A 57671-nucleotide genomic window follows, 5' to 3' on the forward strand; every position below is an offset into this window, starting at 1 on the left:
GCCACGATCCGCTGAACCGCCGAGCAATCGGCGGCCTCCATCACGTCCAGGTAGTCCACTTCGCGGCCGTACTCCTCGAACACCCGAACGGCGAACACCGTGGCCTTGAAGGAATCCCCGCCATTGGCCGTGAAACCGACGTCGAACCGGGCTCGTGCGCCAAGCACTTCCAGCCACAGCGCGCGCACCCCGTCGACCGGACTCCCCATGGCATCCCCCTCTGTCCCGGTCATCGTCGGACGAGTCCGATCCAACCAGGAACGTGACGCCGAGGGCCAGCTCCGCCGGCTCGTCCGGTCGGGCTGCTGTGCCGACCCGCGTTCCGGCACGACAGGTCGGAGGAACCGTTCGACGAGGTGGAGGTGGACGAGTCCCGCTTGACCGGTCGCCGGTGAACGGACCACCCCGGTGCGGGTGGTCCGTGCGGAGGATCAGCCGGGGCCGGTGGCGTAGGCCGGTTCGCGGCCGACGTGCCCGGGGTCGGCGATCGCCTCCGGGTCGCGTGCCGGACGCCCGGGGCGTGTGGCGCTGTCGAGGAGGCGGTAGGCGGCGATGGTGTCCTCGGCCAGGACGGTGGCGAGTGAGCCGCCGCGCGGCAGGGGCACGAGCGACCACCAGTCGCCGACGACCGGTTCGGGCGGGCCGGGGTCGCCGACGAGCAGTTCGGTGGCGATGACGCGGTGACCGGCCAGGTGCGCGGGACAGGCGTCGAGGTCGGGATCACCGAGGTCGAGGCCTTGGCACAGCAGGGGGGCGCCGTCCCGGCGCACGTGGGTGCCGCCGCGGAACCGGCCGGGTCGTTCGCCGCTGCGACCGAGGACGACGACCTCGCGGCAGCGCAGCCGGGCGTCGGCGGCGAGGTCCGCGCGCAGCTCGGCGTGGTGGTCGGCTCCGGCGGCGACGATGGTCGGCTCGGTCAGGTACTCCAACCGGCCGCCGTCGGCGACCTGGAAGGTCACCGACGTGCGGCTGGGGCCGGGGTGCCGGCCGGGCAGCGCGAGGGTCGCGCCGATCGCGCGCAGGCTCAGCGCCGCGCCCGGCCCGACCTCGACGGTGACCTCCAGGACATCGCCGCCCAGCGGGGCGGCGGCGGACCCGACCAGGTGTACCAGGGCGGTGTCGGGATCGTCGTGTCGGGCGGCGGGGCACGGCATCAGCGTGAGCGGCGAGACCGACCGCAGGTCGCGGATGACGCTGCGGCCGGTGCGGTCCCGTTCCACCACCAGTCGGGCGGTGGCTTTCACGCCGTGCCCGAGAGCTGCGCGACGTCCTCGCGCGCCGGGTGGTCGTCGCGCAGCAGGGCGCGGACCCAGGCGGCCACGTCCGGGGCGTCGGGGGTGCGCACCAGGGACTGGGTGATCACCGGGAGTTCGTGGCGGCGCATGCGGTGGGCGTCGGAGACCATGACCTCCATGTCGGCGCCGACGTGCTCGGCGAGGTCGGTCTTGTTGATGACCAGCAGGTCGGCGGTGGTGACACCGGGGCCGCCCTTGCGGGGCACCTTGTCGCCGCCGGCGACGTCCACGACGAAGACCTGCCGGTCGACCAGGCCCCGGCTGAACACGGCGGTGAGGTTGTCGCCGCCGCTCTCGACGATCACCAGGTCCAGCGCGGGGAAGCGTTCTTCGAGGCGTTCGACGGCGTCGAGGTTGGCGGTGATGTCGTCGCGGATCGCGGTGTGGGGGCACGCGCCGGTCTGCACGGCCTCGATGCGCGCGGGGTCGAGCACGCCGGCGCGGCGCAGGAAGTCGGCGTCCTCGGTGGTGTAGATGTCGTTGGTCACCACCGCGAGTTCGAGTTCGCCACCCAGGGCGCGGCACAGCGCGGCGGTCAGGGCGGTCTTGCCGCTGCCGACCGGGCCGCCGATGCCGATGCGGAAAGCCCGCCCCGCCGCCATCGGCGGGGTGTGGGGGTCGGGTTCGGTGGCGGTGGGGTCGAAGTCGACCGGGTGGGTGTGGCCGTGGCCGTGTCCGGTCCTGTGGTCAGCTGGCAAAGAGACGCACCTCCAGGCGGTGGGTTCGGTCGTGGGTCTCGGCGAAGAGGTCGAGGGCGGGTGCGCTGGGCGCGGGCAGGTCTCGCGGCGGCACGTCGCACATTCCGGCGGCGGTCGCGGCGATGCGCCCCATCGGCGCGGACAGGTCGGCGACGACGGCGTTGGCCCGGAAGGGGTCCAGGCCGAGCAGGCGGACGCAGGCGGACGCCGGTCCGCTGACCGACAGGTAGGCGGCGGCGAGCGCCGAGTCGCGGGGGGACGCGCCGGCGATCCCGGCCAGCGCGCCCAGCACGATCGGGTGGTGCGGGCGGGGTGTGGCCGCCAGCAGGTCGTCGAGCGCCGGCGAGGGCCAGGCGAGGCGTCCGGCGCGCGCCGTGCCGCGTCCCTGGGCACGGGATGCCGCGCGTTGCGCGGGTGACGGGGTGCGGGCGTCGAGTTCGGCGTCCAGCTCCCGCCACCGGTCACGGTCGGGTCGTTCCCGGGCGGCGTGGGTGGCCGCGGCGGCGAAGGCGGCGGCCAGTGCGCCGGCGGTGCGGAGCCTGCCGCGCAGGAACGAGGCAAGGCTCGGCACGTCGGTGACCAGGCCGCGGGCGACCGCTTCCTCCACCCCGCCGGAGTGGGCGTGCCCGCCGCCGGGGAAGCGGGAGTCCACCAGGCACAGCACGGCTGCCGTTCCCGCGGCGTCCGCGAGTTCGTCGGGACGCATCAGAACAGGAAGTAGCGCTGTGTCATGGGCAACTCGGCCACCGGGTCGGGTTCGACCAGGTCGCCGTTGATGTAGACGGCGAAGTTGTCCGGCCGCACGACGACCTCGGGGCATTCGTCGTTGAGCACCATGCTGTCCTTGAACCGGCGGCGGGTGTTGCGCACCGCCTCCATCGGGGTGGCCGTCTTCAGCTGGGCTTGCAGGTCGGCGTCCATCGCCTCCGGGGAGACGAAGTGCACGCTGCTCTCGGCGGCGACCTTCGGCGCGGCCCCGTACATCGGGCGCGACCACACCGGTTGCGGTGTGGGGATCGACGCGCTCGGATCGCCCATCTGCGCCCAGGCGATGACGCCGCCCTTGAACACCAGCTGCGGGCGCACCCCGAAGTACTTCGGGTCCCACAGCACCAGGTCGGCCAGCTTGCCCACCTCGACCGAGCCGACCACGTGGTCGATGCCGTGCGCGATCGCGGGGTTGATCGTGTACTTGGCGACGTACCGGCGTGCCCGCATGTTGTCGTTGTCCGCGTCCTGGTCCTGGCGGGACCTGCCGCGCTTGGCCTTCATCACGTGCGCGGTCTGCCAGGTGCGCAGTGCGACCTCGCCGATCCTGCCCATGGCCAGCGCGTCGGAGCTGATCATCGAGATGGCGCCCATGTCCTGCAACACGTCCTCGGCGGCGATCGTGCTGGGCCGGATGCGGCTGCTCGCGAACGCCAGGTCCTCCGGGATCGACCGGTTGAGGTGGTGGGCCACCATCAACATGTCCAGGTGCTCGTCGAAGGTGTTCACGGTGTGCGGCCGGGTCGGGTTGGTCGAGGAGGGCAGCACGTTGGGGTGGGCCACGACGCGCAGGATGTCCGGCGCGTGCCCGCCACCGGCGCCCTCGGCGTGGTAGGCGTTGACCGAGCGGTCCCCGACGGCCTTCAGGGTGGACTCCAGGAACCCCGCTTCGTTGAGGGTGTCGGTGTGGATGGCGATCTGCACACCGCTCTTCTCCGCCACGCTCAGCACCAGGTCCAGTGCGGCGGGCGTCGCGCCCCAGTCCTCGTGGATCTTGAACCCGCCGGCGCCGGCGCGCAGCTGCTCCCACAGCGCGGCGGGGTGCGCGGTGCTGCCCTTCCCCGTCTGCAGGACGTTCACCGGCAGGCCGTCCATGGCGCGGAACATCCGGGCCAGGTTCCACGGACCGGGGGTGACGGTGGTGGCCTTGCTGCCGTCGGCCGGGCCGGTGCCGCCGCCGATCAGGGTGGTCAGGCCACCGGCCAGGGCGACGTCCACGATCTGCGGGCAGACGAAGTGGACGTGGCAGTCGACGCCGCCGGCGGTGAGTATCCTGCCGTTTCCGGCGACGACCTCGGTCCCGGGACCGATGATCAGCTCCGGGTCGACGTCGTCCATGACGTCGGGGTTGCCGGCCTTGCCGATGCCGACGACCCTCCCGTCCCGCACGCCGACGTCGGCCTTGACCACGCCCCAGTGGTCGAGCACCACGACACCCGTGATCACCAGGTCCGGCGCGCCCTCCGCGCGGGTGGCCCGCGACTGGCCCATCGACTCGCGGATGACCTTGCCGCCGCCGAAGACCACCTCGTCGCCGGAGCCCCGCGGCCCCATCGACCGGTCCTCGGTGACCTCGATCAGGAGGTTCGTGTCGGCGAGCCGGATCTTGTCCCCGACCGTGGGGCCCAGCAGTTCGGCGTAGCGGCGGCGCTTGATCTCCGTCTCGTGGTTCACGAGGTCCTTCCGCTCGGTTCGTCGGACCCCGTCGACGGGTCCGGTTTGGCCGACTCCGGATCACCCGGCTCCGACCCCCGCTCGTCCAGCGTGCCCGCGTACTCCCACCGCAGCCCGGGAACCACGCGGTTCCCCCCGATCGGCACGAGCGGGACCTCACGTGGCACGCCCGGCTCGAACCGCACCGCCGTGCCCGCCGGTATGTCCAACCGCAGACCCCACGCGGCCTCGCGGTCGAAGTCGAGTTCGGGGTTGACCGCGGCGAAGTGGTAGTGCGAACCCACCTGCACCGGGCGGTCGGCCTTGTTGCGCACCACCAGGTGCGTGCGCGGCCGACCGGGGTTGAGCGGCACCGGGTCGTCGGCCGGGATGATCTCGCCTGGACGCACGCGCGCCTCCGCTGCTAGGGGATCGGGTCGTGCACGGTCACCAGCTTCGTGCCGTCCGGGAACGTCGCCTCGACCTGCACCATCTCCACCATGTCCGGCACGCCGTCGAGGACCTGGTCCCGGCGCACCACGCGCCGTCCCGACGCGGCCAGCTCGACCACCGCCTGCCCCGCCCGCGCGCCTTCCAGCACGTGCGAGGTGATCAGCGCGACGACTTCCGGCTGGTTCAACCGCAGACCGCTCTCCAGACGCCGCCGCGCCACGTCGGCGGCGACGTGGACGAGCAGCTTGTCCCGCTCCTGAGGTGACAGATGCACAGGACCGAAGCTAGCCACGCGCCATCCCGGAGCACACCGGTGACACCCGATGGAGCCCCGATTCACCCGCCCGCACCCGACCTGGGTGGTGCGCGTAGGAGCGCGACCCTCCACGTCACCTGAACGAGGTTCCGACACGGAGTGGAAGTGTTGCCGCACAACACCGAATTGTGCGGAGTCGGGTTCGGCGCCACGCCGTCTCCGGTGTGGCCGTCGCCGTGGGACAGGTTCGATCCGGCGGTCACCGCGTCGTGGTCCTCGCGGGCCGCGGATGAGCGGTGCGGGGCCGGCAGGTCGTCGGCCAGGACCACGTCGATCCGGACGTCGAGGTCCCGCCCCGGACGTGGGTGAGGATCGCGGCGAACTCGCGGACCCGCCGGCGAGGGCGGGATGCGGTCGGTTCCGGCTCTGCCCCGTGCGAGGTGGCGGACCAGCAGGTTGACGCTGCCGTGGTAGCCCGGGGCGCGGATCGGTCACGCTGCGGCGGTGGGCGGAGGGTGCCGCACCTGCTCGGCGGAGGCGACGCGGGCGTCGCGCGTGACGGTGTCGCGCGCGGTGCCCGGACACCGCGCGCGTTCCGGCAGCCCGACGCCTCGGCGGGGCAGGCCGTGGACGCGGCGTGCCGCTGCGGGGTCCGTTCCACCGGTCGCCGGTCCGGATCGCGTCCGGGGCGCCCCGGCGGACGGCTTCGGCGCAGGTGGCCGACCGTCCCGACGCACCACCCCATCCCGGGGGCTCCCGCAGCCAGGCGGTCGGGTCGTGGCCTCGCGGTCGGGCGGCACGTCGACCCGGTGATGGTGATCGCGTCGATCAGCACGGTCGCGTAGCGGCGACCGCGCCGCAGGGCGACATCGTCGACCCCGAGCACCTCCACCGCCCCGACCGGCCTGGCGGGCCCGCTCGGACAGCAGTGGCTCCCGCCAGGTCCACCGGGCGTCGGTGACGCCGGCGGGATGGCGAGCCGTCCGTCAGGCGTCCCTCTCCAACGGGGCCTGCGCGTGCTCGTACAGGGCGTCCGCCACCTTCTTGCACAACTCCGCGAAGATGCTGCGCTCACCCGGGGTGAGGACGGAGTTGCTCACCGCCGCGACTTCGCGGCGGCTGTCGGCCGCGCGGGTGAGGAACTCGTGGCCGGCCGGTGTCAGGGTGGTGGTCAGCTCCCGGCGGTCCGCGCCGCCCGCGACCTGGGCCACCAGCTCCCGGTCCTTCAGGAAGCGCAGGGCCTTGGACAGGCTCTGCCGGGACACGCCGAGTGCCTCGCTGAGCTGGGAGGGGGTCATCCGACCCCGGAGGCGCAGGTTCTCCAGCACGTCGTACTGCTGCCAGGTGACGTGCTCCGGGTTGGTCCTCGTGCGCCTCGCGACCAGGACGCACTGGAGGTGGGTCAGCGCGTCCTCCAGCTCGTCGGGCACCTCCGGTGCGGAAGTCTGGCCGGGCTCACTCACGGTGGTCATGGGCGCCTCGCAATGCTCCGCTGCCGACACCTTCCGGGTCGCGACAAAACGGTTGCCTCCGGGAAATATGTTAACACGCCCGGAGTGCTGTGATCAGGCCGTCGAGGCGAGCGTGCGGGAGAACCAGTTCCGCACGCGCTCGACGTGAGCCCGGTCGAGCAGGGGCAGGTCGCGGTGGCTGATGCGGCCGCTGCGGGTCAGCAGGCGGACGGTGAACTCGTCCAGGGGGAGGCCGACGTGCTCCTCCACGCGTTCGAACCACTCCCGGCTGATCTCCGCCACCCGCTGCATCCGCTCGACGGCCGGTTTCCGCTCCGCCTCGTAGGCCGCCAGGGCGTCGGGCAGGTCGCGGTGCTCGGTCAGCGAGATCGCCAGCGCGACCGCGTCCTCCATCGCGAGCTTGGTGCCGGAGCCGATGGAGAAGTGCGCGGTGTGCGCGGCGTCGCCCAGGAGCACCACGTTGCCGTCGCTCCAGCGGTCGTTGCGCACCGAGGTGAACCGCCCCCAGCGCGAACCGGTGCAGATCAGGCGGTGGTCCCCGAGGAGGTCGGGGTCGCCGTCGAACAGCCCGGCGACAGCGCGGGCGGTCTCCGCCGGCGAGCGGTCGGGCACCTCCAGGCCGGAGTCGCGCAGCACCCGGTCGGTGGTCTCCACGATGAAGGTGCTGCGCCCCGGCGCGTAGGGGTAGGCGTGCACCTGCACGGGCCCGTGCGGCGTCTCGACGACGGCGAAGGTGAGCGCGTCGAACACCCGGTCCGTGCCCATCCACAGGTAGCGCGAACCGCGGGGTTCCAGGTGCGCGCCGAACGCCTCCGCGCGGGCGGAGCGGACCGCCGAGCCGACGCCCTCCGCGGCGACGACGAGGTCGAACTCCGCGCGCAGTTCGGGCAGCGGTGGGGCGGACGTGGCGAAGCGGAGCACGACCCGACGGTCTTCGCAGCACTCGCGCAGCAGCCGCAGCAGCGCCTGGCGGCCCACGGCGGAGAACCGGTACCCGTCGTGGGACTTCGTGCGACCGCGGTAGCGCACGTCCACGGATTCCCAGCGGACGAACCGGTCGATGACCGCCTCGAACAGCTCGGGGTTCGCCGCCTGGACACCGCCCAGCGCGCCGTCGGAGAACACCACGCCGAAGCCGAAGGCGTCCTCGGCACCGCCGCGTTCCCACAGCACGACCTCGTGGCGGGGGTCGACCTGCTTGACCAGTGCGGCGAAGTACAGGCCGCCGGGCCCTCCACCGATCACCGCGATGCGCATCGTGACTCCTCCCAACCGTGCCGGCCGTCCACACCGGGGCGCGTCGGAGACGCAATCGTTTCCACCAGGAAACCACCGGTACGGACACGACCGCAAGTCGACCACGTCCAGGACTCAACCGCGCCACGACTTCCTTGCCTCCCAGCGGATGTGGTCAGCCGAGGTGCGAGCCTTGCGAAGGCGCGCTAACTTTGATTGCCGGAGAGAAACAGCACTGGATGACCTGGGGAGCGACACGAACATGGCGACGCTCCGCCCCGACGAGGTGGGCGAACTGCTGGCCGGGCTCGTCGACCCCCTGCGCTCCCCCGCGTTCGCGGTGCTGTGCCGCGACGCCGGCACGGCCGACGTGCTGGTCGGGACGACGACCACCGTCCCTTCGACCGCCGAGATCCCGATCGGTCGCGCCGGGTCGGTGGCGTTGCTGCCATTCCGCCAACTGGCCGAGCGCGGGCTGCCGTGCCGGGACGACGGCACGCCGCTGCGCGTGCTGGTGGCCGCCGAGCGCCACCTGGTGCCGCGGGCGGCGCTGGAGCGGTCGCTTCCACGGGGGGCCGCGGTCACCGGGGCCGACTTCGACGAGGAGGACGCGACCTACGCCGAGCGGGTGCGCCGCGTGGTGGCCGGACGACCGGAGGACGTGACCCACTGCCTGCTGCGGCGGGGTTTCACCGCGCGTCTGGAGCGGCCCGGTCCGGCCGCGGCACTGGCGCTGCTGGGCGGTCTGCTGCGCGGCGAGCGGGGCGCGTACTGGACGTTCGCGGTGCACGAGGGCGGGTCCGACGGCCTGGCGCTGGTCGGCGCACCCCCGCAGGGGCAGGTGCGGCTGGAAGGCGACGAGGTGGTGCTGCGCCCCACCTGCGGGACCCACCGCTACCCCGCGACCGGACCGACCGCCGAAGGCTTGACGGCGTTCCTCCGCGACGACAAGGAAATCGACGAACTCGCGGCCACCGTCGACGCGGAACTGGCCGCGCTGTGCGCACTGGAGCCGGGCGAGGTCGTGGTGGAGGGCCCGGTCCTGCTGCCGATGAGTCGCTTGGCGCACACCGGCTGCGTGGTGCGCGCCGGCGGTGTGCCCGACGCGCGGCGGGTGCTGGCGGGCACGATGTTCGCCGCCACCGCGATCGGCAACCCGATCGCGGGCGCGCTGCGGGTGGTCGCGGAGCACGAGCCGGGCGGCCGGGGCTACTACGGCGGCGCGGTGGCGCTGCTGGAGCCGGACGGGTCGTTGGACGCCGCCACCCTGATCCGGACCGCCGAGGTCGACGGGTCGGGTGTCGTGCGCGTGTCCGTGGGCGCCACGCTCGGGGACCACTCCTCCCCCACCGCGGAGGCCGCCGAGACCCGGGTCAAGGTCGACGCCCTGCTGTCGGCGCTGCGCGGTGGTGCGACGTCGGTCCACGACGAACCCGCCCGTGACGAACCGCCGCCCGCGTTGTGCGCGGAGCCGGTCCGGGAGGCACTGGCGGTGCGGCGCGACGCGATGGCCCCGCACTGGACCCGCCCCCCGGTGCCGGCGGCGGTCGACCGCGGTCGACTGCTCGTGGCGGACCTGGGCGACGACAGCGCGGCGACGCTCGCGCACCTGGCCCGCCGGTGCGGGTGGCGGCCGACGGTGCGCGCCGTCACCGCCCTCCGCGACACCGACTTGCGCGCGGCCGACCTCCACGACACCGCTCACCGCCCCGACGACCCGGACCTCACGAGTCCCCGGAGCGGCACGAGCCCTGCGCACGGCGCGGGCGGCAGGGCCCCCGATGGCCTCGGGGTCACCCGGCCCGCGGGCACCGTCCTGCTCGGCCCCGGACCGGGACACCCCGACGACCCCGGGTCCGAGGGCGTGCGGCGCTTCGTGCGCGAGGCGCTGCGCGCCGGGTGCGAGGTGCGCGGCGTGGAGCTGGGATTCCAGGTGCTGGCCCGGGTGCTGGGTCTCCCGGTGGTGCCGCGGCGGACTGCGGGCGGTCCGCGGGTGGTGGAGGTCTTCGGCGTCCGGAGCACTCTCGTGCTGCGCAACCGGTTCGCCGTGACCGGACCCGTGCCCGCCGGTGTGGAGACCTGGCTCGACGAGGCCACGGGCGAGGTGCTGGCACTGCGCGCCCCGCAGGTGGCGGGTGTGCAGTTCCGGCCCGAGGCGATCCTGGCCAAGGGCGGGGCGGACGTGCTCGACGCGCTGCTGCGCCCGCCCCCGGCCTGAACCGCCCGATCGCCGGCCAAACCTCCCGGCGGCCGATTCACCGAATTCTCGCAATGTGTTCGCGCTGAGTGTCCTCGACCGTCGCCGCGTCTGCGCCGGGTGGGCGTCACAGGACCGGCCAATGCTGTCGCATTGATAATTACTCTCCGCAATTGATTTCCATCTGGATACCTTCTCCTGTGTTACCCGTTCATGATCACACCTTGCGGCACCCCTCGGCGACGCTGGGCGCGTCCACCCTGCAGGCGATCACGGGCCACGACCACCTCCGACGGAAGATCCGGGCAGCTACCCACTGACCTCGGGATATATGCACGTCAAGGACAATCTGACCGCTTTTGACATCAACTTCCACCACGCGGTCGATGACAGTTCCCCCTATCGGCAGATCAGTTGATCACCTCATCGCGTGATCACCCGATCGCGTTGACACCTCAAGCTAGAAGTAGCAAACTGGTTTCCTGTCGACAATCAGCTGAGTACGTGCGGGCCGGTCATGTCGACCGGTCGCCACCAGTTCGAGACAGTCGGAATTTCACCTTGCCTCTGCCAGGAGGACCGTGACGTGCCGGAACGAGCAGTGCAAGACGCGCAAACCACGAACGGCGCACCCACCGCGGACCCGGCGGTGCTGACCTCCCTGTTCGACGGGGTGGTCCGCCGGTTCCCCGACCTGCCCGCCCTGGTCGAGGGCGACCGCATCACCAGCTACGCGGAGCTGGACCGCGCCTCCGACCGGGTGGCGGCGCGGCTGCGCGAGCGGTGGGGCATCGCACCGGGCGAACCGGTGGGAGTCCACATGGCCCGCCGCACCGAGCTGTACGCGGTGGTGCTGGGTGTCCTCAAGGCAGGCGCCTGCGTGACGCCGTTGAACCCGGAGCACCCCGCCCGCTTCGTCGACCGCGTGGTGGCCGAGTCCCGCATGCGGGTGGTGGTGCACGACCGTGACCTGGACTTCGGCCGGGTGCACACCGCCCCGGTCGCGGACCTGGTGGCCCACGACGGACACGAGCCCGGGAAGTCCGAAGTGGACCTGGACGGGGACAGCCCCGCTTTCCTGATGTTCACCTCCGGTTCCACCGGACGTCCCAAGGGCGTGCGGATCGCGCATCGCGGCCTGGCCCGCCTGGGCACCGGTCAGGGCCCGCTGGCCGTCACCGAGCGGGACACCCTGGTGCAACTGGCCGCCTACTCGTTCGCCGCGTCGACCATCGAGATCTGGCTGAGCTTCCTGCACGGCGCCAAACTGGTCGTGCTGCCCTCGGGCCTGCCGTCGCTGCCGGTGCTGCGCGACGCGGTCCTGCGACACGGCGTGACCGTGATGAGCATGCCCGGCGGCCTGTTCAACGTGCTGGTGGACGACGAGCCCGACGTGCTGGCGGGGTTGCGGGCGGTGCTGCTCAGCGGCGACTTCCCCTCCCCCGCCCACCTGGTCAAGGCCGCCGGGCTCACCGACGGAACCATCTACAACGGCTACGGCTGCACCGAGAACTCGACGATCTCCCTGCTCCACCCGATCCGCACCGCCGAGGACGTGACCCGGTACGACCGCGTGCCGGTGGGCAAGCCACTGCCCGGCGTGGTGGCGCGCGTGCTGGACGACGAGCTGAGGCCGTGCCCACCCGGGCGGGTGGGGCAGTTGTGCCTGGGCGGAACCGGGGTCGCCCTGGGCTACCTGGACCAGCCGGAGCTGACCGCCGAGAAGTTCGTCCCCGAACCGGACGGCTCGCTGCTGTACCGGACCGGCGACCTGGCCCGGTTGACCGCGGACGGCGAGGTGGTGCTGGTCGGCCGGGCCGACAGCATGGTGAAGGTCCGCGGCTACCGGGTCGAGCTGAGCGAGGTGGAGCTGGCGCTGCGCGCCCACCCCTCGGTGCACCAGGCCGTGGTCAAGGCGTTCGGCTCCGACACCGAGGAGAAGCGGCTCGTCGGCTTCTACTCCACCGTGGACGCGGTACCGCTGGCCGTGGAGGACCTCGTCGCCCACCTGTTGGACGAGGTGCCCCGGTATGCCCTGCCGTCCACCTTCCAACACTTGGACCGCTTGCCGCTCAACGTGAACGGCAAGATCGACCGCAGTGCGCTGGCCGATCCGTCGGCGCACCCCACCACACCGGAAGGCGATGACACCATGAGCGAATCCGCTGCCCTGTTGGAGCCGGTGATCCTCCAGGCGTGGAAGGACATCTCGGGCAACGACGAGTTCACCACCACCGACTCCTTCCTCGGCCACGGCGGCAACTCCCTGCACTTCGTCCAGCTCGCCAACCGGTTGCAGAAGATCTTCGCGATCGAGGTCGAGACCGAGGACGTGTTCCGCCACGGCAACGTGCAGCGCCTGGCCGCGTTCATCGACGAAGTCCGCGAGCAGCAGCCGGTCGCCCGCTAGCCCTCATCCGGGCGGGCGAGGCCGAGACGGAGGAGACGAGGAACTGTGAACCCACCCCTGGAATCCGCGGTGCTGGAGCTGGCGCGGACGGTCACCGGCGTGGCCGACCTCTCCGCCGCCGACTCGCTGTCCCGGCGCTGCGGCGGTCCCGAGGCGGTGTCCCGGGTCGGCGCGGCGGTGCGCGCGGTGTTCGCCGCCGGGCTCGGCGACGAGGCGCTGCGCGGGATCGACACCGCGGGCGAGCTGGCCGACGTGGTCGAGCGGTCGCGCGGGACCGGCACCCGTCCGGTGCTGCGCGCCGGCCTGGCACCGCGTCGGGGCGAACCGCTCCCGGCCTCGTCCGGGCAGAGCGGCATCTGGCTGGCCGACCAGTACGCGCCGTCGTCCACCGCGTACAACGGCCCGTTCCACGTCGTGCTGCCCGAGGCGCTGGAGCCGGAGGCGGTGCGTGAGGCCGTGCGGCGCGTGGTGGGTCGCCACGAGGTGCTGCGCACCAACCTCCGGTTGGTCGACGGCGTGCTGACCCAGGTGGTGTCGCCCGAGCCGCGGTTCCGGTTCGAGGTGCGCGAGTACTCCTCGGACGACGAGCCGGCGGCCATCGCCACCGAGGTCGCCCGCACGAGGATCGACCTGGGGGCCGACCCCGTGGTGACGGTCGTCTGCGCCACCCGCGCCACCGGGCCGGGTGGAGAGCCGGAGACCGCCCTGGTGTGCGACATCCACCACGCCGCCTCCGACGCCGCCTCCGCCGGGCTGTTCCTCACCGAACTGCTGGCGCGCCACGACGAGGTCGTCACCGGCCTGCCCACCGACGACGGCTGCGACCGTCCCCAGTACGCGGACTTCGCGCACTGGCAGGAACTCCGGCTGGCCGGCCCGGAGCTGTCGCGGGTGCTGGACCACTGGGCGGACCGGCTCGGCGGCGACCTGCCCGCACTGGACCTGCCGGTGGACCGGCCCCGCCCGGCGACCCGGCGTTTCGCGGGCGACGTCCTGCCGTTCACCGTGCCCGCGCCGCTGGTGCGCGAACTGCACGCGCTCGGCGCCGCCGAGGGCGTCACGCTGTTCATGATCGCCCACGCGGCGTACGCGCTGCTGCTGTCCCGCTACGCGCGCCAGGACGAGGTGGCCGTCGGCACCCCGGTGTCGTTGCGCGACCCGGCCGAGGCGCACGACATCATCGGCTACCTGGTCAACATGGTGGTGCTCCGGCACCGCTTGGACGAGGACGCGACGGTGCGCGACCTGCTGCGGGCGGTGCGCGACGAGGCCGCCGACGCGATGCGGCACAAGTGGGCGCCGTTCGAGAAGGTCGTCGAGCGGGTGCGACCCAAGCGCGCCGGCGGCTACTCGCCACTGATCCAGACCATGCTGGTGCTCACCCCGCCGGGCTCGTCGCACGTCGAGCGCCGCGGCCGGCGCCTGCGCATCCGGCGCGACGTCGGCCACGGTGCCAAGTACGACCTGTCGCTGGTGGTGCAGCCCGGCGACGCGGGCGAGCTGGACGCGGTGTTCGAGTACGACACCGACCTGTTCGACGCCACCACCGTGCGCGGCCTGGGCGAGCGGTTGGTGCGGGTCCTGGAGGCGTTCGCGCGCGAGCCCGGCTCCCGGCTGGGCGACGTGCGACTGCTGTCGGACGAGGAGGAGCGCGAGGTGCTCGCGCTCGGCGACCGGGTCGCCGAGCGCACCCCGCCGCGGCCCACCTCGGAACTGTTCGAGGAGCAGGTGGCCGCGGCCCCGGACGCCGTCGCCGTGGAGCACGAGGGCCGCTCGCTGACCTACCGGGAACTGAACGAGCGCGCCAACCGCCTCGCCCGCGCCCTGCGCGACCGCCCGGTCGGCGCCGGCGACCGCGTCGCCCTGTACCTGCCGCGGTCGGTGGACGCGGTGGTGGCGCTGCTGGGCGTGGTGAAGTCCGGCGCGGCCTACGTGCCGATCGACCCTTCCTACCCGCGCGAGCGCGTGCGGGACATGCTGGCCGACGCCGACGTGCGGCTGGTCCTGACCACCTCCGCCGCGGCGGGCGACCTGCCCGGCGGGGTGGAGCGGCTGGAGCTGGACCGCGTCGACCTGTCCGGGTGGCCCGCCGACGACCTCGGCCGGGTCAAGAGCCCCCAGGACGAGGTCTACGTCGTCTACACGTCCGGCTCGACCGGCCGCCCCAAGGGCGTGGTCATCCGGGACGAGACGGTGGACAACCTCGTGCGGGTGCAGGACCGGGTGTCCCCGGTGGGCGCGACCGGCCGGACGTTGCAGTACATGTCGCTGTCGTTCGACGTCTCGGTGATGGAGATCCTGGGCACGCTGTGCGTCGGCGGCACGCTGGTGCTCGTCCCCGAGGAGGTCCGCAAGGACCTGCACGCCCTGGCGGAGTTCCTGCGCCGGCACGAGGTCCACCGGGTGTACCTGCCCTACGTGGCGCTCCAGGGGCTGGCGGCCATCGCGGTGGACGCCGGCCTGCGGCTGGACGCACTGCGCGAGGTCGCCTCGGTCGGCGAGCAACTGGTCGTCTCACCTCAGATCCGCCGCTTCTTCGCCGAGCACACCGGCGCCCGCCTGCTGAACATGTACGGCCCGTCGGAGACCCACCTGGCGACCTGGCGGGAGGTCCCCGGCGACCCGGCGACCTGGCCGGAGGCACCCGCGATCGGCGAGGGCATCCCCGGCCTGCGCCTGGCCGTGTTGGACCGGCGCGGCGCGGTCGTGCCGCCGGGCGTGCCGGGTGAGCTGCACCTGGGCGGCCCGGTGCTGTCGCCGGGCTACCACCGGCGGCAGGAGGAGACGGCCCGGCGCTTCCTGCCCGATCCGTTCCGGCCCGGCGAGGTGCTGTACCGCACGGGCGACCTGGTGCGGTCCACCCGCGACGGGCTGGAGTACCTGGGCCGGGTGGACGACCAGATCAAGGTCCGCGGTTACCGGATCGAGCCCGCCGAGGTCGAGGCGGCCATCGACGCGCTGGACCTGGTGACGGCGTCGGCGGTCACGGCGGTGGACGTCGCGCCCGGCGACCGCAGGCTGGTGGCGTTCGTCGTGGGCGGCCCCGAGGACCCCCACGAGGTCGGTCGCGCCCTGGTCGGCGTGCTGCCCGACCACATGGTGCCCTCGCACGTCGTGCGGCTGGAGCGGTTGCCGGTGACCCCGAGCGGCAAGGCCGACCGCAAGGCGCTGCGGGAGCTGTTCAGGCTGGACGACGTCGTGGCCGACGCGCCCTCGGAACCGCCCACCGGCCCGCTGGAGGAGGCCGTGGCCCGGCAGTGGGCCGAGCTGCTCGGCGGGGTCGCCCCCGGCCGCCACGACGACTTCTTCGCCCTCGGCGGCCACTCGATCATGGCCACCGAGCTGGTCTACCGGCTGCGACGCGAGCACCACGTCGACCTGCCGCTGCGGGCCATGCTGGACAACCCGACGGTCGCGGGCATGGCCGCCCGCATCGCCGAGGTCCTCGACACCGGCGCGGCCGCCGCACCGCGCAGGCTCGACCTGCCGGCCGAGGTCCGCCTGCCCGAGGGCTTCGCGGTGCGCGGCGCCCCGGTGGCCGACGACGAGGTGACCGACGTGCTGCTCACCGGCGCGACCGGCTTCCTCGGCGCGTTCCTGCTGCACGACCTGCTGCGCACGACCACGTGGCGGGTGCACTGCCTGGTGCGGGCCGACGACGCCGACGCGGCGTGGCGCCGGCTGCTGGACACCGCACGGCGCTACGGCATCGCGGACGCGCTGGACCCGCGGCGCGTGGTGGCGATGCCCGGCGACCTGGCCCGCGAGCGCTTCGGCCTCGCCGAGGACGAGCACGACGAGCTGGCCTCGACCGTGGACGCGGTCTACCACGCGGCGGCGCACATCAACTTCGTGCTGCCCTACGGCTCGGTGAAGGCCGCGAACGTGGACGGCACCTCGCGCGTCGTCGCGTTCGCGGCGCACCGCCGGGTCAAGCGGCTGCACCACATGTCCACCATCGCGGTGTTCTCGCCCGCCGAACCGGACGGCGTGATCACCGAGCTGTCGGTGCCCCGCGCGCCCGAGGCGCTGGGCATCGGCTACACGCAGAGCAAGTGGGTGGCCGAGCGGATCGCCACGGCCGCCCGCGACGAGGGGCTGCCGGTCACGGTGTACCGCATCGGTCGCGTCTCCGGCGACAGCAGGACCGGCGCGTGCCAGGCGGACGACTTCCTCTGGCGGCAGGTCAAGACCTTCATCCAGCTGGGCGCCGCCCCTCCCGGCGACACCATGACCACCGACCTGCTGCCGGTGGACTTCGTCGCCCGCGCCGTCGTGGCGCTGTCCCGCGACCCGGGCGCGCACGACCGCACGCTGCACCTGTTCCACCCGCGCGGAGCCGACTTCGACACCGTCTACCGGGGTATCCGGGCAAGCGGCCACGACGTGGGCGTCATGCCCGCGGACCAGTGGTGGGACCTGTTGGAGCGCTCCGCCGCCGAACCCGGCGGCAACGCCCTGGCCGCCACCCTGCCACTGTTCCGCGAGGGCGCCCTGGAACTGGGCGACAACACCTACCGCAACGACGACACCGCGGCGCTGCTCGACCGGCTCGGCCTGCCGCTCCCCGACATCGAACCGGCGGCGGTCACGCGGATGGTCCGCTTCTTCGAGGGCACCGGGGAACTGGCCGGCGCGCGTCGACCGGTCGCGCCCGGGACGGATTCGTCCCGAGCGGTCGGACCGCGGTCCGGCGTGCCCCAACCCGCGGCCTGACCGCGCCCGGTCGCACCGCCCACCGACGACCCGAACCGATCCGTCCCGCGCGAGCGGGACGTGGAGGAACCACCATGACGACCCACACGTCCAGCACGGACCGCCTGCTCAGCGAGGTGCTCGCCGCGGCGGCGCTGCCGGCCCGGCAGCAACCCCAGTGGTGCGACCGGGGCCGTTTGGCCGAGGTCCGCACCCGCCTGTCCATCTCCGAACCCATCGTCGACCACGAGTCGGTGCGCCGGTTGTCGGGTCTGCTGGTCCGCGCCGCGCACGGCGAGTTGGGCGTCCTCCAGGCGGGTGACTGCGCGGAGGACCCGGCCGAGTGCGGGGTGGACGACATCCGCCCCAAGGTGGAGCTGCTCGACATGCTCGGCGACGTCATGGGCGTCGGCGCGGGCACACCGGTGCTCAAGGTCGGCCGCATCGCCGGGCAGTACGCCAAGCCGCGCTCCGCCGACCACGAGGTGCGCGACGGCGTCCGGCTGCCCGTCTACCGCGGCTCGATCGTCAACAGCCCCGTCCCCACGCCCTCGGCCCGGCGGGCCGACCCCGAGCGGGTCCTGCTCGGGCACGTGGCCGCGCGGCGCACCGTCGCGGCCGTGGACGAGCTCGGCCGGGGTCGGGGCGCGGCGCCCGAGCACCGGGTGTGGACCAGCCACGAGGCGTTGCTGCTGGACTACGAGGTGCCGCAGATCCGCACCACGCCGGACGGCGGGCTGTACCTCGCGAGCACGCACTGGCCGTGGATCGGTGAGCGCACCCGGCAGCTCGACGGTGCGCACGTGCGGCTGCTGTCCCTGGTGGACAACCCGGTGGCCTGCAAGATCGGCCCGAGCACGAGCGTGGACGAGGTGCTCGGCCTGTGCGCCGCGCTCGACCCGGACCGCACGCCGGGCCGGCTGACCCTCATCCCCCGCTTCGGCGCGGCGCACATCGACGACCTGGGCCCGCTGGTGCGCGCGGTCGTGCGCGCGGGCCACCCCGTGCTGTGGCTGTGCGACCCGATGCACGGCAACACCGTCGTCGGGGACCACGGCCTGAAGACGCGCCGGCTCGGTGACGTGATGGCGGAGATCGACCGCTTCGTCCGGGTGGTGACCGCCAACGGCGGACTGCCCGCCGGCCTGCACCTGGAGGCGTCGGCGGCGAACGTCTCCGAGTGCGAGGGCGCGGGGGTCGTGGTGGCGCGCGGCGAGCACTACCGGACGCTGTGCGACCCGCGGCTGAACACCACGCAGGCCGTGGCCGCCGTCGCCCACTGGCACCGGACGCCGATGCGGGTGGCCGCGTGAGCCGGTCCACTCCCACCCTGCCCGGCCTGCCGGAGAGCGGTCCGTTCGCGCTGCTGCACCGCCCCGGCGACGGCGCGGACGCGGTCGAGGTGCTCGCGGGCCCGGTCCGCCACGCCGAACGGCTCGACGGGCTGGACCTCGACGGCCCGGCGACGCGGGGTCGCGACGGGCACACGGCGCTGGTGGTGATGCCCTACCGGCAGATCGCCGAACGCGGCTTCGACTGCCCCGACGACGGGGAGCCGCTGCTGCTGATGGAGGTGCGCGACCGGCACCGGGTGCCGGTGGCCGACGCCGTGGCCGCGCTGCCCGACCGGATGCCGCCGCTGGAGGAGCTGGGGTTCGACCTGGACGACGACGCCTACGGCCGGCTGGTGGACCGCGTCGTCCGGTCGGAGATCCAGGCCGGCGAGGGCTCGAACTTCGTGCTGGCGCGCAGCCTGCGCGGCCGGTTCCGGGAGTTCGACCGATCGGCGGCGCTGGCGCTGTTCCGGGGCTTGTTGACCGGGGAGAGCGGCACCTACTGGACGTTCCTCGTGCACACCGGGGACCGGTACCTGGTGGGCAGCTCGCCTGAGCGGCACGTGCGCGTGCGTGGCGACGAGCTGGCCATGAACCCGATCAGCGGCACCTACCGGATGCCCGGAGGGGAGGTGGACCACGACGGCCTGCTGCGGTTCCTGCGCGACCCCAAGGAGGTCGACGAGCTGTACATGGTCGTCGACGAGGAGCTGAAGATGATGGTGTCGCTGTGCGAGCGGGACGTCGTGGTGTCCGGGCCGTCGCTGACGTGGATGTCGCACGTCGCGCACACCGGCTACCACCTGACCGGTCGCTCCGACCGGCCGCTGGCCGAGGTGCTGCGGCGCACCATGTTCGCGCCGACGGTCACCGGCAGCCCGCTGGAGAACGCCTGCCGCGCCGTGGCCCGCCACGAGCCGGCCGGGCGCGGCTACTACAGCGGCGTCGTCGCGCTGGTGGGCGCGGAGGGCGGTCGGCGGTCGCTGGACTCCGCGATCCTGATCCGGACGGCCGACATCGCGCCGGACGGCGCGGTGCGGCTCACCACGGGGGCGACGGTGGTCCGCGATTCGGTGCCCGCCGCGGAGGCCGCCGAGACCTCCGCCAAGGCGGCCGGGCTGCTGCGGGCGATGAGCGGCGAGCAGCCGGGCCGCGCGCCCACTCCCCCGGCGGGTGCGTTCGACCGGGTGCTGGCCGGCCGCAACGACGGGGTGTCGGCGTTCTGGCGGTCGGCGGACGCGCAGCGCGTCGCCGACCCGCTGCTGCTGGGCGTGCCGGTGACCGTCGTGGACGCCGAGGACGACTTCAGCGCGATGCTGACCTACCAGTTGCGGGCGCTGGGCTGCGCGGTGCGGTTGGTGCCGTGGCGGCGCGCGGTCCCCGGGATCGGTGACGACGGCGTGCTGCTGCTCGGCCCCGGTCCCGGTCGGCCCACCGACCACCGCGCCCCGCGGATCGCCGCGCTGCGCGAACTGGCGGCCGACGCGCTGGAGCGCCGCCGCCCCCTCGCCGCGGTGTGCCTGGGCCACCAGGTCGTCTGCGACCTGCTGGGGCTGCCGCTGGTGCGGCTGCCGCGCACCAACCAGGGCCGGCGGCTGCGGGTGCGGCTGCTCGGCCGGCAGCGGTGGCTGGGCTTCTACAACAGCTTCGCCGCCCGCACGGACCGCGGGGTGTCGGTGGGTGACCGGCCCGTGCACGTCGAGCGGGACCCGGACGGCTGGGTGCTGGCGCTGCGCGGCCCGGGGCTGGCCACGGCCCAGTTCCACGCCGAGTCGTTCCTGACCGAGGGCAGCCCCGAGGTGCTGCGGACCCTGTTGCTCGACACGCTCGCGGGCGACCTGCACGGCGCCCGCCCACTCCGCACGAGAGGAGCGCACGTCCATGAGCACGCCTAGCACCGCCGCGCCGCCCGTCGAACCGATGGCGCTGCGCCGGTTCCTGGGGAACTTCCCCACCGGCGTCACCGTGGTGACCTGCCGGCGCGGCGACGTGGTCCACGGCGCGACGGTCAACGCCTTCACGTCGGTGTCGCTCGCGCCGCCGCTGGTGCTGACCGCGCTGGACCGGCGCAGCCGCGCCTGCGGGCACCTGGCCGAGGGCGCGTTCGTGGTGAACGTGCTCGCCGAGGACCAGCGGGACGTGGCACTGCACTTCGCGGGCCGGCCGATGCCCGGTCCGGTGCCGTGGCTCGACCAGGACGGCGACCACCCGCGCCTGGACGGCGTGGTGGGCCACCTGTTCTGCCGGGTGTGGCGCAACTACGAAGGCGGCGACCACGTGCTGCACGTCGCCGAGGTCGAGGACCTCCGGTCGCACGGCGGCCGACCGCTGTTGTTCCACCGGGGCGACTTCCCGCGCGTGGCCGACGGCGACCCGGTGTGGTCGCTGACGCTGGACGGCTGGGCGCCCCGGTTCACGACGACCCGCTGACGGAAGGGAAGCAGATGAGCACCCCGCACGACCCCGCGCCCGCCGGGACCCCGCGGCGCGTGACCCGGCCGATGACCGGCGACGAGTACCTGGAGAGCATCCGCGACGGCCGCGAGGTGTGGGCCTACGGCGAGCGCGTGGACGACGTCACCAAGCACCCGGCGTTCCGCAACACCGCGCGCATGACCGCCCGCCTCTACGACGCGCTGCACGACCCGGAGCACCGCGACGTGCTGACCGCGCCCACCGACACCGGCAGCGACGGCTACACGCACAGCTTCTTCCGCGTGCCCCGCGGCGTGGACGACCTGGTGCACGACCGCGACGCCATCGCCCGGTGGGCCCGCCTGGGCTACGGCTGGCTGGGCCGCAGCCCGGACTACAAGGCGAGCTTCCTGACCACGTTGGGCGCGAAGCCGGAGTACTACGGCGACTTCGCGGACAACGCGCGCCGCTGGTACGCCGAGGCCCAGGAGAAGGTGCTGTTCTGGAACCACGCGGTCATCAACCCGCCGGTCGACCGGAACCGGCCGCCGGACGAGGTGGACGACGTGTTCGTGCACGTCGAGGAGGAGCGCGACGACGGCCTGGTCGTCAGCGGCGCGAAGGTGGTGGCGACCGGGTCGGCGCTGACCCACGCCAACTTCATCGCCCACTACGGACTGCCGGTGAAGAAGAAGGAGTTCGCGCTCGTCGCCACCTTCCCGATGGACTCGCCCGGCCTGAAGCTGATCTGCCGGCAGTCCTACGAGCTGGCCTCGGCGCGGATGGGCAGCCCGTTCGACCAGCCGCTGTCGAGCAGGCTGGACGAGAACGACACCATCTTCATCCTCGACCGGGTGAAGATCCCGTGGGAGAACGTGTTCATCTACGGCGACACCGCGAAGGCGGGCACGTTCCTCACCCAGTCGGGATTCACCCACCGGCTCACCTTCCACGGCGTGACGCGCTTGGGGGTGAAGCTGGACTTCCTGGCGGGCCTGCTGCTCAAGGGCCTGGAGGTCACCGGCACCCAGGACTTCCGCGGCGTGCAGACCCGCGTCGGAGAGGTGCTGGCGTGGCGCAACCTGTTCTGGGGCCTGAGCGACGCGATGGCGCGCACCCCCGACACCTGGCACGGCGACGCGGTGCTGCCCAACCTGGACTACGGCATGGCCTACCGGTGGTTCATGACGCTGGGCTACCCGCGGGTGCGCGAGATCATCATGCAGGACCTCAGCAGCGCCCTGATCTACCTCAACTCGCACGCCAAGGACTTCCGGGAGCCGGAGCTGCGGCCGTACCTGGACCGCTTCATGCGCGGCTCCAACGGGTACGACGCGGTGGAGCGGGCCAAGCTGATGAAGCTGATCTGGGACTCGGTGGGCACGGAGTTCGCGGGCAGGCACGAGCTGTACGAGCGCAACTACTCGGGCAACCACGAGAACGTGCGCATCGAACTGCTGCTGGCCCAGACGGCGTCCGGGCAGGTGGACGACTACAAGGGCTTCGCCGAGCAGTGCATGGCCGAGTACGACCTGGACGGCTGGACCGCGCCGGACCTGGTCAACCCCGGTCGGGCGTGACGTCGTGGCCGCCGACCGCCGGTGCGGCGCGGGCCGCGGCACCCCCGCGGCCCGCGCGCCCGGTCACCCCGTGACGAGCACCAGGGTGAACCCGTCGTGGCCCTTGGCGCCCACCGTCTGGAGGGTCGTCGCCTCGACCCGGGGTTCGTGGGCGAGCCGTTCCAGGAAGCGCCGCACGCCCTGCACGCCCCGGTCGGGGTGCTCCGGGTCCGCGACCGCCCCGCCCTGCACCACGTTGTCGACCACGATCAGGGAGCCGGGTCGGGTGAGCTTGAGCGCCCACTCGAAGTACTCGGGGATGTCGGGTTTGTTGGCGTCGACGAACACCAGGTCGAAGGGCGCGGCGGGGTCGGCGGTCAGCTCGGGCAGGACGTCCAGCGCCCGGCCGACCCGCTGGCGGACGCGGTCCGCGACGCCGGCGTTCGCGATGTGCTCGCCGGCCGCCCGGGCGAAGGACTCCTCGTACTCGATGGTCACCAGCGTGCCGTCGGCGGGCAGCGCCCTGGCCAGCCAGATGGTGCTGTACCCGCCGAAGGTGCCGATCTCCAGGACCGTCCGGGCGCCGCGGGTCCGCGCCAGCAGGTTCAGGAACCTGCCCTGCGCGGACGAGACGGCGATGTCGGGCAACTCGAACCCGACATTGGCCCGGGCCGCGTCCTCCAGCGCCCGGTCCGGCGCCGCGGAGAGGCTCTCGAGGTAGTCGTCCACTGCATTCCAAGTCTGTTCTCCCATAGCGACCATTTTACGGAGGAAAACGCGGCGAGCCAACCCGAAAAAAGCGGTAAACGCCATCCCCCATTCGCGCCATCGCGCCGGTAAAGTGAGCAAAACAGCAGCTCACGCGCTTCCGCATGCCCTCTTCAGCCTACCGGAGAAGTTCCGAACCCATCGCCCGCAAAAGTTGCAGAGCCACCTGTCAGTTGCTTAACATCGAACCACGAGCGTATTCCCGAACCCTCTTGCGAAGGAATTCCCATGACCGGTTCCATGACTTCGCCGAGCCGCGTGCGCACGTTATTGCCGCCCGCTCCGCGGATGCACCACGTCGGTATCCAGACCCGGGACCTGGCGAACTGCGTGGCCTGGTACCGCGACTTCTTCGGGTGCGAGGAGAAGTGGAGTCTGGAGGAGTTCTCCGACCTGACGCTCAGCAGGCTGCCCGGCATGGAGCGGCTCACCGAGGTGAGGGTGGGCGACCTGCGCTTCCACCTGTTCGAGCGCGCCGACGACACCGACGACCTGCCGGGCGGCAACAAGATCCAGTTCCAGCACGTGTGCCTGGACGTCTCCTCGCCGGAGAACCTGGTGGCCTGGCGCGAGCGCTGGCTGGAGCTGCGCGCGTCCGGCCGCTACCGCTTCGCCACCGACGAGGCGCCCACCGACATCGTCACCGACGCCGACGGCGTGCAGAGCTGCTACCTGGTCGACGTCAACGGCTTGGAGTTCGAGCTGACCTACACCCCCGGCGGTGACCGATGAGCACGTCCACCGCCGTGCTCGCGGACCTCCCCGTCCGCGAGGGTTGGGACTTCGGGGACTTCCCCTACGGCCTGGAACCGCTGGTGCTGCCCGACCCGCCGGGCCGCGACGACCGCGGCGGGCCGCCGGACCGGGTGGGCGACGAGGAGTCGGCCGCCCTGCTGCGGGAGCTGGGCGCGCTGCCCGCCTGCCGCCGCTCCGCACCCGCCCTGGCCTCCGCCGACGAGGCCAACCAGGTGTTCTGGTTCCGCTGGATCACCGGCCACCAGGCGACGTTCGCGGTGTGGCAGTACCTGGCGCGGGCGCAGCACGACGCCGAGGCCGAACCGGACGATCCTCGCCACCTGGCGGTCATGGGCCGGCTGGTGCGGGCGTACACCGCGATGCTGCTCTACACCGGCTCGTGCCCCGACGACGTCTACCACGAGATCATCCGGCCCAGCATGTTCCTCCAGCACCGCGGGTTCAGCGGCGCCTGGGCGCCGGACTTCGCGCCGGTGCGCAGGCTCTTGCGCGGTCGCCGCTTCCCGTGGTCGGAGACCCCGGCCGGGCGGGAGCTGGAGCGGCACGTGCGCACCTACCACGAGGTGCACGCCGGCATCGCCGCCAAGCTGGTCCCGGGCGGCCGGTCGCTGCTCCAGGAGACCGTCGCGGAGACTCGGCTGCTGCACCCCGAGATGCGCGCGGTCGTCTACGACAACTACTTCCTGACGCTGCGCGCGCCGGTCGCCCGGCAGGAGGTGGCCCGGCAACTGGTGCGCCGGCTCAAGGCCATCGCCCTGGACGTCACCGAGAACGGGCTCTACCCCGGTCAGGCGGCCGACTCCCCGGAGCTGCCGCCGGAGCTGCGCTCCCCGGAGGCCGTCGCGCACGAACGCGACTTCACCTCGATCGTCACCGGGCTGGCCGCCCTGATCACCGGCGTCACCGCCTGACCACCCCGGACCCGCGAGGAGCGAGAGTGCGACACGGAGTCCTGATCCTCCCCGAGCACCGCTGGCGAGAGGCCCGGCTGCGGTGGGCACGGGCCGAGGAGTACGGGTTCGACCACGCCTGGACCTACGACCAGCTGATGTGGCGGTGGCTGCGCGACAAGCCGTGGTTCGGCACCGTGCCCACCCTCGCCGCCGCCGCGACCGCGACCACCGCGATCGGCCTCGGCACCATGGTGGCCACGCCCACCTACCGCCACCCGGTCCCGTTCGCCAAGGAGGTCATGTCGCTGGACGACATCAGCGACGGGCGGTTCGTGTGCGGGCTCGGCGTGGGCGCGGGCGCGGTGGACGACCTGGTGGTCGACCGGACCGAGCGCACGCCGCGCGAGCGGGCGGACCGGTTCGCGGAGTTCGTCGAGGTGACGGACCTGCTGCTGCGCCGGCGCGTGACCTCCTACGCGGGCGCGCACTACCGGGTCGACGAGGTGTGGATGAACCCGGGGTGCGTCCGCGCGCCGCGCACCCCGTTCGCCATCGCCGCCACCGGGCCGCGCGGGATGCGGCTGGCCGCCCGGTACGCCCAGACCTGGATCACCGCGGGGCGGCCCGCCACCTTCGACGCCCGCCCCTACGAGCAGGTGCTGCCCGACATCGCGGCGCAGGTGCGCGCCGCCGAGCGGGCGTGCGAGGAGGTCGGGCGCGACCCGGCGTCCCTGCGCCGGCTGCTGCTGACCGGCGCGGCCGTGGGGGGCGTCCTCGACTCGGTCGAGTCCTGGCGGGACGCCTCGGGCCGTTTCGCGGAGGTCGGCATCACCGACCTGGTCGTGCACTGGCCGCGCCTCGACTTCCCCTACGCGGGCGACGAGCGGGTGCTGGAGGACATCGCGGGTGACCTGACGACGACGGTGGGAGGGCTGCGGTGAGCGACCGCATCGACCACGACCGGATCGACTACGAAGTGGTGGACATGTTCGCCGTCGGCCCGCTCAGCGGTTGCGCGCTCGGCGTGGTCCCGGACGCCGGACGCCTGTCCGACGAGGCGATGGCGGCGGTGGCCCGTGAGATCGGCACCTCCGAGACGGCGTTCGTGCTGCCCGCCGCGGAACCCGGCGTCACCCACCGGGTCCGGGTGTTCACCCCGTACGGTGAATCGCCCTTCGGCGGTCACTCCGCGGTGGGCACGGCGGCCACCCTCGTGCGCCTGGGGCTGCTGCCCGCCGGTCGCCTGGTGCAGCAGTGCGGCGAACGCCTCATGCCGGTGGAGGCCGACGACGACGGCGCGACGCTCACCGCCGCCGAACCGCTGGAGGTCGTCCCGTTCGACGCCACCGCCTCGGCGGAGGCGGTGGGCCTGGACCCGGACGACCTCACCGGCCCCGCCGTCACCGCGGGCTTCGGCCCCGCCTTCCACGTCCTGCCGGTGCGGCCCGACGCCCTGGCGCGCGCCGGGCTGCGCCCGGGGCACCCGGTGTGGCGCGACCAGCCGGACGTGGTGCTCCTCGCCTGGGACGGGCGAACGGGTGCCGCGCGGGGCCGCGTGTTCGCCCCCGGCTACGGGATGCCCGAGGACCCCGCCTGCGCCTCGGCCGCGCTGGCGCTCGGACCGTGGCTGGTGGCGTCCGGCCTGCTCCCCACGACCACCGGCTCGCACCCGTACCTGCTGCGCCAAGGTGCCGAGGTGCACCGACCGTCCACGCTGGCCTGCCACGTCGAGGTCAGGGACGGCCGGGTCACCGGGGCGTCGGTCAGCGGCGTCGTCCTGCCCGCGGCCCACGGCCGCATGGTCCTGCCCACCCCGGCCGCCGTACCGGCCTAGCACCACCGAGAGGAAGCGCACACCGTGTTGACCCGACCCGAACTGCGCGGCACCCAGGCCGCGGTGTCCTCGACCCACTGGCTCGCCTCGACCGCCGGGATGGCGATGTTCGACCTGGGCGGAAACGCCTTCGACGCGGCGGCGGCCGCGGCCTTCGTCATCCAGGTGGTCGAGCCCCACCTCAACGGACCGGCGGGCGACGTGCCGATCGTGGTCCACCGCGCCGGTTCCGAGCGGGTCGAGGTGGTGTGCGGGCAGGGCCCGATGCCGGCCCGCGCCACGATCGCCGAGTTCCGTGACCGCGGCCTGTCCGCCGTGCCGGGTTCGGGCCTGCTGCCCGCCTGCGTGCCCGGCGCGTTCGGCGCGTGGCTGCTGCTGGTGCGCGACTACGGCCGGCTGCCGCTGGCCGACGTGCTCGCACCCGCCGTGCACTACGCCGAGCACGGCTACCCGGTGCTGCCCAAGGCCGCGGAGATGATCGGCTCGCTGGAGGAGCTGTTCCGCGACGAGTGGGCCGAGTCGGGCCTCACCTACCTGGTCGACGGCCGGGCGCCCCGTCCCGGCCGGCGGCTGCGCAACCCGGCGCTGGCGGCCACCTACCGGCGCGTGCTGGCCGAGTCCCAGGCCGCGGGCGGCACCCGCGAGCAGCGCATCGACGCCGCGCACCGGGCGTTCTACGAAGGCTTCGTGGCCGAGGCGATCGACCGCTTCGCCACCACCGCGCGGGTCGTGGACGCCACCGGTCGGCGCAACGGTGGCCTGATCTCCGGCGACGACCTCGCCGCGTGGCGGCCGACGGTCGAGGACTCGGTCTCGTCGTCCTACCGGGGCCTGAGCGTGCACAAGCCCGGCCCCTGGTCGCAGGGCCCGGTCTTCCTCCAGCAGCTCGCCCTGCTGGAGGGGTTCGACCTGGCGTCCATGGGCGCGGGCAGCGCCGACCACCTGCACACCGTGGTGGAGTGCGCCAAGCTGGCGTTCGCCGACCGCGAGGCGTGGTACGGCGATCCCGAGCACGCGGACGTGCCGCTGAAGGCGCTGCTGGAGCGCGGGTACGCCAACGAGCGGCGGGCGCTGGTCGGCGCGGTCGCCTCGGGGGCGCTGCGGCCGGGTTCCCCCGACGGCCGTGACCCGTTCGTGCCGCCGCTGCTCGACCTGGACGCGCCGCCGGACGAGCCGTCGTGGCTGGCCCAGATCGACGACGGCGTGCCCGCGGTGGTGCGGCGGACCGCCGCGCGCGGAGACACCTGCTGCGTCACGGCCACCGACGCGGAGGGCAACGTGGTCGCGGCGACGCCGAGCGGCGGCTGGCTCAAGAGCTCCCCGGTGGTGCCCGGCCTGGGCTTCCCGCTGGGGACCCGCGGGCAGATGGCCTGGCTGGTGGAGGGCCACCCGAACTCGTTGGCGCCGGGCAAGCGCCCGCGCACCACGCTGAGCCCCACGGTCGTGCTGCGCGACGGACGGCCGTACCTGGCGTTCGGCACGCCGGGCGGCGACCAGCAGGACCAGTGGACGCTGAACTTCTTCGTCAACCACGTCGACTTCGGGATGGGCGTGCAGGAGGCGGTGGAGGCCACCGCGTTCCACACCGACCACGTGCCGTCGTCGTTCACCCCGCGCCGGTCCCGCCCGCTGGCGCTGGTCACCGAGGGGGGCCGCGCCCCGGACGTCCTCGACGAGCTGCGCCGACGCGGCCACGAGGTGCACGAGGTGCAGCCGGGGACGCTGGGCAAGGTGTGCGCGACCGGGCGCGACGACGACCTGGTGCTGGCCGCGGCCAGCCCGCGCGGCCAGCAGGCGTACGCCGTCGTCAAGTGAACCAGCTGGTCGGGACGGCAGTGGACGACCGGCTGGTCAGCCGTGTGGCGAGGCGGGGACGACCACTATATGATTTCCTCAGGGAAACCATCCGAGAGGGCTGGAGGGTGGAGATGAGCACTCGTGGAGGAGTCCGCTCCGGTGGGCACATCGTGGTGGGCAACGCCCGGGGGAACAACCTCAAGAACGTCTCCCTGCGCATCCCCAAGGGACAGCTCACCGTCTTCGCCGGCGTGTCCGGCTCCGGCAAGTCGTCGGTCGTGTTCGACACCATCGCGGTCGAGTCGCAGCGCCAGCTCAACGAGTCGTTCCCCTCGTTCATCCGCAACCGGCTGCCCCGCTACGAGCGGCCGGACGCGGAGGTCGTGGAGAACCTGTCGACCGCGATCGTGGTCGACCAGAAGCCGGTGGGCGGCAACTCGCGGTCCACGGTGGGCACCATGACCGACATCCACCCGGTGCTGCGGGTGCTGTTCTCCCGACACGGCAAGCCCACCGCCGGACCGTCCACGAAGTTCTCGTTCAACGACCCGCAGGGCATGTGCCCCGAGTGCGAAGGGCTGGGCCGCACGGTCCGGCTCGACCTGGACAAGCTCATCGACGAGGACAAGAGCCTCGCCGAAGGCGCGATCCGGTTCCCCACGTTCGCCAAGGGCACCTTCCAGTGGCAGCTCTACGCCGAGTCCGGCCTGTTCGACCCGGACAAGCCGATCAAGCGGTTCAGCGCGGCCGACCGGGAGAAGCTGCTGCACGGCAGCGGGTTCAAGGTGGACCGCGCGGGCCGCCACGGCGTCTACAAGAACGAGTACGAGGGTGTGGTGCTGCGGTTCACCCGCCGCTACCTCAAGAAGGGCCTCGACTCGCTCAACGAGCGCGACCGCGCCGCCGTCGCCGAGGTCGTCAGCGAGGGCCCGTGCCCCGCGTGCCGCGGCGGGCGGCTCAACCGCGCCGCCCTCGCCTCGAAGATCGCCGGCTACTCCATCGCGGACCTCACCGCGATGGAGGTCGACGAGCTGATCGACGTGCTGGCCGGGCTCGACGTCCCCGCGGCCAAGCCGATCACCGCCTCGGCGCTCGCCGCCCTGCGCCGGATCTCGGGCATCGGGCTGGGTTACCTCACCCTCGACCGCGAGACCCCCACCCTGTCCGGCGGCGAGAGCCAGCGCCTCAAGACCGTGCGCCACCTCGGCAGCAGCCTCACCGACCTCACCTTCATCTTCGACGAACCCAGCGTCGGCCTGCACCCGCGCGACGTGCACCGGCTCAACGAGCTGCTCATCGCGTTGCGCGACAAGGGCAACACGGTGCTGGTCGTCGAGCACGACCGCGACGTGCTGCGGATCGCGGACCACGTCGTGGAGATGGGCCCGGGCGCGGGCACCGAGGGTGGCGAGGTCGTCTTCGAGGGCACCGTGGCGCAATTGCGCAAGGCCACCACGCCCACCGGCAGGGCGATGCGCTCGGTGCCCGGTCTCAAGGAGTCCTTCCGCGAACCCACCGGCACCCTGCCGGTGCGCAAGGCGAAGCTGCACAACCTCAAGGAGGTCTCGGTCGACTTCCCCACCGGCGTGCTCACCACGGTCACCGGCGTGGCCGGCTCCGGCAAGAGCACGCTGGTGGCCGGGGTGCTCCCCCGGCAGCACCCCGACGTGGTCGTGGTGAACCAGTCCGCCGTCGGCATCTCGCTCCGCTCGGTGCCCGCCACCTACCTGGACATCATGGACCCGGTGCGCGCCCTGTTCGCCGGCGCCACCGGCCAGGACCCCGGGCTGTTCAGCTTCAACTCCACCGGCGGGTGCCCGGAGTGCAAGGGCCGCGGCGTCATCCAGACCGACCTCGCCTACCTCGACCCCGTCACCACCACCTGCGAGGCGTGCGGCGGCAGCCGCTACCGGCCCGAGGCGCTGGAGCACACCCTCGACGGCCGCACCATCGCCGACGTGCTCGCCTCGACCACCGACGACGCCCTGCGCTTCTTCACCGACGACGGCATCCGCGAGCGGCTGGAACTGCTGTCCGAGGTCGGCCTGGGCTACCTCACGCTCGGCCAGCCGCTGTCCACCCTGTCCGGCGGCGAACGCCAGCGGCTCAAGCTCGCGGGCCGGTTGCGCGAGACCGGCCACGTCTACGTGCTCGACGAGCCCACCACCGGCCTGCACATGTCCGACGTGGACCGGTTGCTGGCGCTGCTGGACCGCATGGTGGACGCGGGCAACACCGTCATCGTCATCGAGCACGACCTCGACGTCGTGCGGCGCTCGGACTGGGTCGTCGACCTGGGCCCGGAAGCCGGGCGGCACGGCGGCGAGGTCGTCTTCCAGGGGACGCCGGCGCAACTGCTCCAGGCCGGGGAGTCGCACACCGCCAGATGCCTCAAGGCGGACTTGGAGGAGTTCTCCGGCGGGAGGCGGGATGGCTGAGGAGCACCTCGTGCCGATCGGCCGCGTCGCCCAGTGGTTCGGGATGCGCGTGCCGGCACTGCGCTTCTACGAGGACGAAGGGCTGATCACCACCCGGCGCCGCAACGGCCGCCGGCATTTCGACGAGCGAGACCTGCGGCGGCTCGCGCTCGTGCGGACCTACGTCGAGAGCGGGAAGCTCAGCCACGACGAGATCGGGACGCTGCTCTCACCCGCCCCCCGGTCGGGCGCGCGAACGCTGGCGGAGCAGCACATCCCGGTGTTGGAGACGCACGTGGACAGCGCCTCCTCCGCGCTGCGGCTGCTGCGCCACCACGTCGACCACGATCACCCGGACCAGTTGACCTGCCCCCGTTGCGACCAGGAGCTGCGGGAGCGGCTGGACCGGTACACCTGCCGCCGCGGACAGAGGTGAAGGGACGGTAAGACCCATGCCGCAGATCCACGTGACCCTGTTGAAGGGGCGGGCGGAGAGTGAGATCGCCGCCCTGGGCAGCGCGCTCACCGAGGCCACCGCGCGGTCGCTCGGCGTGTCACCGGACGCGATCCGGGTGACCGTCACCGAGTGCGAACCGGAGCACTGGTTCGTCGCCGGTGAGTCGATGGCCGACCTGCGCGCGGCAGGCCGTCGCTGAAAGCGCGGCGACACAACCGCCGCTACCGAGGAAGAAGGTGCGTGAACGTGCGAGAGCCGACCCAGGCGCAGGTGCGCCGTGAGCTGGAGAGCGGACTGCCGGGCCTGCGCCCCCCGCGGAGCGCCGTCGTGGTCGGGGCTGGGCTCGCCGGGCTGGCCACCGCCTACGAGCTGGCGAACCGCGGGTGTGACGTGACCGTGCTGGAGGCGTCCGAGCGCCCCGGGGGACGGGCGTACACCCTGCGGCACCCGTTCGCCGACGGCATGCACGTCGAGGCGGGCGCCATGACGATCACACCGCACTGCCACTACGTCCACCACTACGCGCGCGAGCTGGGCGTGGAGATGGACGTGGCGGACCTGGTCGACTCCCAGTTCGCCTACTTCATGGGCGGGCGGTTCTTCGGCCCGGACCAGGAGTCCGTCGCGGGCTCCGGTCTCGCGCTCACCACCGAGGAGCGCGACCTCGACGTGGCCGGCATGATCAAGCGGTACGTCACGGGGCTGGCCGACGAGCTGCGCCCGGACCTGGCGGCCGAGGAGTGGCGCCCCACGCCGAAGCTGCTCCCCTACGACGAGCGCTCGGTGTACGACGTGCTGCGCGAGCGCGGCGCCTCACCGGCGGCGATCGACCTGATGGAGCCGTTGTTCCTGGAGATGCGCGGCGGCGACCTGAAGTCGGCCTCCGCCCTGGCGTGGCTCAGGCACGAGGCGAGCCCACACTCGCTCACCCACGCCGACCCCCGGTGGTCGAAGATCAAGGGCGGCACGGACCGCCTGCCGCACGCCTTCGCCGACCGGCTGCGCGGCCGCATCCACTACCGCAAGCCGGTGGTGCGCGTGCGCCAGGACGACGACACGGCCGAGGTGACCTTCCTGGAGCACGGCAGGCTGCGCTCGATCACGGCCGAGCAGGTCGTGATCACCGTGCCGTTCAGCGCGATCCGCCACATCGACCTGGGCGAGGCGCGGTTGCCCTCCGACAAGGTCGAGGTCATGCGCAAGCTCAAGTACTCGTCGATCGTGCGCGTGTACCTGCAGGTCCGCCGGCAGTTCTGGCAGGGCCGCGCGGTCAGCTACTCGACCGACCTGCCGGTCCGCTGGCTGCGCGACGCCACGCCGCGCACGGAGGGGCCGCGCAAGATCCTGGAGTGCCTGCTGACCGGCTGGCGCGCCCGGGCGATCGGCGCGATGACCGCCGAAGAACGCGTCGACTTCGCCCTGGACCAGGTGGAGCAGGTCCTGCCGGGCGCACGCGAGCACTTCGAGGTGGGCACGTCGGTGGTCTGGGACAAGCAGCCTTACATCGAGGGCTCCTACATCCTGCCCGAGGTGGGCCACGAGAAGCTGGCCCCGGTCATCCGGCGCCCCGAGGGCCGCATCCACTTCGCCGGTGAGCACGCGGGCTTCGAACCCAACGGCGGCTCGATGACCTTCGCGCTGGAGTCCGCCGTCCGCACGGTGGTCGAACTGGGCGCGTGAGTCCCTCCCGGTCTGCCACCTGAGGGAACGCCGCCCTCACGGGTCGGAGCCCTCGTGGGTGCGGGCGTCGGCCCGAATCCGGACGCGCACCCCGCCTCACCGCCGGACAAGGCTGGTGACCGGGGCGAACGGACCGGGGCGGTCGGAGTCGTGCCGCGGCCCCGACCGCCCCTCGCCGGCGGCGGGGCCGGGCACGTCCGGGTCCGATGGGGTCAGGCCGCGGCTCGTGTCATGCCCAGCGATTCCCGGTACCAGTCCGCCGCCTCCGCGAGCCGCAGGACGTAGCCGGGGCCCGGTGACTCCCCGGTGAGCGCCCAGATCCGGCTGCTCTCGTACCAGTGGTCCCGGGTGAGCAGGGAGTACTGGTGGTCGCTGAGCGCGGGCAGGGCCAGGCGGGTGCGGGCCTGGTGCTCGGCGAGGGTCAGGTTCGCCACCGGCAGCGGCAGGTCGAACAGGCCGCACACGGCGGCGAGGAGGGGGCGGAGCCGCACCGGGTGGGGGTCCGCCACGTGGAACACGTCGCCGGGGCGTGCGACCCCGGGTCTGAGCGCGAGCGTCGCGATGGCGGCGGCCAGGTCGGTGACGGCCACGAGGGAGGTGCGCGCCGTGGCGCCCGCCGCCCACGCCGGCACCGCGCTGAGCCAGCGCACCAGCGCGGGCACGACGTGGCGGTCGCCGGCGCCGTGGACCAGGTGCGGTCGCAGGACCACGCCGCCGGCGGCCCGCACCAGCCGTTCGGCCGCCAGCCGGCTGCGGCTGGTGGCCGACGCGGGGTCGGCGATCAGGCCCGGGTCCACCTCGGGGACCTCGCCCTCGGCGGAGCGCACCGGTTCCAGCGCGCCGCGGTGGACGCCGTCGCGGTAGACCCCGCACGTGCTGAGGTAGGACAGGTTCGCGGTGCCCGCCCTCCGGGCCTCGGCGAGGAGGTTGCCGGTGCCGTCGACGTTGACCGCGACGCACCGCGCCTCGTCTCCCCCGACCTGCGATGCGAGGTGCACCAGGGTCGTGATCCCGGCGCACAGCCCGATGAGCCCGGTGGGCGCGGTCAGGTCGCCGCGCCACACCTCCACGCCCGCGTCGGTCATCCACCCCGGGGCGGGGCGTCGCACGAGCACGCGGAGCCTGGGCCCCATCCCCCGGGTCACCAGCTCGCGCACCACGGCCGCGCCGATGAAGCCGTTCGCCCCCGTGACGACGATGTCCGCCGTGCCGACAGCCCTCAGGTCGCCTGGCATGACGAGCGCATGGCCAACGTGCCCAGGGCGGCGGTGGCGCCGTTCTGCTCCAGCGTCACCCGCACCACGCGGGTACCGGCCTCGGCCGAGGGCTCCTCGACGGCGAGCAGCAGGCACTCCTGGTCGAACTCCACGTACTTCAGGAACCGGAAGTCGGTGTGCACCGGCAGGGCGTAGGGGTCGTCCACGGTCAGCAGCGCCGCCTGCCGGGCGCCCTCGGACAGCACCATGCCCGGCACGTGGTCCACCCCGTGGTCGAACAGCACCGCGTGGTCCGGGTCGAACTGGAGCGACCAGGTGCCCGGCGCGTCCGTCCGGGCCACCAGCACGTCCTCCGGTCGCTCGCGGCCGACCAGGGCCGGGTCGACGGTGGGCAGCACCTTGGCCTGGAACGGGGTCGCCGCGAAGTGGTCGCCCCGGACGCGCCGGTAGACGGACGAGGAGACGCAGCGCCACCGCTCCGACATCGTGCCGATGCGGTGGCTGTCGCGGAAGCACTCGAAGTCCAGGCGCATCCCGGCGACGTCCTTGCTCCGGTACTTCACCTCGTGCGCGCTGACGCGCATGGTGACGTCGACCGGCCGGCCCACGGTGGCCAGTCCGCCTTCGTCCACCGAGTACGTCTTGTGGTCCAGGAGGAAGTTGTGGCCGAGGGGGATGCCGTACGCCCGATGGGCGATCAGCAGCCCGGCCTGGCGGCACGTCTCGGCGTACAGCATGGGGTCGTGGGAGGCCTCCGTCCGCGGCCCGAAGAACGTGTGCCGGCGGGGCCACTGCGCGCCGACCTCGAAGCGGTCGGGGCCGAGGATGTTCATGTCCGTGACGAAGACCTCGGACACGGCGGCGCGGTGCACGAGGCTCCGCGGTATCGTCTGCTGGAACTTGAGGGGTCGCGCGTCCGGCTCGTCCGCCGCGGATCTGTGGTTCTGCTGGGCTAAGTCCTGAAGCAAAGTCCTGACCATGTCGGCCCTCCCCAGAAGGAATCTTCCCTCAGAGCGCATCCCCGTGCGCAGGTCCAGTTGTAGCCGAACCGGGGGGATAAAACCATACCTGCCGACCGGTTTTTTCCTTTGGTCCCTCGGCCGGACCGGCGTTACACTGACGTCGTCGCGGCGTCGGCCCGGCTGCTTCCCGCCGGGTCTTCCGCTGGGGCTGACGAGAGGGGTTCGACTTGGCTCGCCAAGAGCGTGCGGAGCAGACGCGCAACGCCATCCTGGAAGCAGCGGCTTCCCGGTTCGACACGGTCGGCTTCCTCGGCGCGAGCCTGTCGGACATCCTGTCCGAGGCGGGTGTCACGAAGGGCGCGCTGTACTTCCACTTCAAGGCCAAGGAGGACCTGGCCGACGCGCTCGTCGAGGAGCAGTTCGGCATGCTGGACCCGATCGCCACGGTCGAGAGCCCCGGCCTGCAGACGCTGATCGACTGGTCCCACGACCTGGCCAGGTCGCTCCAGACCGACGTCCGGGTGCGGGCCAGCATCCGGCTCGTCATCGAGCAGGGTTCGTTCGTCTCCCCCGCGGGCAACGCCTACAAGCGGTGGATCGACACCGCGCACGGCTGCCTGCTCGCGGCGAAGGCGTCCGGCGACCTCCGCAAGGAGGTCAACGCGCACGACCTCGCCCAGTTCGTGGTCGCCTCGTTCACCGGCATCCAACTGAGCTCGCAGGTGCTGACCGGGCGCGCGGACCTGTCCGAGCGCGTGACGTTCATGTGGAACACCATCCTGCACTCGGTGGTGCCGCCCCGGCGGTTGCACAAGTTCACCGCGACGCCGCCTTCGGTGGTCGCGCACGCCGCGTCCGGCTGACCCGCGCCGCGTCCCGCCGACCCGCGCCGCGGGCGGTCACCCCGCCTGGTCAGTCGCCCGTGCCGAACCGGTCGACGAGCGCGCGGGCGTTGAGGCGCCAGAGCCCGGCCAGTGCCCCTTGCAGGCCCAGGTCCGGCCTGATCACGCCGGTGGAGAACACGGACTCCAAGCCCACGCAGGTGACGACCGCCTGGAGCGTGGCCAGGTCGAGCGGCACGTCGGCGCCCAGCTCGCCGTCGGCGCGGGCGTCGGCCACGCACTGGCGGACCTGGGCGGCCCAGGCGACGGCGAACGAGACGAACCGCGCGTCCTTGCCGCCCATCTCCCGGGCCAGCCGGAAGCTGGCCCCCACCCTGGGATCGGTGTCGAGCCAGCGCATCAGCGCGTGCCCGAGGTCGGCCAGCCGCTGGAGCGCGCGCGGCGAGGAGGTCGGGCCGCGGTCGACGTGCTCGCGCAGCACGGCCACCGCGGCCTCCTGCACCTCGTCGCAGATCTGGTCCTTGGACGAGAAGTGGAAGTACAGGCCGCCCTTGGTGATGCCCGCCGCGTGGGCTATGTCGATCAGACTGGTGTCGGAGTAGCCGTCCCGCCACAGCAGCACGGCCGCGGCCTCCAGCAACAGCCGCCGGGTCTGCTCCGAGCGCGCCTGCTTGGTCACTGTCGTTCCCCTCCCGGGTCGCACCGGGCGACCTCGGACAGGTCCGCGGGGCCGCGCGCTCGACCATCGTTACATACCAACCGCCCGGTTTACAATGACGGATGGGGTGAAATTGGCCCTATAGTAGGACCTTCGGGCGTCCAAATCGAAGCAAACAGACCGACCTCCCGGTTTTGTCTTGAAAACCGGGAGGTCGGTTTGCTATGTTTCCGGACACGAACCGGTCACCACGACGGCAGGCAGCGCGCTCGGGGGCGCCGAGGCACGCAGACCTCGAACGACGCGGACACCCGGAGGCACACGGATGAACTACGAGATACTGGGTCAGATCAGGGTCAGTGGCCGGCCGGGCGTCAGCGCGCCGCGTGCGCGCAAGGTCGAGACGCTGCTCGCGGTGCTGCTGGCGAAGGACAACCAGGTGGTGACCACGGAGCACCTGATCAACGAGCTCTGGGGGGACAACCCGCCGGCCCGCGCCAGTGCCGCCCTGTACGTCTACGTCTCGCAGCTGCGCAAGTTACTGCGCGGCACGGGCGACGCCCCGGAGGAGAGCCCGCTGGTCACCAGCCCCCGGGGCTACTCGCTGCACGTCGGGGCCGGCGAGCTCGACGCCGACCGCTTCACGTTCCTGTACCAGCGGGGGCGTTCGCTATACCGGGACCGCGGCTACGGACCGGCCGCCACCGTGCTGCGCGAGGCCGCCGCGCTGTGGCGCGGCCAGGCCTTCGGCGGTTTCACCGACTCGCCCGACGTCCAGGCCTATGCCGCTCTGCTGGAGGAGAAGCGGCTGGAGTGCCTGGAGCTGCTGATGGAGACCGAGCTGCTGGTCGGGCGGCACCGCGAGATCGTCGGACAGCTGTCCGCGCTGGCGAAGGAGCACACGCTCCGGGAGACGTTCCACGAGTACCTGATGACCGCCCTGCTGCGCTCGAACCGCCGCGCGGAGGCGCTGGAGGCCTTCGCCTCGGCGCGGCAGAACCTCGGCGAGCAGTTGGGCATCGAGCCCGGCAACTCGCTGCGGAAGCTGCACCACAGCATCCTCTTCGAGGAGCTGACGGACGCGATCTGACCCGGCGCGTCCACGACCAGGCCCGGCCCCGCCCGCTCCCGCGGCGGGCCGGGCCTTTCCGCGTCCCGGCCCGCCGTGCGGGCTCAGCTGCGGTAGACCGACACCACGGGACCGCCGTCGCACACGGGCTCGCCGCACCAGCCACCCCAGCGGCCGTCCAGGGCGAGGTCGGCGAGCTCGGCCATGAGGTCCAGCTCCGCGGGCCACAGGTAGCGCACCGGGAACCGGGCGTCGGCCGGGACCAGCGTCTGGCGGGTGGTGTCGTGGCGGGTCACGCGCGGGTCGGTCGCCCAGCCGACCGGATCGGGGTGCCGGCCCTGGACCACCAGGGCGCCTCCGGGGCGCAGGAACGCGGCGAGCCGCCGGACGGCACGCGTCTGGTCGCGCTGCACCGGGAACCGCGACAGCTCGTCCGCCCCGGAGAACACGACGTCGACCCGCGGGCCGGAGGGCCGTCCACCGGGTGGGGGCGCCGTGACCGCGTACCCCCTCCCCGTCAGGGCGTCCGCCACCGGGCCGCCGCCCGGCACGAGGACGCGCCCGGTCCCCCGGCGGCGGGTCACCAGGTCCGCGACCCCGCCGAGGAACTCCTCCGCGCCGACCTGGTCGGCCACCAGCGGGGCGGACCAGGCGTCCAGGACGCCGGCGGGCCTGCCGGCGATGTCGGTCGGCATCACGCCACCTCGCTTCACGCACCGTCTGCTTACTTCACGCAGAGTGCCCGACCGACCTTAAGCGGACCTAGGTTCCCCTGCACGCGCACGAGCGCCGAGGGCGGCCCGCGTCGCACGCGGACCGCCCTCGGCGGGGGAACGGCGGATCAGGCCATGGCGCGCTGGTGGAACTTGCGGACCGTGAACACCGCCGACAGGACCGTGATCGGCACCCACCAGGCCAACGCCAGCCACCCGGTCGCACCGAGGTCGGTGCCGTTCAGCAACGCGCGGACCGCGTCGATGAGCACGGTGACCGGCTGGTTGTCGACGACCACGCGCAGCACCAGCGGCATCGAGTCGGTCGGCACCAGCGCGCTGCTGGCGTAGGGGACGAAGACGAGGATCATGCCGAGGCCACTGGCTCCCTCGATGGTCCTGGCGATGGTGCCGAGCAGCGTGGCGAGCCAGAACACGCCGGTCGCGAACAGGGTCAGCAGGCCGAGCGCGGCCAGCCAGCCGAGCACCCCGCCGGCGGGGCGGAACCCGACCAGGAGGCCGACGCCGACCATCACGACCAGCGACAGCGCGCTGCGCAGCATGCCGGAGGCGACGTGCCCGACGAGCACCGCCGAGCCCGACATGGGCATGGACCGCAGCCGTTCCACGAGACCGTTGGTGAGGTCGGCGGCGACGCCGACCACGGTGGTCGTGGTGTTGAAGCCGATGCTGATGACGACCAGGCCCGGCACCAGGTAGTCGATGTAGGCCATGCCGGGCACGGTGATCGCGCCGCCGAACATGAAGCGGAACAGCAGCAGCAGCACGATCGGCAGCGACACCGCCTGGAACAGCATCTCCGGGTTCCGGGTGATGTGCTTGACGTTGCGCCCGATCAGCACCCGCCAGTCGGACAGCAGGAGCGACAACGCGGAACGGGCGGGAGAGCCCGGAGCCGGCCTGTCCACGGTTTCCCTCGACAAGGTCTGCGTCATCACTTCGCTCCTGCGGTTCCGGTGAGGGTGTGGAAAACGTCGTCCAGGGTCGGTTCGGCCAGGTCGAGCGCCGTCGGCTCCAGGCCCGCCCCGGAGACCTGGTTGAGCACGCGCCGGACCTGCGCCGGCTCGTCGATGGCGACGCTGACGGCGTCGTCGGCGAGCACGCCCCCGACGACGCCGTGCGCCCGGACCGCGTCGCCGGCGGTGGCGAAGGCGAGGGTGAGCCGGGAGGCGCCGACCTTGCGCTTGAGCTCCGTCGCCGTGCCCTCGGCCACCACGCGGCCGTGGTCGATCACCGCGATCCGGTCGGCGAGCTGGTCGGCCTCCTCCAGGTACTGCGTGGTGAGCAGGATCGTGGTGCCGCCGTCGAGCAGCTCGCGGATCGCGTCCCACATCGCCGCGCGGCTGCGCGGGTCGAGCCCGGTGGTGGGCTCGTCGAGGAACAGCACGGACGGCGAGGTGATCAGGCTGATCGCCAGGTCGAGCCGGCGGCGCATGCCGCCGGAGTACGTCTTCACCTGCCGGTCGGCCGCCTCCACCAGGTCGAACTGCGCGAGCAGCTCGGTGGTGCGCGCCGTCACCGCGGCGGCCGGGAGGTGGAACAGCCGGGCCATCATGCGCAGGTTCTCGCGGCCGGTGAGCAGCTCGTCGACCGCCGTGTTCTGACCGGTCAGGCCGATCTGCTCGCGCACCACCCGCGTGCTCCCCGCCACGTCGTGGCCGTTGACGGTGGCGGTGCCGGCGTCGGCGTTCAACAGGGTGCTCAGGATTCGCACCGTCGTGGTCTTGCCGGCGCCGTTGGGCCCGAGGAGCGCGAACACCGTGCCGCGCTCCACGCTCAGGTCGACCCCCTCCAGGACGTGGACGTCGCCGTACGACTTGCGCAGCCCCCGCGCTTCGATCGCGTAGCCGGTGACCATCGGTTACCTCACCTCGTTCGAGTCAAGATCCATAACGAACTCTTCGTCGGAACCCGGCAAGGAGCCCGGAAACTGTCGGTACCAGTTGGCCACAGCGCGCGGGGGCGGGCCAATAGTGGCCGGGTCGGGCCACTTAGGGGTGGCGCACGCCGGTGCTCGTCGGCGTGCGCCCCCGCGGTCAGTCGTCCTCCCCGCCGCCGATCGCCATGCTGATGAGCGCGTCGGCGTCGAGCTCGTCGATCGAGGCCGCCTCGACGACGGGAGCCGCCGGCTCGTCCTCCTCCGCCGGGGGCAGGCCCGCCAGGGTCAGCAGGCCGTCCAGGAGCCCCGCGGAACGCAGCTCCGCCAGGGGAATCCCGGCCAGGAGGTCGCGGATGCCCTGCTCGGTGGTGGCCGACGCCGTCCCCGTCCCGGTGTCCTCGGCCTCCGGCGCCGGGGCCAGCTCGCCGACGAGGTGCTCGGCGAGGACGCGCGGCGTCGGGTGGTCGTAGATGAGGCTCACCGGCAGCTTCAGCCCGGTGACGAGGCTGAGCTTGTTGCGGAACCCGGTCGCGGACAACGAGTCGAAGCCGACCTCGTTGAAGGAGCGGTCAGGTTCCACCGCCTCCGGTCCGGCGTGGCCGAGCAGGGCGGCGGCGTGCGTGAGCACCAGTGCCAGCACCGTCGGGACGCGCTTGTGCGCCGGGAGCCCGGCCAGCCTGGCCGTCAGCGACCCGGTGTCGGCCGCGGTGTCCTCGGCCGCACGCCGGCCGCGGGTGCCCGCCAGGCCCCGCAGGACCGCGGGGAGGTCGTCGTCCTCCAGCGCGGTCAGCACCCGGAGGTCGAGGGAGATCGGCACCAGCGACGCCTCGGCCGAGCCCGCCGCCGAGTCCAGCAGCCGCAGACCGTCCCGCGTGGGCAGCGCGGTGATGCCGGTCCCGCCGATGCGGTGCGCGTCCGCGCCGTCCACCCGCGCGCCCATGCCGCCGCCCTCGTCGGCCCACAGGCCCCAGGCGAGCGAGGTGCCGACCAGGCCCTCGGCCCGGCGGCGGGCCGCCAGCGCGTCAAGGAACGCGTTGGCCGCCGCGTAGCTGCCCTGCCCCGGCGCGCCGAGCACCCCGGCGGCCGACGAGAACAGCACGAACGCCGTGAGGTCCAGCCCGCGGGTCAGCTCGTGCAGCACCAGCGCCGCGTCGACCTTCGGCCGGAGCACGCCGTCGACGCGGTCCGGTGTCAGCGACGTCAGCACGCCGTCGTCGAGGACGCCGGCGGCGTGCACCACCGCGCGCAGCGGGGCGTCGGCCGGCACCCGGGCCAGCAGCGCCGCCACCGCGTCGCGGTCGGCCACGTCGCAGGCGACCAGGGTGACGTCGGCGCCGAGCCCGGTCAGCTCGTCGCGCAGCGCCGCCGCGCCGGGCGCTTCGGCGCCGCGCCTGCCGGCGAGCAGCAGGTGCCGCACGCCGTGCTCGGTCACCAGGTGCCGGGCGACGGCGCCGCCCAGCGCGCCGGTGGCGCCGGTGACGAGCACCGTGCCGTCGGCGTCCCACACGGGGGCCGCCGCCGCGTCGGCCGCGCGGACCAGCCGCGGCACCACCACGGTGCCCGAGCGCAGGGCCACCTGCGGCTCGTCGGAGGCCGAGACCGCGGCCAGCGTCCGACCGGAGGGGGTGCCCGCGCCGAGGTCGACCAGGGTGATCCGGCCGGGGTGCTCGGCCTGTGCCGAGCGCACCAGGCCCGCCACCGCGGCGCCGGTCGGGTCGGGGTCCTCCCCCGCCTCGGCGGCCACCGCGCCCCGCGTCGCCACGATCAGGGAGCCGCTCGCGAACCGGTCGTCGGTGAGCCAGGTCCGCAGCAGGTCGAGCACGCGGTGCAGCTCGGCGTGCACGTCGTCCGCGCCGCCGGCGGGCAGCACCAGCAGCCCGGTGCCGGAGGCGGCGGCGAGGTCGGCGGCGGTCGTGGCGCCGAGCGCCTCGGCCAGGCCGAACGGGTCCGCGCCCACCACGGTCCAGTCGGTGACCTCCGCCACGGCGTCGAACTCGGCGTGCTCCCAGCCGACCCGGAACAGGAGGTCGCCGCCGGTCGTCGCGGCCGGTCGCGGCGTCGCGGACATCGGGCGCAGCAGCAGCGACTCCACCGACGCGACCGGCGCGCCCGTGCCGTCGGCGACGTCGAGCGCGACCGCGCCGGTGCCCACCGGCCGGACGTGCACGCGCAGGGTCGTCGCGCCGACGGCGTGCAGCGACACCCCCTCCCAGGCGAACGGCAGCGCGGGTTCGGCCCCGGCCGCGCCCGAGACTCCGATGGTGTGCAGCGCGGCGTCGAGCACGGCCGGGTGGAGGCCGTAGCGGTCCGCGTCGGTCACCGAGGCGGGCAGCCGGACCTCGGCGAAGGCCTCGCCGTCGCGCTTCCAGGCGGCGACGAGCCCGCGGAACGCGGGTCCGTACACCAGCCCGTCGGCGGCCAGCTCCTCGTAGGTGCCGTCGAGGGCAACCTGCTCGGCGCCGGGGGGCGGCCAGGTGCCGAGGTCGAACCGGGCGGTCCGGCGGGTCCTGGCGAGCCGGCCGGTGGCGTGCCGGGTCCACGGGGCGCCCTCCGGCGCCCCCTCCGGCCGCGAGTGCAGGCTGAACGCCCGGTCGCCGCCGCCGTCGGGTGCGCCCACCGCGCACTGCACCCGCACGCCGCCGCGCTCGGGCAGCACCAGCGGGTACTCCAGCGTCAGCTCGTCCAGGCGCGGGCAACCCACCTCGTCGCCGGCGCGGACCGCCATCTCGACGACCCCGGTGCCGGGGAACAGCACCGCGCCGCCGACGACGTGGTCGACCAGCCACGGCAGCGACCCGACGGACAGCCGCCCGGTGAACAGCACGCCCCGCGCGTCGGCCAGTTCCAGGGCCGGGCCGAGCAGCGGGTGGTCGTCCCCGCCGGGGGCGGACGCCGTGCTCTCCAACCAGAACCTCTGCCGCTGGAACGGGTAGGTCGGCAGCGCGACCGACCGGGCGCCGGTCGGCCCGTACACCGCGGTCCAGTCGACGTCGACGCCGCTCACGAACAGCCGGGCGAGGCCGGTCAGCGCGGCGACCGCCTCGTCCTGCTCCTTGTGCAGCACCGAGGCGAGGACGAGCCCGTCGGGCCGCTCGTCGAAGCAGGCGGCGGTCATCGCGGTGAGCGTGGTGTCGGGCCCCAGTTCCAGGAACCGGGTGACGCCGTCGGCCGCGGCGCGGGTGACGGCGTCGAAGAACCGGACGCCCTCGCGGACCTGCCCCACCCAGTACTCCGGGGAGGTCAGCTCGTCGGCGGGCGCGCCGGTGACCGTCGAGATCACCGGGATGCGCGGTGCGTGGTAGGTCAGGTCCTCCGCGACCGCCCGGAACTCCGCGAGCATCGGCTCCATCAGCCGGGAGTGGAAGGCGTGCGACACGCGCAGCCGCCTGGTGCGCTCGAACAGCGCCGCCACGGCGGTCACGGCGTCCGCCTCGCCCGAGATGACGACGGAACTCGGGCCGTTCACCGCCGCCAGGTCCACGGTGTCCCCCGCGGCCTCGCGCACGGCCTCCGGCGTGGCGTCGATCGCGGCCATCGCGCCGCCTCCGGGCAGTGCTTGCATCAGCGCGCCCCGGGCGACCACCAGCCGCGCCGCGTCGGCCGACGAGAGCACGCCGGCGCAGTGGGCCGCGGCGACCTCGCCGATCGAGTGGCCGGCCAGCACGTCCGGCTTGACGCCCCACGAGCGGACCAGTCGGAACAGCGCGACCTCCAGCGCGAACAGCGCGGGCTGCGTGTAGCGGGTCTCGTCGAGGGCGTCCCCCGCGTCCACCACCTCCCGGATCGGCCGGTCGAGGTGGCGGTCCAGCTCGGCGCACACCTCGTCGTAGGCCTCGGCGAACACCGGGTACCGCCGTGCCAGCCGCGCGCCCATCCCGGCGCGCTGCGAGCCCTGGCCGGTGAACAGGAACGCGGTGCGCCCGCCCGCGACGGCGACACCGCTGACGACCCCGGGCGCCTCCTCCCCGTCCACGAGGGCGGCCAGCCCCCGGACGAAGTGCGGGGACCGGCTGCCGATCAGCACCGCGCGGCGGTCGAACGCGCTGCGCGTGGTGGCCAGCGAGAAGCCGATGTCGGCGAGGCTGCCGTCCGGTTCCTCGTCCACGTGCGCCATGAGCTGCTCGGCCTTCGCCCGCAGCGCCGCGGCGCCCCGGCCGGACACCGGCCAGGCGACCGGGCCGTCGTGCTCGGGGCCGTCGGGGGCGCCGCCGGTGGGGACCTCGGGTCGGTCCCCCTCCTCCAGCAGCACGTGGGCGTTGGTGCCGCTGACGCCGAACGAGGAGACGCCGGCCCGGCGGGTGTGCCCGTTCGGCGACCACTTCACCGGTTCGGTGAGCACCCGGACGGCGCCCGCGGACCAGTCGATCTCGGTCGAGGGCCTGCCGACGTGCAGCGTCGCGGGCAGTTCGCCGTGCCGCATCGCCATCACGACCTTGATCACGCCGGTCACGCCGGCGGCGGCCTGGGTGTGGCCGACGTTCGACTTCACCGAGCCGATCCACAGGGGGTGCTCGGCGGTGGCCTCCTTGCCGTAGGTGGCGATCAGCGCCTGGACCTCGATGGGGTCGCCCAGTTTGGTGCCGGTGCCGTGGGCCTCGACGACGTCCACGTCGGACGGCCGCAGGCCCGCGTCGGCCAGCGCGGCCCGGATCACCCGCTGCTGCGCGGGGCCGTTGGGCGCGGTGAGGCCGTTGGACGTGCCGTCCTGGTTGACCGCGCTGCCGGTGAACACCGCGAGCACCGGGTGCCCGTTGCGGCGCGCGTCGGACAACCGCTCCAGCACCAGCACGCCGACGCCCTCGGACCAGGTGGTGCCGTCGGCGTCGTCGGAGAACACCTTGCAGCGGCCGTCGGCGGCCAGCCCGCCCTGGCGGCTGAACTCGACGAACGTCTCCGGCGTCGCCATCACGGTGACGCCGCCGGCGAGCGCGAGCGTGCAGTCGCCGCCGCGCAGCGCCTGCGCCGCCATGTGCATGGCGACCAGCGACGACGAGCAGGCCGTGTCGACGCTGACCGCCGGGCCGGCCAGGCCCAGGGTGTAGGAGACGCGGCCGGTGACGATGGAGCCGGCGCTGCTCGCGCCCGCGTAGTCGTGGTACTGGACGCCGGCGTAGACGCCGGTCTGGCTGCCCTTGAGCGACACGGGGTCGATCCCGGCGCGCTCCAGGGCCTCCCAGGACGCCTCCAGCAGCAGCCGCTGCTGCGGGTCGATCACCGGCGCCTCCTTCGGCGGGATGCCGAAGAACGCCGGGTCGAAGTCGCCCGCGTCGTAGAGGAACCCGCCGCGGGCGACGTAGGTGGTGCCGGGGCGGCGGCCGGTCGGGTCGAGCAGGCCGTCGAGGTCCCAGCCGCGGTCGGCCGGGAACTCGCCGATGGCGTCACGCCCCTCGGCGACCAGGTCCCACAGCTGCTCCGGCGAGGTGACCCCGCCGGGCAGCCGGCAGGCCATCCCGACGATCGCGATGGGCTCGTCCGACCCGGTCGCGGCGACCGCGACGGCCTCGTCGCCGGTGCCCGTCAGCTCGGCCAGCAGGTGCGCGGCCAGCACCGACGGCGTGGGGTGGTCGAAGATCAGGGTCGCGGGCAGGCGCAGGCCGGTGGCCGCGCCGAGGCCGTTGCGCAGCTCGATCGCGGTGAGCGAGTCGAACCCGAGCGACTGGAACTGCGCCGAGGGCTCGATCTCGTGCGCTCCGCTGTAGCCGAGCACGGTCGCGGCGTGCCCGCGCACCAGGTCCAGCACGGCGTCCGCCCGGTCGTCCGCGGGCAGCGCCGACAGGCGTGCGGCGAACGAGTCGGCCGGGGTGGCGGTCGCGGTCGACGCCACGCGCCGGGCCGGCCGGCCGGTGAGCTCCTCCAGGGCCTTCGGCACGCGGTCGAGCCCGCGCAGCCTCGGCAGGTCCAGCCTGGCGGGCACGACGGCCGGGTGCCGGGCGGCGAGCGCCCGGTCGAACAGCGCCAGCGCCTCCGCCGTGCCCAGCGGCACGATCCCGCCGGCGGCCAGCCGGGAGACGTCCTCGGCCGACAGCGAGCCGCCCATGCCGCCGGCCTCGCCCCACAGGCCCCAGCCGAGCGACAGGGCCGGCAGGCCCTGCGCCGCGCGGTGGGCGGCGAGGGCGTCGAGGAACGCGTTCGCCGCGGCGTAGCTCGCCTGGCCGGGCGCGCCGAGCACGCCCGAGACCGAGGAGAACAGCACGAACGCGGAGAGCGGGGTGTCGCGGGTGAGGTCGTGCAGGTTCAGCGCGCCCTCGACCTTGGGGCGCAGCACGGCGTCGACGCGCCCGGGGGTGAGCGCGGTGAGCACGCCGTCGTCGAGCACGCCGGCGGCGTGCACGACCGCGGTCAGCGGGTGCTCGGCCGGGATCGCCGCCAGCACCCCGGCCAGCGCGGCCCGGTCGGCGACGTCGCACGGCGCGAGCGTGACGTCCACGCCCACCTCGCGCAGGTCGGTGGCCAGCCGGTCCAGGCCCGGGGTGACCCGACGGCCGACCAGCACCAGCCGGCGGACGCCGTGCCCGGTGACCAGGTGCCACGCGAGTTCGCCGCCGAGCGCGCCGGAGGCGCCGGTGAGCAGGGTGGTGCCGTGCGCCGGGAAGCGCACCGGCTCGGCGCCCGGCGCCGCCCGGACGAGGCGCGGCACCAGCAGCGCGCCGTCCCGGACGGCGACCTGCGGTTCCCCGGTCGCGAGCACCCGGGGCAGCACGGCCTCGACGGCGGTCCCGCCGTCGACGTCCAGCAGCACGAAGGTGTCCGGGTTCTCCTCCTGCGCCGAGCGCAGCAGGCCCCACGCGGCGGAGGCGGCCAGGTCGGTGACGCCGGCGTCGTCGACCGCGACCGCGCCGCGGGTCACCACGACCAGCCGCGCGTGCTCCGGGTGCGCCGTCGCCAGCCGGTCCTGCGCGGCGGCGAGGACGCGGTGGGTCAGGGTGCGGGTCTCCGACGCCGTGCCGGCCTCGCCCGTGCAGTCGAGGACCTCGACGCCGTCGACGTCGACGGCGGGGCCGGGGTCGGCGGCCCGCCGCCAGTCCACGCGGTACAGCGGCGCGGCCCGGTCGGCGGCGGCCGGTGCGGTGAAGGCGCGGAACACGACCTCGGCCACCGTCGCGACCGGCGCGCCGGTGGTGTCGGCCAGCGCGGCCTCGAAACCGTCGTCGGTGGTGGGCGTGAACCGCACGCGGAGCGCCGACGCGCCGGTGGCGTGCAGTTCGACCCCGGTCCAGCAGAACGGGACGCGGCCCACGCCGCCGTCGCCGCCGCCGGCGACGCGCAACGCGTGCGTGCAGGCGTCGAGCGCCGCCGGGTGCAGGCCGAAGCGCCCGGCGTCGCCGTCCTCGGGGAGCGCGACCTCGGCGAACACCTCGCGGCCCCGGCTCCACACCGCGCGCAGGGAGCGGAACAGCGGGCCGTAGGCGAGGCCCTGGTCGGCGAAGTCGTCGTAGAGGCCGTCGATCGGCACCGGTTCGGCGCCGGCGGGCGGCCACTCGGCCAGGTCCACGCCGCCGCGCTGCGACTGGGGCGCGACGGTCCCGCTCGCGTGCGACGTCCACGGCTCGTCGGGCCCGGCGTCCTCCGGTCGCGAGTGGACGGTCACGGCGCGGGTGCCGTCCGCGTCCGCGGCGCCCGCGGTCACCTGCAACCGGACCGCGCCGCGGTCCGGCAGGACGAGCGGGCTGCCGAGGGTCAGCTCCTCCACCCGGCCGCTGCCGACCTGGTCGCCGGCGCGGACCACGAGTTCCAGGAACGCCGTGCCGGGCACGGCGATGGCGTCGCCGAGCCGGTGCTCGGCCAGCCACGGGTGGGTCTCCACCGACAGCCTGCCGGTGAGGACCACGCCGTCGGTGCCGGCGAGCGCGACGGCGGCGCCGAGCAGCGGGTGCCCGGTCGCGGTGAGCCCGGCGGCGGTCACCTCGTCGCGGTTGGCGCGGGCGGCGAGCCAGTAGCGCTTGCGCTGGAAGGCGTACGGGGGCAGGTCGACGCGCCGCGCGCCGCGACCGGCGAACACCGCGGCCCAGTCCGGGACGAGCCCGCTGACGAACAGCTCGGCGAGCGCCGTGAGCGCCGCGCGCGGCTCGGGGCGGTCCTTGCGCAGGACCGGGACGACCACCGCGTCGGAGGTCGCGCGGACCAGCGCGGACAGGGCGCCGTCCGGGCCGACCTCGACGAACCGGGAGACGCCCTGGGCGGTCAGCGCGCCGATCCCGTCGTGGAACCGGACGGCGGCGCGGACGTGCGAGACCCAGTACTCCGGGGTGGCGACCTCGGGCCCGGCGAGCGCGCCGGACACGTCGGACACCAGCGGGATCGAGGGCGGGGCGTAGGTCAGCGTGCGGGCGACGGCGGCGAACTCGGCCAGCACGGGTTCCACCAGCGGCGAGTGGAACGCCTGCGACACCTTCAGCTTCGAGGACTGGCGGTCGCCGAACCGGGCGACCACGGCGGCGACGTCGTCCTCGGCGCCGGAGAGGACCACCGAGTCGGGCCCGTTGATCGCCGCGATGCCCACCCGGCCGGTGAGCAGCGGCGCGACCTCCTCCTCGGTGACCCGCAGCGCGACCATCGCCCCGCCGGGGGGCAGCGCCTGCATGAGCTTCGCGCGGGCGGTGACCAGGGTGCAGGCGTCGGCCAGCGACAGCACGCCGGCGACGTGCGCCGCCGCGATCTCGCCGACCGAGTGGCCGAGCAGGAAGTCGGGCCGCAGGCCCCACGAGGACAGCAGGCGGAACAGCGCCACCTCGATCGCGAACAGCGCGGGCTGGGTGTATCCGGTCTGGTCGATCAGCCCCGGCTCACCGGACACGACGCCCTTCAGGGGGCGGTCGAGGTGGCGGTCGAGTTCGGCGACGACCTCGTCCAGCGCCTCGGCGAACACCGGGAACGCGGCGGCCAGTTCGACGCCCATGCCCGGGCGCTGGGTGCCCTGGCCGGAGAACAGGAACGCGGTGAGCCCGTCGACCGGCGTCCCGGTGACGACCGCCGGGGTGGTGCCGCCGGCGGCGAGCGCGGCGACCCCTGCTCGACCGCCGGCCGCGTCGTCGGCCAGCACCACGGCGCGGTGCGTGAGCGGCGACCGGGACGTCGCCAGGGAGAAGCCGAGGTCCGCCGGCGCGACGCCGCCCAGGGCGGCCAGCAGGGCGTCCGCCTGGGCGGGCAGGGCCGCGGCGCCGTGCGCGGTGATCGGCCACGGCAGCGGGACGCCCTCGGGCCAGGCCGACGCGGCCCGGTCGGCGGCGGGGTCGGCGGTTGCGCCGGTGGCGGAGTCGGCGGCCGCGGCATCCGCCGGGTCCGGGGCCTCCTCGATGATCACGTGGGCGTTGGTGCCGCTCACGCCGAACGACGACACCCCGGCCCGGCGCGGGCGGTCGCCCGCCGGCCACGGGCGGGGTTCGCGCAGCAGCCGCACGTTGCCCGCCGTCCAGTCCACCTCGGTGGTCGGCTCGGTGACGTGCAGCGTCCTGGGCAGCACCCCGTTGCGCAGGGCCTGCACCACCTTGATCACGCCGCCGACGCCGGCCGCCGCCTGGGCGTGGCCGATGTTCGACTTGATCGAGCCCAGCCACACCGGCTCGTCGGCCGGGCGGTCCTGCCCGTAGGTGGCGAGCAGGGCCTGGGCCTCGATGGGGTCGCCCAGCGTGGTGCCGGTGCCGTGCCCCTCCACCGCGTCGACCTCGGACGCGGAGAGCCGGGCGTTGGCCAGCGCCTGCCGGATCACCCGCTGCTGCGAGGGGCCGTTGGGCGCGGTGAGGCCGTTGGAGGCGCCGTCGGAGTTCACCGCCGAACCCCGCACGACGGCGAGGACGGGGTGGCCGTTGCGGCGCGCGTCGGACAGCCGCTCCAGCAGCAGCGTGCCCGCGCCCTCGGCCCAGCCCGTGCCGTCGGCGCTGTCGGAGAACGGCTTGCAGCGCCCGTCGGCGGCGAGCCCCCGCTGGCGGCTGAACGCCACGAACGGGCCGGGTCGCGACATCACCATCACGCCGCCGGCCAGGGCCAGGGAGCAGTCCCGCTGCCGCAGCGACTGCACGGCCAGGTGCAGGGCGACCAGCGACGACGAGCACGCCGAGTCGATCGTGACCGCCGGGCCCTCCAGGCCGAGCGCGTAGGCGATGCGGCCGGAGATCACCGAGCCGGCGTTGCCGGTGCTCAGGTAGTCCTCCACCTCGCCGGCGAGCACGGACGCGGGCAGCTCGTCGTAGTAGTCCTGCCCGCCGCTGCCGATGAACACGCCCACCTGCTGCTTGGCGAGCGAGTGCGGCGCGATGCCCGCCCGCTCGATCGTCTCCCACGCCAGCTCCAGCGCGAGGCGCTGCTGCGGGTCCAGGGCGAGCGCCTCGCGCGGCGAGATGCCGAAGAACGGCGCGTCGAACTCGGCGACGTCGTGGACGAACCCGCCTTCGGCCACGTAGCTCGTGCCGGGGTTGTCGGGGTCGGCGTCGAACATCGAGTCCAGGTCCCAGCCGCGGTCGGTGGGGAAACCGCCGACCGCGTCGCGGCCCTCGGACACCAACTCCCAGAGGTCGTCGGGTGAACGCACGTCGCCCGGGTAGCGGCAGCCCATCGCGACGATCGCGATCGGCTCCGCCTCCACCGCGCGCAGCCGCTCCCGCGTCTCCTGGAGGTTCGCGGTCACCCGCTTCAGGTAGTCGACCAGCTTGCTTTCGTCAGTCATCGTGGGGAACCTCTTGTCGCTCCGTGGTCCTGCGGGTGGGCGGGTGCGCGGTCAGGCGCCGAGCTCGTTGTCGATGAACGCGAACAACTCGTCCGTGGTCGCGGTCCGCAGGTCGTCACCCGCCGCGGGACCGGCGCCGGCCAGGGCCTTGTGCAACGTGGTCACCATCGCCTGCAAGCGGGCGACGATCCTGGAACGGTCGATCTCCGCGGCGCTCAACGTGGCGGCGACCGCTTCCAGCCGGTCGAGCTCCACCTCCAGCGGCACCCCGGTCGGGGCGTCGCCCAGCCGCGTCCCCAGGTGCTCGGCCAGCGCCTGCGGGTTCACGTGGTCGAACGCGACGGTGGCGGGCAGCTTCAGCCCCGTGGCGGCGGCGAGCCGGTTGCGCAGGTCGACGGCCGTCACCGAGTCGAAGCCCAGTTCCTTGAACGCGCGGGCGGGTTCGACCGCCGCGCCGTCGTCGTAGCCGGCGACCGCTGCCACCTGGTCGCGCACCAGCTCCAGCAGCGCCCGCCGCCGCTCGACCGGGGTCAGCCCGGCGAGCCGCGCCCCGAGGTCGCCGTCCGCCACCGGGTCGGCCGCGGTGCGGTCGTCCGCGACCTCGGGCAGCGCCCGCAGCAGCGGGCGGGGGCGGGCGAGCTGGTAGACGGGCGCGAAGGCGGCCCAGTCGATGTCCGCCACCACCAGGTGGGGTTCGTCGTGGTCGAGGGCCTGGCCCAGCGCCTCGACGGCGAGCCGCGGCGCCATCTCGGCCAGGCCCATGCGCCGCAGCAGGTCGCCCGCCTCGGCGTCGACCATGCCGCCGCCGCCCCAGGAACCCCAGGCGACCGCGGTCGCGGTGCGCCCGGCGGCGCGGCGGCGGCGGGCGAGCGCGTCGAGGTAGGCGTTGCCCGCGGCGTAGGCGGGGCGACCGGAGGTGCCCCACACGGCCGCGCCGGAGGACATCAGCACGAACGCGTCCAGCTCGGCGTCGCCGAGCAGTTCGTCCAGCAGCGCGGCGCCGGTGACCTTGGCGCGGGTCGCGGCGGCGAACGCCTCGGGCGTGACGTCGGACAGCGGCGGCTCGGCGGTCAGCACGCCGGCGGCGTGCACCACGGCGGTGGGCCGGTGCTCGGCCAGCAGCGCGCGGAGCGCCCGCTCGTCGGCGACGTCGCAGGCGACGACGGTGACGCGGGTGCCGGCCAGGTCGTCGACCAGCGCGCGGGCGCCGGGCGCGTCGAGGCCCCGGCGGCTGGTGAGCACCAGGTGCTCGGCGCCCCGTTCGGCCAGCCAGCGGGCGACGTGCCCGCCGACCGCCCCGGTGCCGCCGGTGACCAGGACCGTGCCGCGGGGCCGCCAGGGCTCGGCGGCCGGCCCGGCGAGCGGGGCGCGCGCCATCCGCCGCGCGAACACCCCGGAGGAGCGGATCGCGACCTGGTCCTCGTCGTCGACACCGGACACCACCGCGCACAGGCGGTCGGCGTCGGCCGGGCCGTCGACGTCGACCAGGCCGCCCCAGGTGCCCGGCTGGTCGAGGGCGACGACCGTGCCCAGGCCCCACACCGCCGCGGCGGCCGGGTCGGCGTCGGAGAAGGCGTCCACCGCGACCGCGCCGCGGGTGACCACCCAGGCGGGCGCGTCGACGTCCCGGTCCCCCAGGGCTTGCAGCAGGGCGGTGGTCGCGGCGACCGGGGTGCTCAGGGCGGGGCCCTCCGGGTGCTCGCGTGGGTCGAGCGCGAGGAGCGACAGCACGCCGTCGAACCGCCGGGCCCCCGTCGCCTCGCCGAGCAGCGCGGCCAGCGCCGCCCGCTCGGCCGGCGCGGGCACGACGACCCGGACCACGTCGCCGCGGTCGGCGACGGCGGCGGCCAGCCTCGCGGCCTCGGGCACGCCGGCCGGCACGACGACCAGCCAGGAGCCGGTCAGCCCGCCGGTCGGGACCCCGTCCAGGGGCGTCCAGGAGACGCGGTAGCGCCACGAGTCCACGGCGGACAGCTCGGTGCGGCGCTCGTGCCAGGTGGCCAGTGCGGGGACGACCTCGGCCAGCGGCGCGGCGCCGACGCCGAGCCGGGCGGCGAGCGCGTCGACGTCGCCGTCGACGACGTCCCGCCAGAACTCCTGGTCGGCCACCCGCGCGGGCGGCGCGGGCGGCGCCCCGGCCTCGTCCTCGCGCCAGAAGCGCTTGTGCCGGAACGGGTAGGTCGGCAGCTCGACGGTGCGGGCGCCCGGCACGAACGCCGTCCAGTCGGCGGTGCCACCCCGGACGTCCAGCTCGGCCAGCGAGGTCGCGAACCGGGTCAGCCCGCCTTCCCCGCGCCGCAGGGTGCCGGCCACGACGCCCGCGTGCCCGCCCTCGTCCAGGGTCTCCTGGATGCTCATCGCCAGCACGGGGTGCGGGCTCACCTCGACGAACCGGGTGTACCCGGCCGCGGCGAGCTTCGCGACCACCGGCGCGAACCGGACCGTCGTGCGCAGGTTGGTGAACCAGTACGTCGCGTCCACCGTGGACCCGGTGATCGGTTCCCCGGTGACGGTGGAGGTCATCGGCACGTCCGCCGGTCGCGGTCGGATCGGGCCCAGGTCGACCGCCAGGCGGTCGGTGAGGTGTTCGACGTGCCCGGAGTGCGACGCGTAGTCGACCGGCACCCGCTTGGCGCGCACGCCCTCGGCGACCAGCCGCGCGCACAGCTCGTCGAGCGCGTCGCCGTCGCCGGACAGCACCGCCGACGTGGCGCCGTTGTCGGCGGCCAGCGAGATCCGGCCCTGCCAGGGGTCGAGCCGGTCGAGCAGGTCCGTCGCGGACAGCCCGACGGCGAGCATCCCGCCGCCGCGCCCGCCGAGGACGTCGCCGATGGCCTTGCTGCGCAGCGCGACCACCCGGGCGCCGTCCTCGATCGACAGGGTGCCCGCGACGGTCGCGGCGGCGATCTCGCCCTGCGAGTGGCCGATCACCACGTCCGGGTGGACGCCGTGCGCGCGCCACAGCGCGGCCAGCGAGACCATCACCGCCCACAGCACCGGCTGCACGACGTCCACCCGGTCCGCGGGCGGGGTGCCCGGCTCGCCGCGCAGGACGTCGACCACCGACCAGTCCACGAACCGCCGCAGCGCCGCGTCGCACTCGGCCATGCGCCGCGCGAACGCCGACGACTCCGCCAGCAGCGCGGTCGCCATGCCGGCCCACTGGGAGCCCTGGCCGGGGAAGACGAACGCGGTCCTGCCGCGCACGTCGGCGGCGCCGGTGACGACGTCGGGGCGCGCGCCGCCGTCGGCCAGCCCGCGCAGGGCCTCGGCGGCGCCCACCCGGTCCTCGGCGAGCACGACCGCGCGGTGGCCGAACCGCGCCCGCCCGGTGGCGAGGGTGCGCGCGACGTCGGGCAGCGGGTCGGTGGAGGCGGTCACGTGCGCGGCCAGCCGCCCGGCGAGGTCGGCCAGCGCGGCCGGGGTCTTCGCCGAGAGCACCAGCGGGGTCACGGCCGCCGCCGGCTCGGCCGCCGCGGCGGCGGGCTCGTCCGGCGCCTGCTCCAGGATCACGTGCGCGTTGGTGCCGCTCACCCCGAACGACGACACGGCCGCGCGGCGCGGGCGCGCCACCTCGGGCCAGTCGCGCGGCTCGGTCAGCAGCTCGACCGCGCCGGCGGTCCAGTCCACGTGCGTCGACGGCGTGCCGACGTGCAGCGTGCGGGGCAGCTTCCCGTGGCGGATGGCCTGCACCATCTTGATCACCCCGGCGACGCCGGCGGCGGCCTGGGGGTGGCCCATGTTCGACTTGACCGACCCCAGCCACAGCGGCTCGCCGGTGCGCCGCCCGTAGGTCTCGATCAGCGACTGCGCCTCGATCGGGTCGCCGAGCGCGGTGCCGGTGCCGTGCGCCTCGACCGCGTCCACGTCGGCGGGCGACAGCCCCGCGTCGGCCAGCGCCGCCTCGATCACCCGCACCTGCGAGGGGCCGTTCGGGGCGGAGAAGCCGTTGCTCGCGCCGTCCTGGTTCACCGCGGAGCCGCGCAGCAGGGCGAGGACGCGGTGCCCGTTGCGGCGCGCGTCCGACAGCCGCTCCAGCACGAGGACGCCGACGCCCTCCGCCCACGACGTGCCGTCGGCGTCGTCGGAGAACGACTTGCTGCGCCCGTCGGCGGCCAGCCCGCGGCGGGCGCAGAAGTCGACGAACATCTCCGGGGTGCCCATCACCGCGACGCCGCCGGCCAGCGCGAGCGTGCAGTCGCCGCGCCGCAGCGCCTGCGCCGCCAGGTGCAGGGCGATCAGCGACGACGAGCACGCGGTGTCGACCGAGATGGACGGCCCCTCCAGGCCGAGCGTGTAGGACACCTGCCCGCTGACCAGGCTGCCGTCGGGGCTGCCGTCGCTGTAGTCGTGGTACATGACGCCGGCGTAGACGCCGGTGGGGCTCCCCTTGAGCGAGGTGGGGTCCAGCCCGGCGCGCTCGATCGCCTCCCACGAGGCTTCCAGCAGGATGCGCTGCTGCGGGTCGGAGCGGCGGGCGTCGCGCGGGCTGATGCCGAAGAACTCGGCGTCGAAGCCCGGCGCGTCGTAGAGGAACCCGCCGTGGCGGGTGTAGGTCTTGCCGGGCCGCTCGGGCGTCGGGTCGTAGATGCCCTCGACGTCCCAGCCCCGGTCGGCGGGGAAGTCCCCGATCACGTCGCGGCCCTCGTCCACCAGGTCCCACAGGTCGTCCGGCGTGCGGACGCCCCCGGGGTAGCGGCAGCTCATGCCGATGATGGCGACCGGTTCGGTGTCCCTGGTCTCCAGCTCGTGCAGTCGGCGCCTGGCCTGCTGGAGGTCGGCCGTCGCGCGCTTGAGGTAGTCGCGGAGCTTGTCCTCGGTGCCCATTGCTTTCCCGTTCATGATGCGCCCAACTCCTCGTCCAGCACGGCAAAGAGCTCGTCGTCGGTGGCGGCGCCGAGGTCGGCCTCCGGCGCGTCGTGGTCGGTGTGCGCGTCGGTCCACTTGCGCGCCAGCGCGTCGAGCCGGGCGGTGACCTTCGCGGTCGAGCCGTTGAGCCCGCCGGCCGCCCGCAGGCGGGCCTCCAGGCGGTCGATCTCGGCGAGCAGCGGTTCGGCGGCGGACCGACCCGGGCCGAGCAGGTCGTGCAGGCGCCGGGCCAGCGCGGCCGGGTTCGGGTGGTCGAACACGACGGTGGCGGTCAGCTTCAGCCCGGTCAGGGCGCCGAGCCGGTTGCGCAGCTCGACCGCGGTCAGCGAGTCGAACCCCAGTTCCTGGAACGCCCGCCCCGGTTCGACCGAGCCGGCCGACGCGAACCCGAGCACGACCGCCACCTGCTCGGACACCACGTCGAGCAGGTACGCCTCCCGCTCGGTCTCGGGCAGCGCGCCCAGCCGGGCGGCGACCGCGCCGTCGGAGCGGGCGGTCGCGCGGGGCGACGGCGCGGGGCGCACCAGACCTCGCAGGGTCGGGGGCAGCGCGTCGCGCCGGGCCCGCAGGGCGGCGAGGTCGAGCCGCACCGGCGCCAGCACGGCGTCGTGGGCGGCGAGGCAGCCGTCGAGCAGGGCCAGCGCCTCGTCGGTGGCCATCGGCGGCGTGCCGAGCCGGCTCAGCCGGCGGAGGTCGGCCGCGTCCAGCTCACCGGTCATGCCGCCGTCCTCGGCCCAGGCGCCCCAGGCCAGCGAGGTCGCGGGCAGGCCCTGGGCCCGGCGCAGGTGGGCCAGGCCGTCGAGGAACGCGTTGGCCGCGGCGTACCCGGCCTGCCCGGCGGCGAGGACCGTGCTCGCGGCCGAGGAGAACACCACGAACGCGTCCAGGTCGCGGGTCAGCTCGTGCAGGTGCCACGCGCCGTCGACCTTCGGGGCGAACACCCGGTCCAGCTCGTCGTCGGTGAGGTTCTCGACGCGGCCGGCGGACGGGACGCCCGCGGCGTGCAGGACCGCGGTCAGCGGGGCGTCGGCGGGGATGCCCGCCAGCAGCGCACGCACGGCCGCGGCATCGGTGACGTCGCAGGCCGCGATGGTGACGTCCGCCCCGAGCGCGGTCAGTTCCGCGCGCAGCCCGGCCGCGCCGGGCACGTCGGCGCCGCGGCGGCTGACGAGCAGGAGGCGGCGCACGCCGTGGTGCGCCGCGAGGTGCTTCGCGACGACGGCGCCGAGCCCGCCGGTGCCGCCGGTGATCAGGACCGTGCCGTCGGGCCGCCAGTCCGGCTCGCCCGTCGAGGCGGGCGCGGGGGTCAGCCGGGGCACGACGGCCCGGCCGTCGCGGACCGCGACCTCGGGTTCGCCGGTGGCCAGCGCCCGCTCGACCTCCCCCGGTCCGGCGTCGACGAGCACGAACCGGCCGGGGTTCTCGGCCTCGGCCGCGCGCACCAGGCCCCACACCGGCGCGACCGCCGGGTCGACCCCCTCGCCGGCCACGGACACCGCGCGCCGCGTGACCACGGCGAGGCGGGTGTCGTCGTCCCCGGCGAGCAGCTCCCGGATCGCGGTCAGCACCCGCCGCGCCGCCGCGCGGGCGGCGGCGGGCACCGGGCCGTCCCCACCGGGCACGTCGAGCACGCGGACCGGGCCCGTCGCACCGGTGCCGGTCGCGGGTTCCCAGGTGATCCGGAACAGCGAGTCCCGGCTCGGCGCGAGCGCGTCCGACGAGACCGGGCGGGCAACCA

Annotated in this window: 38 protein-coding genes (3 of these 38 running past the window's edge); 19 read left to right on the forward strand and 19 right to left on the reverse strand. The window is 74.2% G+C overall.

Annotated elements, in window-relative coordinates:
• A protein-coding gene (locus tag CKY47_RS05865) for an SDR family NAD(P)-dependent oxidoreductase (RefSeq protein WP_306744610.1) crosses the window boundary here: on the forward strand, positions 1–15 show its final stretch. 1431 nt of this gene lie to the left of the window's left edge; 15 of the gene's 1446 nt are visible here — the last part of the coding sequence; its start codon lies off the left edge, out of view; its stop codon occupies positions 13–15.
• Here the strand turns inward: CKY47_RS05865 and CKY47_RS05870 are convergent.
• From CKY47_RS05870 to CKY47_RS05910, 9 genes are all read right to left on the reverse strand, one after another.
• Positions 1–233: the 5' portion of a phosphopantetheine-binding protein gene (locus CKY47_RS05870; protein WP_306744611.1), read on the reverse strand. 40 nt of this gene lie to the left of the window's left edge; the window shows 233 of its 273 coding nt (coding positions 1–233); its start codon is at positions 231–233; the stop codon falls past the left edge of the window. The two genes, CKY47_RS05865 and CKY47_RS05870, sit on opposite strands and share 55 nt — an antisense overlap.
• 198 nt (positions 234–431) lie before the next feature.
• Positions 432–1244 (reverse strand): urease accessory protein UreD, encoded by an 813-nt coding sequence (locus CKY47_RS05875; RefSeq protein ID WP_306744612.1) that lies wholly within the window; start codon positions 1242–1244, stop codon positions 432–434.
• A complete protein-coding gene (gene ureG, locus CKY47_RS05880; RefSeq protein WP_371320627.1) occupies positions 1241–1897 on the reverse strand; it encodes an urease accessory protein UreG in 657 nt (218 codons plus the stop codon). The genes CKY47_RS05875 and ureG overlap by 4 nt, the downstream gene beginning before the upstream one ends.
• Before the next feature lie 85 nt (positions 1898–1982).
• A complete protein-coding gene (locus CKY47_RS05885) occupies positions 1983–2699 on the reverse strand; it encodes an urease accessory protein UreF (RefSeq protein ID WP_306744614.1) in 717 nt (238 codons plus the stop codon).
• Positions 2699–4435, reverse strand: a complete 1737-nt coding sequence (locus CKY47_RS05890) for an urease subunit alpha (protein WP_306744615.1) — start codon at positions 4433–4435, stop codon at positions 2699–2701. Before CKY47_RS05890 ends, CKY47_RS05885 begins: the two co-directional genes overlap by 1 nt.
• Positions 4432–4824 (reverse strand): urease subunit beta, encoded by a 393-nt coding sequence (locus CKY47_RS05895; RefSeq protein WP_306744616.1) that lies wholly within the window; start codon positions 4822–4824, stop codon positions 4432–4434. Before CKY47_RS05895 ends, CKY47_RS05890 begins: the two co-directional genes overlap by 4 nt.
• 14 nt (positions 4825–4838) lie before the next feature.
• Positions 4839–5141 (reverse strand): urease subunit gamma, encoded by a 303-nt coding sequence (locus tag CKY47_RS05900; RefSeq protein WP_306744617.1) that lies wholly within the window; start codon positions 5139–5141, stop codon positions 4839–4841.
• Positions 5142–6109: 968 nt separating this feature from the next.
• Positions 6110–6595: a MarR family winged helix-turn-helix transcriptional regulator gene (locus CKY47_RS05905; protein ID WP_306744618.1), complete on the reverse strand. Its 486-nt coding sequence runs from the start codon at positions 6593–6595 to the stop codon at positions 6110–6112.
• 93 nt (positions 6596–6688) lie between these two features.
• Entirely contained in the window at positions 6689–7852 is a 1164-nt protein-coding gene (locus tag CKY47_RS05910) for an FAD-dependent monooxygenase (protein WP_306744619.1), read from the reverse strand.
• Between the two features lie 241 nt (positions 7853–8093).
• On the opposite strand from CKY47_RS05910, the gene CKY47_RS05915 reads away from it, so the two are divergent.
• From CKY47_RS05915 to CKY47_RS05945, 7 genes are all read left to right on the forward strand, one after another.
• A complete protein-coding gene (locus CKY47_RS05915) occupies positions 8094–10049 on the forward strand; it encodes a chorismate-binding protein (protein WP_306744620.1) in 1956 nt (651 codons plus the stop codon).
• 580 nt (positions 10050–10629) lie between these two features.
• On the forward strand, positions 10630–12438 hold the full coding sequence (locus CKY47_RS05920; protein ID WP_306744621.1) for a non-ribosomal peptide synthetase: 1809 nt from the start codon (positions 10630–10632) through the stop codon (positions 12436–12438).
• Positions 12439–12483: 45 nt separating this feature from the next.
• Positions 12484–17154: a non-ribosomal peptide synthetase gene (locus tag CKY47_RS05925; protein ID WP_306744622.1), complete on the forward strand. Its 4671-nt coding sequence runs from the start codon at positions 12484–12486 to the stop codon at positions 17152–17154.
• A 74-nt stretch (positions 17155–17228) separates the two neighbouring features.
• Positions 17229–18446, forward strand: a complete 1218-nt coding sequence (locus tag CKY47_RS05930) for a 3-deoxy-7-phosphoheptulonate synthase (RefSeq protein ID WP_306744623.1) — start codon at positions 17229–17231, stop codon at positions 18444–18446.
• Complete coding sequence (locus CKY47_RS05935; RefSeq protein WP_306744624.1) at positions 18443–20362, forward strand: chorismate-binding protein; 1920 nt, start codon at positions 18443–18445, stop codon at positions 20360–20362. Before CKY47_RS05930 ends, CKY47_RS05935 begins: the two co-directional genes overlap by 4 nt.
• On the forward strand, positions 20349–20897 hold the full coding sequence (locus CKY47_RS05940; RefSeq protein ID WP_306744625.1) for a flavin reductase family protein: 549 nt from the start codon (positions 20349–20351) through the stop codon (positions 20895–20897). Before CKY47_RS05935 ends, CKY47_RS05940 begins: the two co-directional genes overlap by 14 nt.
• A 14-nt stretch (positions 20898–20911) precedes the next feature.
• Positions 20912–22462, forward strand: a complete 1551-nt coding sequence (locus tag CKY47_RS05945; RefSeq protein WP_306744626.1) for a 4-hydroxyphenylacetate 3-hydroxylase family protein — start codon at positions 20912–20914, stop codon at positions 22460–22462.
• Positions 22463–22525: 63 nt separating this feature from the next.
• Here CKY47_RS05945 and CKY47_RS05950 read toward each other — a convergent pair whose 3' ends face one another.
• Positions 22526–23194, reverse strand: coding sequence for an O-methyltransferase (locus tag CKY47_RS05950; RefSeq protein WP_306744627.1), 669 nt, complete (start codon positions 23192–23194; stop codon positions 22526–22528).
• A 303-nt stretch (positions 23195–23497) separates the two neighbouring features.
• Between CKY47_RS05950 and CKY47_RS05955 the strand changes: the two genes are divergently transcribed.
• From CKY47_RS05955 to CKY47_RS05995, 9 genes are all read left to right on the forward strand, one after another.
• On the forward strand, positions 23498–23941 hold the full coding sequence (locus tag CKY47_RS05955) for a VOC family protein (RefSeq protein WP_306744628.1): 444 nt from the start codon (positions 23498–23500) through the stop codon (positions 23939–23941).
• The gene (locus tag CKY47_RS05960; RefSeq protein ID WP_306744629.1) at positions 23938–24876 is read left to right on the forward strand and encodes a 3-methyl-L-tyrosine peroxygenase-related protein; all 939 of its coding nucleotides are present in this window, start codon (positions 23938–23940) and stop codon (positions 24874–24876) included. Before CKY47_RS05955 ends, CKY47_RS05960 begins: the two co-directional genes overlap by 4 nt.
• 26 nt (positions 24877–24902) lie before the next feature.
• Positions 24903–25799 (forward strand): LLM class flavin-dependent oxidoreductase, encoded by an 897-nt coding sequence (locus CKY47_RS05965; protein WP_306744630.1) that lies wholly within the window; start codon positions 24903–24905, stop codon positions 25797–25799.
• On the forward strand, positions 25796–26692 hold the full coding sequence (locus tag CKY47_RS05970; protein WP_306744631.1) for a PhzF family phenazine biosynthesis protein: 897 nt from the start codon (positions 25796–25798) through the stop codon (positions 26690–26692). The genes CKY47_RS05965 and CKY47_RS05970 overlap by 4 nt, the downstream gene beginning before the upstream one ends.
• A 24-nt stretch (positions 26693–26716) precedes the next feature.
• Positions 26717–28507, forward strand: a complete 1791-nt coding sequence (locus tag CKY47_RS05975) for a gamma-glutamyltransferase family protein (protein ID WP_306744632.1) — start codon at positions 26717–26719, stop codon at positions 28505–28507.
• Between the two features lie 113 nt (positions 28508–28620).
• On the forward strand, positions 28621–30927 hold the full coding sequence (locus CKY47_RS05980; protein WP_306744633.1) for an ATP-binding cassette domain-containing protein: 2307 nt from the start codon (positions 28621–28623) through the stop codon (positions 30925–30927).
• The gene (locus CKY47_RS05985) at positions 30920–31342 is read left to right on the forward strand and encodes a MerR family transcriptional regulator (protein WP_306744634.1); all 423 of its coding nucleotides are present in this window, start codon (positions 30920–30922) and stop codon (positions 31340–31342) included. Before CKY47_RS05980 ends, CKY47_RS05985 begins: the two co-directional genes overlap by 8 nt.
• 16 nt (positions 31343–31358) lie before the next feature.
• Positions 31359–31562 carry a tautomerase family protein gene (locus CKY47_RS05990; RefSeq protein WP_306744635.1) on the forward strand — a complete coding sequence of 68 codons (204 nt, stop codon included), beginning with the start codon at positions 31359–31361 and terminating at the stop codon, positions 31560–31562.
• Between the two features lie 47 nt (positions 31563–31609).
• The gene (locus tag CKY47_RS05995; protein ID WP_306744636.1) at positions 31610–33043 is read left to right on the forward strand and encodes a flavin monoamine oxidase family protein; all 1434 of its coding nucleotides are present in this window, start codon (positions 31610–31612) and stop codon (positions 33041–33043) included.
• A 212-nt stretch (positions 33044–33255) separates the two neighbouring features.
• On the opposite strand, the gene CKY47_RS06000 is transcribed toward CKY47_RS05995, so the two are convergent.
• Both CKY47_RS06000 and CKY47_RS06005 read right to left on the reverse strand, forming a co-directional pair.
• Entirely contained in the window at positions 33256–34278 is a 1023-nt protein-coding gene (locus tag CKY47_RS06000; RefSeq protein ID WP_306744637.1) for an NAD-dependent epimerase/dehydratase family protein, read from the reverse strand.
• Entirely contained in the window at positions 34263–35240 is a 978-nt protein-coding gene (locus tag CKY47_RS06005; RefSeq protein ID WP_306744638.1) for a ScbA/BarX family gamma-butyrolactone biosynthesis protein, read from the reverse strand. Before CKY47_RS06005 ends, CKY47_RS06000 begins: the two co-directional genes overlap by 16 nt.
• A gap of 209 nt (positions 35241–35449) precedes the next feature.
• Here CKY47_RS06005 and CKY47_RS06010 point away from each other — a divergent pair, with 209 nt between their 5' ends.
• The gene (locus CKY47_RS06010; protein ID WP_306744639.1) at positions 35450–36085 is read left to right on the forward strand and encodes a ScbR family autoregulator-binding transcription factor; all 636 of its coding nucleotides are present in this window, start codon (positions 35450–35452) and stop codon (positions 36083–36085) included.
• Positions 36086–36134: 49 nt separating this feature from the next.
• Here the strand turns inward: CKY47_RS06010 and CKY47_RS06015 are convergent, their stop codons facing one another.
• On the reverse strand, positions 36135–36743 hold the full coding sequence (locus CKY47_RS06015; protein ID WP_306744640.1) for a ScbR family autoregulator-binding transcription factor: 609 nt from the start codon (positions 36741–36743) through the stop codon (positions 36135–36137).
• A gap of 304 nt (positions 36744–37047) precedes the next feature.
• On the opposite strand from CKY47_RS06015, the gene CKY47_RS06020 reads away from it, so the two are divergent.
• Positions 37048–37812 carry an AfsR/SARP family transcriptional regulator gene (locus tag CKY47_RS06020; RefSeq protein WP_306744641.1) on the forward strand — a complete coding sequence of 255 codons (765 nt, stop codon included), beginning with the start codon at positions 37048–37050 and terminating at the stop codon, positions 37810–37812.
• A gap of 83 nt (positions 37813–37895) precedes the next feature.
• Here the strand turns inward: CKY47_RS06020 and CKY47_RS06025 are convergent, their stop codons facing one another.
• The 6 genes from CKY47_RS06025 to CKY47_RS06050 form a co-directional block, all read right to left on the reverse strand.
• On the reverse strand, positions 37896–38486 hold the full coding sequence (locus CKY47_RS06025; RefSeq protein WP_306744642.1) for a hypothetical protein: 591 nt from the start codon (positions 38484–38486) through the stop codon (positions 37896–37898).
• 146 nt (positions 38487–38632) lie between these two features.
• Complete coding sequence (locus CKY47_RS06030; protein WP_306744643.1) at positions 38633–39394, reverse strand: ABC transporter permease; 762 nt, start codon at positions 39392–39394, stop codon at positions 38633–38635.
• Between the two features lie 65 nt (positions 39395–39459).
• The gene (locus CKY47_RS06035; RefSeq protein ID WP_306744644.1) at positions 39460–40383 is read right to left on the reverse strand and encodes an ATP-binding cassette domain-containing protein; all 924 of its coding nucleotides are present in this window, start codon (positions 40381–40383) and stop codon (positions 39460–39462) included.
• Between the two features lie 178 nt (positions 40384–40561).
• On the reverse strand, positions 40562–51025 hold the full coding sequence (locus CKY47_RS06040; RefSeq protein WP_442638263.1) for an SDR family NAD(P)-dependent oxidoreductase: 10464 nt from the start codon (positions 51023–51025) through the stop codon (positions 40562–40564).
• Between the two features lie 90 nt (positions 51026–51115).
• Positions 51116–55909, reverse strand: a complete 4794-nt coding sequence (locus tag CKY47_RS06045) for a type I polyketide synthase (RefSeq protein WP_442638264.1) — start codon at positions 55907–55909, stop codon at positions 51116–51118.
• A protein-coding gene (locus tag CKY47_RS06050) for an SDR family NAD(P)-dependent oxidoreductase (protein ID WP_371320628.1) crosses the window boundary here: on the reverse strand, positions 55903–57671 show its final stretch. The gene runs 3538 nt beyond the window's last position; only the last 1769 of its 5307 coding nucleotides appear in the window; its start codon lies off the right edge, out of view; it ends in the stop codon at positions 55903–55905. The genes CKY47_RS06045 and CKY47_RS06050 overlap by 7 nt, the downstream gene beginning before the upstream one ends.

Origin of the sequence: Saccharothrix longispora, from assembly GCF_030852425.1 — a bacterium.
Taxonomy (GTDB): domain Bacteria; phylum Actinomycetota; class Actinomycetes; order Mycobacteriales; family Pseudonocardiaceae; genus Actinosynnema; species Actinosynnema longispora.

Coding starts and splice junctions, on each gene's coding strand:
- CKY47_RS05945 (WP_306744626.1), top strand. CDS start 20,912: ATGAGCACCCCGCACGACCCCGCGCCCGCCGGGACCCCGCGGCGCGTG.
- CKY47_RS05885 (WP_306744614.1), bottom strand. CDS start 2,699: ATGCGTCCCGACGAACTCGCGGACGCCGCGGGAACGGCAGCCGTGCTG.
- CKY47_RS05985 (WP_306744634.1), top strand. CDS start 30,920: ATGGCTGAGGAGCACCTCGTGCCGATCGGCCGCGTCGCCCAGTGGTTC.
- CKY47_RS06025 (WP_306744642.1), bottom strand. CDS start 38,486: ATGCCGACCGACATCGCCGGCAGGCCCGCCGGCGTCCTGGACGCCTGG.
- CKY47_RS05905 (WP_306744618.1), bottom strand. CDS start 6,595: ATGACCACCGTGAGTGAGCCCGGCCAGACTTCCGCACCGGAGGTGCCC.
- CKY47_RS05955 (WP_306744628.1), top strand. CDS start 23,498: ATGCACCACGTCGGTATCCAGACCCGGGACCTGGCGAACTGCGTGGCC.
- CKY47_RS05930 (WP_306744623.1), top strand. CDS start 17,229: ATGACGACCCACACGTCCAGCACGGACCGCCTGCTCAGCGAGGTGCTC.
- CKY47_RS05980 (WP_306744633.1), top strand. CDS start 28,621: ATGAGCACTCGTGGAGGAGTCCGCTCCGGTGGGCACATCGTGGTGGGC.
- CKY47_RS06000 (WP_306744637.1), bottom strand. CDS start 34,278: ATGCCAGGCGACCTGAGGGCTGTCGGCACGGCGGACATCGTCGTCACG.
- CKY47_RS06005 (WP_306744638.1), bottom strand. CDS start 35,240: ATGGTCAGGACTTTGCTTCAGGACTTAGCCCAGCAGAACCACAGATCC.
- CKY47_RS06020 (WP_306744641.1), top strand. CDS start 37,048: ATGAACTACGAGATACTGGGTCAGATCAGGGTCAGTGGCCGGCCGGGC.
- CKY47_RS05940 (WP_306744625.1), top strand. CDS start 20,349: ATGAGCACGCCTAGCACCGCCGCGCCGCCCGTCGAACCGATGGCGCTG.
- CKY47_RS05950 (WP_306744627.1), bottom strand. CDS start 23,194: ATGGGAGAACAGACTTGGAATGCAGTGGACGACTACCTCGAGAGCCTC.
- CKY47_RS05915 (WP_306744620.1), top strand. CDS start 8,094: ATGGCGACGCTCCGCCCCGACGAGGTGGGCGAACTGCTGGCCGGGCTC.
- CKY47_RS06035 (WP_306744644.1), bottom strand. CDS start 40,383: ATGGTCACCGGCTACGCGATCGAAGCGCGGGGGCTGCGCAAGTCGTAC.
- CKY47_RS05910 (WP_306744619.1), bottom strand. CDS start 7,852: ATGCGCATCGCGGTGATCGGTGGAGGGCCCGGCGGCCTGTACTTCGCC.
- CKY47_RS05960 (WP_306744629.1), top strand. CDS start 23,938: ATGAGCACGTCCACCGCCGTGCTCGCGGACCTCCCCGTCCGCGAGGGT.
- ureG (WP_371320627.1), bottom strand. CDS start 1,897: ATGGCGGCGGGGCGGGCTTTCCGCATCGGCATCGGCGGCCCGGTCGGC.
- CKY47_RS05990 (WP_306744635.1), top strand. CDS start 31,359: ATGCCGCAGATCCACGTGACCCTGTTGAAGGGGCGGGCGGAGAGTGAG.